The organism is Sphingobium abikonense NBRC 16140 (assembly GCF_001598335.1).
GTDB lineage: Bacteria > Pseudomonadota > Alphaproteobacteria > Sphingomonadales > Sphingomonadaceae > Sphingobium > Sphingobium abikonense.
Window position 1 is genome coordinate 280,987 of sequence record NZ_BCYT01000002.1, and the last position, 54,530, is coordinate 335,516.

Here is a 54,530-nt window from a genome sequence, read left to right on the forward strand (position 1 = left end):
CAGCAGGACGGGCAGGATGGCGAGCGCGCGCAGGCCGTCAATGTCGCGCCGGTAGCGCTGGGGATGGTCTGTCGCCGCCATGGGAACTGGTCCGTGCATCGGCGTCCCTTTAGCCCAAAAGCCCTGCCAATTGCTTTCGGCCGGGGCGGTCATTGCATCCTTTGCAATCGGGCTTTCGCTCTTCGCAGTTGCGAAAGATCCGCCGACCGGTCACAAGGACTGTGCCTTTCAGGCATCCTCTCCTAAAAACTTATCGGCTGATCTTCGGATCAGCCTTTTTTTTGTCATCGGGCTGGAGTAAGCGACTCCTGCTCATGCCGCGTCACTAAAACAGTTTCTGGAGAGGAGCCGCCGGTAAGACCGGCAGGCGCGGCATGGCTGGGGGATCGAGCGCTTTTGATCCAGCGCTCTCCCCCATCATTTTTGAGCTCACTCCTTCAGTTCACCAGGACTTCGGCTTCGCGGCCGTAGGCGACCACGGCCTCGACCTCCGCCGTGTCGCCCAGCACCACGCCCACGCGCTGGTGCAGGCCCTGCGCCGCGACGTCCATGATTGGCATGAAGCCGTCGCTGGCGGCGCCGCCCGCCTGTTCGATCAGATAGGCCATGGGATTGGCCTCATACATCAGACGCAGCTTGGCCTTGCCGGGCGAGCGATGGTCATAGGGATACATGAAGATGCCGCCGCGCTTGAGGATGCGATGCACGTCCGCCACCATGGAGGCGGTCCAGCGCATATTATAATCCTTGCCGCACGGGCCCTTGGCCCCCATTACCCGTTCGTCGATATAGCGTTCGACGCTCGGCGACCATTGGCGGCGGTTGGACATGTTGATCGCGAATTCGCATTTGCCCTGCGGCATTTTCATGTCCGGGTCGGTCATGACCCAGCTGCCCACTTCCCGGTCCAGCGTGAATTCATAGACGCCGGTGCCGACGCTGAGCACCAGCAATGTCTGCGGACCGTAGATGGCGTAGCCGGCGGCGACCTGATGCCGGCCGGTCTGGAGGAAATCCTCTTCCGTCACATCGCGCCCGGCGCAGGCTTCGGGCGCCTTGAGCACGGAAAAGATCGTGCCGACCGACAGGTCGACGTCGATATTGCTCGACCCGTCAATGGGGTCGAACAGCATCAGATATTCGCCCTTGGGATAGCGGTTGGGGATGGGGTAAATGGTTTCCATCTCCTCCGACGCCATGGCGGCCAGATGCCCGCCCCATTCATTGGCGTCGAGCAGCAATTCATTGGCGATGACGTCCAGCTTCTTCTGCACTTCGCCCTGCACATTTTCGCTGTCCAGGCTGCCGAGGACCTCGCCAAGCGCGCCCTTGCTGACGGCGTGGCTGATCGTCTTGCAGGCGCGGGCGACCGTTTCGATCAGCAGCCGCAATTCGGCGGGCAGCGCGTTGGCGTTGCGCTGTTGTTCGATCAGAAAACGCGTGAGGGTGGTTCTGGTCATTGGCCCGCCTCTGGCAAAGGGGTGAAAGAGAATGTGTCGCGATCCGCAGGGTCGATGCGGACGGGCTGTCGCTACGGCAGCACCGCCCGCAAGTCCAGCGCGCGGCTTATTGATCGGCGGCGCGCGCCTGTGCGTCTTCGCGTCCGATGGTGAGGTCGCGGACCCGGTCGATATCCTCCTGCGCCTTGCCGGCCTGCGCATAAAGGCGTTCGGCCTGCGCATAATCGCCGTCCCGCTCCGCGCACAGGCCAAGGTTGAACAGCAAAGAAGGATGGCCGGGGCGATCGCGGTTCATGCCATCCCATTGCGCGCAGGCGGCGGCGGGATCGCGCTGCGACAGGCGGATGCTGTCCTTGAACGCCTGGCCCATCGCCTTGTCCATGCCATCGCGTCCTTCGCGCAGGCGGATGCGGTAGCGTTCATGGCGCGGCACGATATCGTCGACGAAGCGATCCGCTGCCGTGCGCACCATCCGGTCGATGCTGTCCTTGGGATTGCGACGGGTTTTGTCCTTGGGGCAGGTGACGATCGTGTCGGATTGCGGCCGGGTCTGGGTATAGAGGATGCGGCCGTCATCGGACCGCGCGACCCGCAGGGTGGAGGAGAAGCTGACGACTTCCTGCGCGCAGATGATGTCGACCTTTTCCTTCTTCGGGCAGATGCTGGCCTGCTTGTCCGCGCATTCCTCGACCGTGCGCTTGACGTCGCTCTTGCGGATGGTGGCGTCCGCCATGCCGCTGACGATGGCGTCGGCGTCCGGCCCGTTGCGCGACAGGGCGATAAGGTCGAAATGGGGGCGGCCATCCGGGCCGCGTCGGCTGAGCAATTGCTCCAGCGCGAGCGACAGGGCCATGCCGTCTCGCCCGCCGATCCGGTCGACGCCGATGCTGCGCGCCAGGCTGACATCGCGGAAGGGGGCCGGGAAATGGCCGTCCATCTCGAAGACTTCGGCCCGTGCCTGGACAGGCAAGGCGAGGGCGACGCCAAGGCCCCCCAGCATGAACATGAAACGCATGGAAAAATCCCCCCGGACAATGATGCGCCAGCCTTATAAAGTCGGCGTTGCGGCATCAAGCAGCAACAGAGGAACGATAGAGCGTCATCGCCGTTTCGATACGTTGCCGATCCGAAACATGGGCGTGGTCGGATAATCAGGGGAGCATCATGGACAGTCTCGTCACCGCCTTTACCGATCCCACCGCGCTGGCCGCATTGATTGCGCTGGTGGTGATGGAGGTGGTGCTGGGGATCGACAATCTGGTCTTCATTTCCATCCTGACCAACAAGCTGCCGGAGGCGCAGCGGCCCAAGGCGCGGCGCATCGGCATCGGGCTGGCGCTGGCGATGCGATTGGTGCTGCTGTCGATGATCGCGTGGATCGTCGGCTTGACGGCGCCGGTGTTCGACCTTGGCTGGCGCGGACCGCTCGACAGCCATGGCGCGCCGACATTCGAGACGCAATTTTCCTGGCGCGACATGATCCTGATTGCCGGCGGCCTGTTCCTGATCTGGAAAGCGACCAAGGAAATCCACCATAATGTCGACCCGCATGGCGGCGACGATGTGCTGGACAAGAAAAGCGTGGCCACGATGAGCTTCGGCAGCGCCATCGTGCAGATCATCCTGCTGGACATGATCTTTTCGCTGGATTCGATCCTGACGGCGGTGGGCATGACAGACAATCTGGCGGTCATGTATATCGCCGTGATCGTGGCGGTGACGGTGATGCTGATCGCGGCCGATCCGCTGGCCAATTTCATCGCGCGCAATCCGACCGTCGTCATGCTGGCGCTCGGCTTCCTGCTGATGATCGGCGCGGTGCTGATCGCAGACGGCTTTGGCGTGCATGTGCCCAAGGGCTATATCTACGCCGCCATGGCCTTTTCGACGCTGGTGGAGGTGCTCAACATCTTCGCGCGGCGGGCGAAGACGCGCAAGGGCGACGCCTGAATCCGCCCGGCCTCCGGCGGAGCGAAGTTCACACCGTCGTCGGGCGTCAAGCGACCACGAAGCGCCTGCGAAGCGACCATGAAGCGACAGCGACGCGACCGGGGGCTGCGCGGGCGCACACGCGTGCGATGGGCTGGTCAGACGGGGCGGGCAGGGCTTCATCGATCAGGGTAGATCAGAGAAAATCCTACATTGGAAGGGGGCTGAAGCGAGAGAGGCAAGGCGGGTTTCCGGCCCTGGCCTGAAACGCCGGGAGGAAGCCTATTCCTCCTCCTCCATCACTTCGCCGGGGGCGGCATCGACCCAGCGGCGCGCCAGCGCATAGGCGTGGCCAGCGCGCAGGAAGGCGGCGATCGCCTTTTCGCGCTGCTTGGGGTCGAGCGGGGCGGTCGCATAGGGGCCGATACGCTTGCGGCGGGCGAAGCGATCGGCCGCAGCCCAGGCGTCACGGGTGGTCTGCGCATCGGCCTGCTCCCGGTCTTCCTCCGCTATGCCGGCGGCGCGCAGCGCCTCGCCCACGCGGCGCGCGCCATAGCCGCGCCGGACGAGCGACGCGCTTTTCATGACGGCATAGGCGGCGTCGTCGATATAGTTGAGGTCGGCGAAGCGTTCGACCAGCGCCTGCGGGTCGGCGGGGCGCTCGCCCGCCCAGCCGCGTTCGCGCAGCTTGCGGTTGAGATAGGCGAGCAGCTTGCCCCGGCTGGTCGCGAAGCGCGCCACATGGCGCAGCGCCAGGTCGCGCAGCGCATCCTCATCGAGCGGCGGAGGGGGGCGTTTGCCGGTCATATCGCGCCAGCATGGCCGATGCGCCATGTTTATGCCACAGTCGGGCCGGAATTTTACCGCGCCTTGTGGGCTAGAAAGCCAGGCTGGAATGCAACTATCCGGTGCATGGGGCCGCCAAAGCTGCTAGCGGCGGCCCTTTGACAAATTTTATGACATTGGGTGAAACCAATATGACGGGTTCGCAAGAGATGATGGCACCGACGCCGACCACTGATGATCTGCCGCGCCGCTTCTCCGATTTCGGGACGCTGGGCGAGGCGCTGGACTATGCGGCGCAGGGCAAGCGGGGCCTGAATTTCCACGACGCGCGCGGCAATCTGGCGCGCCCCTATCCGTTCAGCGAACTGCGCGCCGACGCCATCGCCTGCGCCCACCGGTTGATCGCCCATGGCGTCAAACCGCAGGACCGGGTGGCGTTGGTGGCGGAAACCGGGGCGGATTTCGCGATGCTCTTCTTCGGCATCGTCTATGCCGGCGCCTGGCCGGTGCCGCTGCCGCTGCCGACCAGCTTTGGCGGCAAGGAAAGCTATATCGACCAGCTCAACGTCCAGCTGACCAGCTGCGACCCGATGCTGTTCCTGTTCCCCAAGGAACTGGAGGAAATGGCGGGGGAATCGGGCCGGCAAAAGTCGGTCGAGAGCATCGCGTTCGAGGATTTCATCGCGCGCGACGCGGTGCCGTGCGACTTGCCGCAGGCGCAGCCGCAAGAGATCGCCTATCTGCAATATTCCAGCGGGTCGACCCGCTTCCCCCATGGCGTCGCGGTGACGCATCATGCGTTGCTGAGCAACCTGTCGGCGCACAGCCATGGCATGGCGTTGCAGGACAGCGACCGCTGCATCAGCTGGCTGCCCTGGTATCATGACATGGGGCTGGTCGGCTGCTTCCTGTCGGTCGTCGCCAACCAGGTGTCGACCGATTATATGAAGACCGAGGATTTCGCGCGTCGCCCGCTCGCCTGGCTGGATCTGATCAGCCGCAATGAGGGCACGTCGATCAGCTATTCGCCGACATTCGGCTATGACATTTGCGCGCGGCGCATGTCGAGCCAGACGAAGGCGGCCGATCGGTTCGACCTGTCGCGCTGGCGGCTGGCGGGCAATGGCGCGGACATGATCCGCCCCGACGTGATGCAGAGCTTCGTCGACGCCTTTGCCGATGCGGGGTTCAGCCCCAGCGCCTTCCTGCCGAGCTATGGCCTGGCCGAAGCGACCTTGGCCGTCACGATCATGCCGCCGGGCGAGGGCATCATCGTCGAACTGGTCGAGGAAACCGACCTGTCGGGCGGCGCCGCGCCCGAAGGCCGCCCGCAGCGTTTCCGCTCCATCGTCAATTGCGGCAAGCCCGCCAAGGACATGGTCGTGGAAATCCGCGACGAGGATGGCGGCCTGATGGCCGAGCGGCAGATCGGCAAGGTGTGGACCACCGGCCCTTCGCTGATGGTCGGCTATTTCCGGGACGAGGCGGCGACCGCGGCCTGTATGGCCGACGGCTGGCTCGACACGGGCGACATGGGCTATTTGTCGGACGGCTATCTCTACATCGTCGGCCGCGCCAAGGACATGATCATCATCAACGGCAAGAATCACTGGCCGCAGGATATTGAATGGGCGGTGGAGCAACTGCCTGGGTTCAAGCAGGGCGATATCGCCGCCTTTGCGATCACGACGCCGGGCGGCGAGGAAGCGCCCGCCGTGCTGGTCCATTGCCGCACGTCCGACAATGAGGAAAGATCGCGCCTGCGCGACCAGATCCGCGAGCGGGTGCGGGCGATCACCGGCATGAACTGCGTCGTCGAACTAGTGCCGCCGCGCACCTTGCCGCGCACGTCATCGGGGAAGCTCAGCCGGTCGAAGGCGCGCAACCTGTATCTGACGGGCGAAATTCGGCCCTACGACATCGCCGCCTGACGCGACGGGTGGGGGGCGGGGGCGGGCCTTAGCGCCCGCTCAATTGCCGTTCGACCTGCGTCCAGAGCGACGCGAAGGCCTGCGCTGAGGGCGACGCTGGCGCGAAGGCGCCCAGCGGCTTGCGGCGCACGGTCATCTGCTCGATCGTGCTGGCCATGGGAATGGCGGGCCAGCCGGTCTGGCTTTCCAGCGCGGCGCGATGCAGGCTGCGGCGGCGATCCACCATCGAATAGACCGGCAGGATCGGCGCATGGGCGCCGCCACGCTGGACCAGATAGCGCGCGACTTCGCCCATCGCCCGTTGCGAAAGGGGTGAGGGGATGACCGGAATGACGATGAGGTCGGCGGCGCGCAGCACCTGTTCGCTGGTTTCGGTAAGGCCCGGCGGGCAATCGAGAATGATGCGGTCATAGTCGCGGCTGAGGCTTTCGATCAGCTTGGCCAGCCGCTTCTTCTTGTCCATTTCGCGGAACAGATGATCGAGGCCGCGCAGCGAGGTGTCGGCGGCGATCAGGTCCAGCGCTGGCACGGTGGACGGCTGGATCAGCTTTTTAACCTCCACATCCTTGCTGAAGATCGCCTGCGCCGCGTCGCGGCTGGTCTGGTCGGTCGACAGGAGCCAGCTGGACGCGGCCTGCGGGTCGAGATCCCACAGCAAGGTGCGCCGCCGGGAAATGCAGGCCGATGCCCAGGCGAGGTTGACGGACATGGTGGTCTTCCCCACCCCGCCCTTCAGGCTGTAGACCGCGATTGTCGCCGATGCCGTTTTCTGCGTGCTGCCCTTTGCCATGGCGGGAAAGCTAGGGCCTCCCGGCGGCAAAGCAAGCCGCAATTTGCCATGATCGTTACGCTGCCGGGCGAATGTCGACAGGTATGGTCTTGTAGGCGGGCGTACCGCTTTGCCGGTCATGCGCGTCGAGCGGCAACAGGCCATTGGCTTCGGGATAATAGGCTGCGACAGAGCCGGCGGCGATGTCGTGATGGATCGCGGTCTGGCCCCGCAAGATGCGGTCGGGCGCGGCCACCACATCGACGCGGTCGCCATGGGCGATGCCCAGCCGCTCCATGTCGGCGGCGTTCATGAACAGGATGTCGCGCCGGCCGGTGATGCCGCGATAACGGTCATTGAGGCCATAGATGGTGGTGTTATATTGGTCGTGGCTGCGGACGGTCGCCAGCATCAGCCGCTCTTCGGGCGCAGAAGCGTCCCCTGCGGGCAGGAAATGCGCCTTGCCATCGGGCGTTGGCCAGTGGCGCTGCGACGGGCCGACGGTCAGGCGAAAGCCGCCGGGCGCGCGGACGCGCCGGTTGAAATCATGAAAGTCGGGATAGACCGCCGCGATCCCGTCGCGGATACGGTCATAATCGGCGGCCAGGCCATCCCAGTCGATCGGGCTGCCGGGCAACGTCGCCTTCGCCATGGCGGCGACGATGGCGGGTTCGGATTTCAGATCGTCCGATGCCGGCTTCAGCCGCCCGCGCGAGGCGTGGACCATCGACATGCTGTCTTCCACCGTCACCCATTGCGGGCCGGTCGCCTGCATGTCGAGTTCGGTGCGGCCAAGGCAGGGCAGGATGATGGTTTCGCGCGCGGGGAGCAGGCAGGAACGGTTGAACTTGGTGAGGATATGAACGGCGAGGTCAAGCTTACGGAAGGCGGCGAAACAGGCCTGCGGATCGGGCATGGCGACGGCGAGATTGCCGCCCAGCGCGATGAGCGCGCGCGCTTCGCCCGACACCATCGCCGCCAGCGCGTCGACGGCATTATGGCCATGTTTGCGCGGGCTGGTGATGCCGAAATGGGCGTCCAGCCGCGCCAGCATCGCTTCGCCGGGCGCTTCGGTGATGCCCACGGTGCGATCGCCCTGCACATTGCTGTGGCCCCGCAAGGGGCAGATGCCCGCACCCGGACGCCCGAAATTGCCGCGCAGCAGCAGCAGATTGGCGATCTGCTGCACATTTTGCGTGCCGTGGCGATGCTGGGTGATGCCCATGCCATAGCAGATGATGACATTGCGGGCCTTGGCATAGACCTGCGCCATGCTTTCCATCGCCGCGCGGGTGAGGCCGCTGCCCTGTTCCAGCACGGCCCAGTCCTGCGCTTCCACTTCCGCGCGCAGGGCTTCATAGCCGACCGTATGCTCGGCGATGAAGGCGCGGTCGATCAGGCCCGCACCATCGGCGGCGAGATCGGCGGCATCGGCGGCGAACAATGCCTTCATGATCCCCTGTAACATCGGCAGGTCGCCGCCAACCTTCACCTGATGATAGGCCGAGGCTAGTTGCGTCGCGCCGGGCGTCAGCATTTCGGTCGGATGCTGGGGCGACTTGAAGCGTTCCAGGCCCCGTTCGCGCATCGGATTGGCGACGATGATCGGCGCGCCGCGCCTGGCCGCCGCGGCCAGCGTCGACAGCATGCGCGGGTGATTGGTGCCCGGATTATGGCCGATGCAGAAGATCGCATCGGCATGGTCGAAATCCTCCAGCGTCACCGACCCCTTGCCAAGGCCGATCGACCTGGCGAGGCCGACGCTGGTCGCCTCATGGCACATATTCGAACAATCGGGGAAATTGTTGGTGCCAAAGGCGCGGGCGAACAGCTGATAGAGAAAGGCCGCTTCGTTGGAGGCGCGGCCCGAACAGTAGAATTCTGCCCTGTCGGCATGGTCGAGCGCGTTGAGGCTGGCGCCGATCCGCGCCATCGCCTCGTCCCAGCCGATCGGGACATAATGGTCGGTTGCCGGATCATAGCGCAGCGGGTGGGTGAGGCGGCCGGCATCCTCCAGCTGGTGATCGCTCCAGTCCCACAGGTCCGATAGACTGTGGCTGGCGAAAAAGTCCGGGTCGACGCGCTTGGGCGTCGCTTCCCAGGTGACGGCCTTCGCGCCATTTTCGCAAAATTCGAAGGAGGATGTGTGGCGCGGGTCGGGCCAGGCGCATCCCGGACAGTCGAAACCGTCCGGCTGGTTCATCTGAAGCAAGGCGCGGGTGTCGGCGCTGGCGCCCATCTGGTCCTTGATCGCCAGTGCCACGGCGCGCAGCGCACCCCAGCCGCCCGCCGGCCCGTCATAGGGGGCGACGCCCGGCACCGGCGCATCATCGTCGATCGTCGAACCATCCTGCGCCATGATGCCGTGCCTCGTCCCGCGTGCCGCCTAGAGAATTTCGCGCACCTTGTCCTGCGGCCGGCAGAAGCGCACGCCCTTGTCGGTTTCGACGAAGGGCCGATTTACATAGGCAGGGTTGGCCGCCATCGCATCGAGGATCGCGTCGGCGTCCATATCCGCCAACCCCCGTTCCTGTGCATCGGTTCCCATGGTGCGGATCGCGTCGGCGGGCGTCATGCCGGCGTCCGCGATCAGCTGCGCCAGCTTGTCGCGGCTATAGGGGACTTTCAGATATTCGATTACCTCGACGTCGACACCCGGCGTTTCTTCCAGGATGGCGAGCGTCTTGCGCGACGTGCCGCATTTGGGATTGTGCCAGATCGTCGCCTTCATGCCGCGTCTTCCCGCGCCAGCCACTCTTCCAGCCACTTGATCGTATAGTCGCCGTTGAGGAAGTCGGGATCGGTCAGCAGCGCCTGATGCAGCGGGATGGTGGTCTTCATCCCTTCGATCACATATTCCTCCAGTGCGCGGCGCAGGCGCATGATCGCGCCCTCGCGGGTGCGGCCATAGACGATCAGCTTGCCGATCATGGAGTCATAATAAGGCGGCACCTTATAGCCCTGATACAGGCCGCTATCGACGCGGACATGCATGCCGCCCGGGACATGATAGCTGGTGACGGTGCCGGGCGAGGGCGCGAATGTCTTGGGGTCTTCGGCGTTGATGCGGCATTCGATCGCATGGCCGGTAAAGCGGATGTCCTCCTGGCGCACCGACAGCGGTTTGCCCTCCGCGACGCGGATCTGTTCGCGCACCAGGTCGAGGCCGGTAATCATCTCCGTCACTGGATGTTCCACCTGAAGCCGGGTGTTCATCTCGATGAAGTAGAATTCGCCATTTTCCCACAGGAACTCGATTGTGCCCGCGCCGCGATAGCCCATGTCGGCCATCGCCTTCGCGCAGGTGCTGCCGATGCGTTCGCGCTCGGCCGACGACAGGACGGGCGAGGGCGCTTCCTCCAGCACCTTCTGGTGGCGGCGCTGGAGCGAGCAGTCGCGCTCGCCCAGATGGATGGCGTTGCCATTTCCGTCGCCGAACACCTGGATTTCGATGTGGCGCGGATTGCCGAGATATTTTTCGATATAGACGGTGGCGTCGCCAAAGGCTGCCTTTGCCTCGCTGCCCGCCTGCTGCATCAGCGTCTCAAGCTGGTCGGGCGAGGTGCAGACCTTCATGCCCCGACCGCCGCCGCCCGAAGCCGCCTTGATGATGACGGGATAGCCCGCCGTCTCCGCGATAGCCTTGGCTTCCTCCAGGTCGCTGACCGCGCCGTCGGAGCCGGGGACGAGCGGCAGGCCGAGCGCGCCGGCGGTGCGCTTCGCCTCGATCTTGTCGCCCATGGTGCGGATATGTTCGGGCTTCGGCCCGACGAAGGCGATGCCATGCGCCTCGACGATCTCGGCGAACTTGGCGTTTTCGGAAAGGAAACCATAGCCTGGATGGATTGCGTCCGCGCCCGAAATTTCCGCCGCCGAAATGATCGCCGCGACGTTCAGATAGCTGTCCTTGGCCGCCGGCGGACCGATGCAGATCGCCTCGTCGGCCAGGCGCACATGCATGGCGTCGGCGTCGGCGGTCGAATGAACCGCGACCGTCCTGATGCCCATTTCATGGCAGGCGCGGTGGATGCGGAGCGCGATCTCGCCGCGATTGGCGATCAGCAGCTTTTCAATGCCCATGATCGTCGCGCGCCTTATTCGATCACGATCAGCGGCTGGTCATATTCGACCGGCTGGCCATTATCGACCAGCACCGTCTTGACCGTGCCGGACACGGGCGCGGCGATGGCGTTCATGACCTTCATCGCTTCGACGATCAGCACGGTGTCGCCGGCCTGCACCTGCGATCCCACGCGGGCGAAGGGCGCGGCGCCCGGTTCGGCGGACAGATAGGCGGTGCCCACGATCGGCGATTTGACCAGCGTGCCGGGCGGCAGCGCGCCTTCGGGCGCGGCGGCGGGCGCAGCCGGCGCGGCAGCCGGAGCAGGCGCAGCGGCCGCCGGGGCGGCAGGCGCGGGCGCATAGACAGCGGCGGGCGCGCCGCCGGCCTTGCGCGCGACGCGGATCTTGCGGTCGCCATCCTCCACCTCGATTTCGGTGAGGTTGGTGTCATCGAGCAGGGCGGCAAGGTCCCGCACCAGCTGAACGTCGACCTGCATTGCGCCCTTTTCCTGTTTATCGGTCATGTAAAATCCCTGGCAGGTTGATATGGTTTCTGGCGCCAGCGCCTATGCGTATTTCCGGCAAAGCGCAACTTTCGTGCGTCGGATCATAATTCCAGCGCGGCTTCCAGCGCCAGCATGTAGGACATGGGGCCAAAGCCCGCGATCGTGCCCTTCGCCGCCATGCCGACATAGCTTTTGTGGCGGAAGGGTTCGCGCGCATGGGGGTTGGACAGGTGAATTTCGATGACCGGCACGCTGATGCCCTTGATCGCGTCATGCAGGGCGATGGACGTGTGGGTATAGGCGCCGGGGTTGATGATGACGGCATGCGCCCCTTCCGCATGGGCTTCCTGCAACCAGTCGACCAGATGGCCCTCATGATTGGACTGGCGGAAATCAATCTCGACATGGGCGCGATTGGCCGCGTCCTCCATGCGTTCGGCAATGTCGTCGAGCGTGTCATAGCCGTAGATTTCCGGCTCGCGCGTGCCGAGCATGTTGAGATTGGGTCCATTGAGCACATAGATTTTGCGCGCGTCGGCCACGTCCGGTCCCCTGTTTCAGATGTTGCGGCGGAGGCAGGGCCGCCCCTATATGCGGGGCAATCCATAGCCCTTCCTGTCTCGCCGCGTCGAGACACTTTGCCAATCGGGACAGCATAGTGAGCATAGACGGCACCATTTCCATCCGCATCAATGGCGAACATCGCCGCGTTCGCGAGGGGCTGACCCTGGCTGAACTGGCGAGCGAACTGGGCTTCACGCCCGAAAAGGTGGCGGTGGAGCGCAATCTGGAGGTGGTGCCGCGATCGACGCTGGGGCAGGTGAAGGTTGAGGATGGGGACGAACTGGAAATCGTGCATTTCGTCGGCGGCGGCGATGTGACCGTTGACGACAGCTGGACCGTCGCGGGCAAGACGTTCCGGTCGCGCCTTATCGTGGGCACGGGCAAATATAAGAATTTCGAGCAGAATGCGGCAGCGCTGGCGGCGTCGGGCGCGGAAATCGTGACGGTGGCGGTGCGCCGCGTCAACGTGTCCGATCCCAAAGCGCCGATGCTGACCGACTATATCGACCCCAAGAAGATTACCTATCTGCCCAATACTGCCGGCTGCTTCACCGGCGAGGAAGCGATCCGCACCCTGCGCCTGGCGCGCGAGGCGGGGGGATGGGACCTCGTCAAGCTGGAGGTGCTGGGCGAAGCGCGCACGCTTTACCCGGACATGGTCGAAACGCTGCGCGCGACCGAAGTGCTGGCCAAGGAAGGCTTCAAGCCGATGGTCTATTGCGTCGATGATCCCATTGCGGCCAAGCGGCTGGAGGATGCGGGCGCGGTCGCGATCATGCCGCTGGGCGCGCCGATCGGCAGTGGCCTTGGCATCCAGAACAAGGTCACGATCCGCCTGATCGTGGAGGGCACCAAGCTGCCCGTGCTGGTCGATGCGGGCGTGGGCACCGCTTCGGAAGCCGCGCAGGCGATGGAGCTGGGCTGCACCGGCGTCCTCATGAACACCGCCATCGCCGAAGCCAAGGACCCGGTGCTGATGGCCGCCGCGATGAAGGCGGGAGTCGAAGCCGGACGCATGGCCTATCGCGCCGGACGCATGGGCAAGCGGATGTATGCCGACCCGTCCAGTCCGCTCGCGGGCCTCATCTAGAGCCGCAAGTCGCTCGCCCGGCCGAAGATTGCCAGGACCAGCGGATCGCTTTCGGCCGCGCGCACCGCGACGTGAAAGGCGATTTGCGGCAGGGGCGGCATGTCGGGCAGTCTGGCGAGCCGGCCATCGTGCAGATGGGCGCGCACCATCGCTTCGGGAAAGGCGCCGACGCCGCCACCGCGCGTGACGATATCGATCATCGTGCGCACATTGTTGCACAGGTTGACCGGGCTGGCGGCTAGCGGGGAGTGGGCCAGCGCATCCTTGACGATGTGATAGAGCGGCGAGGCGCTGGAGAGCGACCAGAGCGGCGGGCGCGACGGCGGCGCGCTGGCGATGGCGGGGCTGGCGAGCCAGAGCAGGTCGACGCCGCCGATCGGGGTCGAGCGCAGCAAGGGGTGGGCGACCGGACCCGCGCCGAAGATCATGTCGGCCTGCCCCGACGCCAGTTGCTGGATCAGGTCGACGGTCAGCGCGATGTCGATTTCCAGCGTGACATTGGGCAGGTCGCGGCCCAGCGCGGTAACGAAGGAGGGCAGGCAGATGGCCGCCGCGATCTCCCCCGATCCCACGCGCACGACCCCGCGCGCGCCGCCAATGTCGCTGCATCCGGTGAGCACGGTCTGGAACCGCGCCCAGAGCGGTTCGCTTTCGCGCACCAGTTCGCGGCCCGCTGGCGTCAGCGCCATGGCGCGCCCTTCGCGGCGGAAGAGGGCGGTGCCCAGATGGCCTTCCAGTTCGCGCACGCGCGCGGAAATGGCGGGCTGCGTCGTGTTGAGCCGCGCCGCAGCCGCCGCGAAAGTGCCCAGCCGCGCGATCCACAGCAGCGTTTCGAGATGATAGAAAGCGATGCGATTGATAGCCATTATTTTGGCTTATCGGAAAAAACAAATCATTGGTATTGATCCTTCCGGCCGCCTAGACCCTTGGGTCATATATTAGGAGAAAGCGCCCATGGTGAAGAAGCTCTACCCCGATGCTGCGGCTGCGCTGGACGGATTGCTGTTCGACGGGATGCAGATTTGCGCGGGCGGTTTTGGCCTGTGTGGCATCCCCGAACGGCTGATCGACGCCATCCGCGATTCCGGGGTCAAGGATCTGACCATCGCGTCCAACAATGCCGGCATCGACGGCGAAGGGCTGGGCAAGCTGCTGCGCACGCGCCAGGTGAAGAAGATGATCTCCTCCTATGTCGGGGAGAATAAGGAATTCGAACGGCAGTTTCTGGCCGGCGAACTGGAGGTCGAATTCTGCCCGCAGGGGACGCTGGCCGAACGCTGCCGCGCCGGCGGCGCGGGAATTCCGGGCTTCTACACCAAGACCGGCGTCGGAACCCAGGTGGCCGAGGGAAAGGAAGTCAAGAATTTCGACGGCCAGGACTATATATTGGAGCGCGGCATCTTCGCCGACATCGCGATCGTCAAGGGGTGGAAGGCCGACGAGAGCGGCAACCTCATGTTCCGCAAGACCGCGCGCAACTTCAACCAGCCCATGGCGACGGCCGCGAAAATCTGCATCGCGGAGGTCGAGGAAGTGGTGCCGACCGGCAGCCTGGACCCCGACGCGATCCATCTGCCCGGCATCTATGTCAAGCGCATGATCGTGGGCGCGCCCTATGACAAGAAGATCGAGTTCCGCACCGTGAGGCAGCGGGAAGCGGCGTGATGTTTCGCGAGATGGCTGCTGCTAGTGCCCCTGCGAAGGCAGGAGCCCAGGGTCGAGCGACGCGCCTTGGCGCTCTGGGCTCCTGCCTTCGCAGGAGCGCAATATTACTGCTGGGGCCCTTGGCGGCTTGTGCGACGACGACGCCTCCGGCCGTAACGGGCGCAGCACCCGCCAATCCGCCCGCTGGGATGCAATATCTCTACGGGTCGGGCGAGGGCGCGGCGCTGTCGGTGCAGGCCTGGCATGGGCTGCTGGGTTATGTCGCGAGCAAGATGAAGGCGCGCCCGGCCGATAGCGTGGTGCTGGCGCAGGGCGCGAGCCTGGACGCGCCCACATTCGTGCCCTGCGGCGACAAGCCACTGGCGGCGGTATTCGACGTCGATGAAACGGTGCTGCTCAACATCGGCTATGAATATCATGATGCGACGAGCGGCAAGGGCTACAACGCCGCCGACTGGGATGCGTGGGAAAAGACCGGGGAGGGCGCGGTCGCGCCGGTTCCGGGCGCGGACCATGTGCTGGCCGCGCTGCGCAAGATGGGCGTGACCGTGATCTTCAACACCAACCGGTCGGCCGCCAATGCCGATGCGACCGCGCGCGCGATCCGCGCGGCCGGGCTGGGCGAGGCGGTGCATGGCGAGACGCTGTACCTGAGCGGTGACGACGCCATGGGATCACGCAAGGATGGCCGCCGCGCGACGATCGCCGCCAGATATTGCGTCATCGCCATGGGCGGCGACCAGCTGGGCGATTTCTCCGACCTGTTCAATGCGGGGCAGTCCGTGACCGCGCGCCGCGCCGCGACCATGACCCTGCCGATCGCCGGCATGTGGGGCAATGGCTGGTTCGTCATGCCCAATCCCGTCTATGGCAGCGGCCTCAAAGGCGGGTTCGACGACATATTTCCGATGGACAAGAGGTGGGCCCCGCCCGCCAAGGGAGAGCAATGATGCCCTGGACTCGTGACGAGATGGCCGCGCGCGCGGCGAAGGAACTCAAGGACGGTTTCTACGTGAACCTTGGCATCGGTATTCCGACGCTGGTGGCGAATCATATCCCTGCGGGCGTGGAAGTGACGCTCCAGTCGGAAAACGGAATGCTGGGCATCGGCCCCTTCCCGTTCGAGGGCGATGAGGATGCCGACCTGATCAATGCGGGCAAGCAGACGATCAGCGAGCTGCCGCAGTCGGTCTATTTTTCCAGCGCCGACAGTTTCGCGATGATCCGGGGCGGGCATATCGACCTTACCGTGCTGGGCGCGATGGAGGTCGCGGAAAATGGCGACATCGCCAACTGGATGATCCCCGGCAAGATGATCAAGGGCATGGGCGGCGCGATGGACCTGGTCGCGGGCGTCAAGAAGATCATCGTCGTGATGGAGCACACGTCGAAGAACGGCGATCCCAAGTTCATCCCGGCCTGCACCCTGCCGCTGACCGGCACCAATGTCGTTGACATGATCGTCACCGACCTGGCGGTGTTCCAGCGGCCCGATCATGACAGCCCGTTCAAGCTCATTGAACTGGCGCCGGGCGTGACGGCGGAGGAAGTCGCTGCTAAGACGAGCGCCCATTATATCAGCTAAGGGCAATCCATGAGCCTCGACGGCACCTATGACGACGCCAATATCTTCGCCCTGATTTTGCAGGGTAAGATACCGTCGACCACGCTGTATGAGGATGCCGACACGCTGTCTTTCCTCGACATCATGCCGCAGACGCGGGGCCATGCGCTGGTCATTTCCAAATGGTCGAAGGCGCGCAACCTGCTGGACATGGAGGACGAGGCGCTGGCCCAGGTGATGGCGACGACGAAGAAGGTCGCCACCGCCATTCGCAAGGTGCTGAACCCCGACGGCATCCAGATCGCCCAGTTCAATGGCGCGCCGGCCGGGCAGACCATTTTCCATCTGCACGTCCACATCCTGCCGCGCTGGGAGGGCGACCCCAAGGGGTTCGCCGCCCATGGCGCGGGTGGCAAGGCCGATCCCGACGCGCTCGAAGCGCTGGCGCAAGAGATACGCGCGCAATTCTGATGCCGATCGCCTGCCTGTCTGATCCGAACGGCGGACGCTGAGCCGATGGCGCTGCGTCCCTTCAATGCCCCCGGCGCGCGGCTGGCGCTGCGCACCAAGCGGGCCAGCCCGCGCTTCGGCGGCGCGCGCGGCGACAGTGAAGTGGTGCTGGACGTGTCGCGATTGCTGTCGCGCGCCTTTCACCCCGCGCCGACCGGGATCGACCGCGTCGAATATGTCTATGCCCGCGAATTGCTGGAGCGGATGCCCCACCGCTTGTCCTTTGCCGCGGTGCATCCTGCCGGCGGCTATTATGGGCGGCTGAGCAATGCGGCGGTGCGCCAGTTCCTGGCGTTCACCGCGGCCAAATGGCGCAATGCCCGCAGCGACGCGGGCGGCGAGGGCAAGGCGGCGGTCATCCGCCATATGTTCGCGACCCGGCCGCGCCCGGTGCCCAAGGCGAAGGGGCCGCGCCTCTATTTGCAGGTATCGCCGCACCATCTTGACGATGCGGCCCAAGTTGGCGCGATCTTGCGCGCGGAGGGCGCCCGGCTGGTGACGCTGGTGCATGACGTCATCCCCTTGAGCCATCCTGAATATGCCCGGCCGCAGGGAGCCGAGGAGCATCGTCGGCGCGTGCGCACGATCGACCGCTATGCCACCGGCATCATCGGCAACAGCCAGGCGACGATCGACGCGCTGGCGCCGCATCTGGGCGCCGGGCTGGACGGCCGGGTGGTGCGGGTGGCGCATTTCGGCGCGGACGCGCCCGACATATTCGGCGCGCGCGACGAGTCGCTGCCCAGGCGGCCCTATTTCGTCTATATCTCGACGATCGAGCCGCGAAAGAACCATCTGCTGCTGCTCACCATCTGGCGGCGACTGGTGGAGGACATGGGCGACGCCGCGCCGGTGCTGGTGCTGGTCGGCCGGCGTGGCTGGGAAAATGAGAATGTCATCGACATATTGGAACGCGCCGACATTTTGCGCGGCCATGTGATCGAGGCGGGCGAAGTGTCCGACAACCGGATGCAGGCGTTGGTCGCCAACGCCCGCGCGATGCTGATGCCGTCCTTTGCCGAAGGCTTCGGCATGCCCGTGGTCGAGGCTCTGGCGTCGGGTGTGCCGGTCATTTGCAGCGACATCATCGCTCATCGCGAAGTGGGTGGCGATGCGCCGGATTATCTCGACCCGCTGGACGGATTGGGCTGGATGCGGGCAATCTGCGCCTATGCGCAGGCGGATTCGCCCGAGCGCGCGGCGCAGCAGGCGCGCATCAGCGTCTGGCGCGCGCCGACATGGCGTGACTATTTCGACATAGTGACAGACCTGATCGAGGAAGTAACAGCCTCTGTTCCTTGACCTTTGCGCTGGCGCTGCCCAAGGGGGAGTATGACGATGCGGGGCGCTGTGGGACTGATATGGGACGGATGGCCGCCCTCGGCCTGTCAGCGCGCATGACCCCGTTTCTCCGCTCCCCGCCCTTTCCCGGTGTCGACCCGGCGGTTGCCGCCGTCGCCGTGCCTGCCGATGGACGGGCCGCGCATGACGTGACCGACGCGGCGCTGGATCAGCTTCGCGCCGCGCGTGTGGGCGGTTGCTTCTGGGGCGCGCGGCCTGACCCGGTGCGGCGGCTGATGCGGGTGGGCATGCCGATCGACGCGCGGGTTTCTGCTCAGCTGGAGCCGGATCAGATCGGCCTGTTGCCCGGCAAGGGCGCGGCCCAGGTGGCGGGACGCATGCTACCCGCCGACTGCGACCCATGGCATCTGATCGAAGGCGCGCAGGCGGTCCATGCCGATGCGGAGGATGACTGGGCGCTGATCGCCGGGTTGCTGGGCGTACCGGTGATCGGAGCGGACGGGGTGGCGGTAGAGCCAGCGCGGCTGCACGCTTTGCTGCGCGCCCGATTGACCGCAGCGCAATATCGCGACCCGTTTTCCGGCGCGCCGATCAGTGTGTCGCAGGCGATCGCGCAATTGGCCGACTGGCGGCGGCATCTGGACGGCAATCGCGGCCTGTCAGCGGCCAGCGGCATGGCCTTCTGGAAGCGCGAGGCGATCCACGCCTTTTTGTGGGATGGCGAGCGGTCGCCGCCCTTCCTGTCGGCGCGCAAGGGCCTGCGCAAGGCGCGGCGGGAGGGCGGCGCGCTGGCGGTCTGGCCTTCGCGGGTGCCCGCCGCCATCGTCGCGCGGGCAGAGGCCGATGGCGTGCCGATCGCGCGGGTGGAGGATGGTTTCCTGCGCTCGCGCGGGCTGGGGGCAGCGCTTTATCCACCCGGCTCCGTGGTCGTCGATCGCAGCGGCATTTATTATAATGCGCTCCAGGCCAACGATTTGGAGACGCTGCTCGCGAACCACGACTTTCCGCCCGCGCTGGTCGAGCGGGCGGCGCGGCTGCGGGCGCGCATCTGCGCGTCGGGCGTCACCAAATATGGGGCGCAGGGCGGTGATTTTCCCGCCTTGCCACAGGGGCGGCGCACGGTCTTGGCGGTCGGCCAGGTCGACGATGACCTGTCGGTGCGGCTGGGCGGCGCAGGGGTGGCGGGCAATCTCGATTTTTTGAAGCGCGTGCGGCGCGCCGAACCCGATGCCTTCATCCTCTATCGCCCGCATCCCGACGTGCAGGCGGGGCATCGCAAGGGGCATCTGACCGATGCCGTGGCGCTGGCCCATGCGGATGCGGTCGACAGCGGCGGATCGCTGATGGACCTGGTGCAGGCCGTCGACGCGGTGCATGTGCTTTCCTCGCTCACCGGGTTCGAGGCGCTGATCCGGGGGTGCGCCGTGACCGTGCACGGCATGCCCTTCTACGCCGGCTGGGGCCTGACGCGCGATCTGGCAGAGCCAAGCCCCCGGCGCGGGCGACAACTCAGCGTTGATGAACTTGTCGCTGGCGCCCTCATTCTCTATCCCCGCTATCTCGATCCGATGACCGGATTGCCCTGTGGGCCTGAAGTGATGGTGGAGCGTTTAGCCAATGGGTCGACGCCGCCTGTCACTTGGCTTATCAGGGTGCGGGCCATGCAGGGGAAGTTGCGCAGATTTATGACTTTGGCCGCAGAGTTTTTTCATGGCTGATCCGCAGGTTAAGACCTTTCTCTTCCTGCAGGGACCGCACGGACCCTATTTCGCGATGCTGGCCGACGCCTTGCGGGCGCGGGGGCATCGCGCCTTGCGCATCAACATCAACGGCGGCGACAAGGTCGACTGGCCGGGTGAAGCAGCGGACTATCGCGGCACCTTCCGCAACTGGCCGCTCTTCTTCGACGATTTTATCGTTAACCACGGCGTTACCGACCTTATCCTCTACGGCGATTGCCGCCCTTATCACACGTCGGCCCACGGCATGGCGCGGCTGCGCGGATTGCGGGTACACTGCATGGAGGAGGGCTATATCCGGCCCGACTTCCTGACTTTGCAGGATGATGGCGTGAACGGCAATTCGACGCTGCCGCTCGATCCGCAATGGTATCTCGATCAGGCCGCTGGCCTGCCCGAACGGGCCGAACCGCTGCCGCCGGTGCCCTCCACATTCCAGGCGCGGGCGCGCAACACGATGCGCAATGGCCTGTCATCGGCGCTGATGCGGCCCTATTTTCCTTATTATCGCACGCACCGCCCGCACAGTTTCATCCTGGAATCGGTCGCCTGGTGCTGGAAGCTGCTGATGGCAAAGCGGGAGGCCGAACGATCGGCCGCGACTTGGGACGCCATCAAGGACCAGCCCTATTTCACCCTGCCGTTGCAGCTCAATTCCGACTATCAGATCCGCGTCCATTCGCCCTTTGGCGACATGCGCGCCGCCTTGCGGTTCGTGATCAAGAGCTTCGCCCAACATGCACCATCGGGCGTCGCTTTGCTGGTGAAACGCCATCCGCTGGATCCGGGGCTGGTGGGCTGGGAACGACTGACGCGCAAGCTGGCGGTCCATTATGGCGTCGGCGATCGGGTTCATTATCTTTCCGACTGGGATATTGCGCAGGTCGTGCAAACGTCGCTGGGCGTCGTGACGGTGAACAGCACGGTGGGCACGCTGGCGCTCAACAGCGCCAAGCCGGTCGTGGTGCTGGGCCATGCGGTCTACAAGGTGCCCGGCATCGTCCATCACACTAGCCTCGACAGTTTCTGGGGGGCACCGCGCCGGCCCGACATGACGCTCTATTCCGCGTTCCGCTGCGTGCTGGAGGATCGCTGCTTGATCCGGGGCGGGCTGCTGAGCGAGGAAGGTCTGCAGATGCTGGTCGACAATGCGGTCGAACGGCTGGAAAAGGACCCGTCCGAAGTCCTGCCCCTGACCCGCCCCGCGCGGCGCCGGCGGCGCGGCATGGATGTCGTGCATGGAAGCGCGGCGTAGGGGCTGGGCGCGGGCTAATGACTTTCTCCGCGACATGTAAAGTGTCGCTTGACATGAATATGTAAAGTGATACCTTCCATGGATGGAGATTGAGAGCATTCGCCACAAGGCTTTGCGGCGGTTTATCGAAACCGGCCAGGCCAAGGGGCTGCCCGGGGACGTGGTGGATCGGCTGTTCAGGATGATGACCTTCATCATTGATGCCGACACGCTGGATGAACTTTCCACTCCACCAAATTACGGCCTCCACCCGTTAATCGGCGACCGCACGGGAACATGGGCAATGACCGTGATCCGAAACTGGCGGCTAACTTTTTCAATGAATGAACAGGGTGCCCTCATAAACATAGACTTGGAGGATTATCACTGATGGCTATCAGGATTCATGCCTCGTTTGCGATCCATCCCGGTGATTGGCTCAAGACGGAAATCGTGCAGGCCCACGGCGTTTCCATCAACGATCTGGCCGAGGCATTTGGCGTCAGCCGTCAGTCGATCAGTTCGCTGTTGAACGGGCGGGCGGCGCTGTCCGCGGATATGGCCATCCGCTTTGAACATGCCTTTGGCGTGAAGGCCGAGACCCTGATGCGGATGCAGGCCCGTTATGATCTGGGCAAGGCGCGTGAACATGAAGCTGATTTGGCGGTGCGGAGCCTGATTTCGGTGTAGCCATTGGCTTTGGCGAGGCATGCATCACAATTGCAGCGCGGCACGGACCACACAGTACCCTGCGGTTTGATCGGAAAATGCCTAGGGGTGTGGATGCCCGACGAGGATTCGAACCTCGATTGACGGAGTCAGAGTCCGTAGTCTTACCTTTAGACGATCGGGCAACGATCGTAAGCGGTGTCCCGCTCGGGAGGCCGCAGATAGGCGGCGGCAGGCGGGTGGTCAAGTGCTTTGTTTGGGGCGGTGCAGGCGCGTTGGACTCGCCGCGACGTCAGCCCAGCGAGAGCAGCTTGCGACGCTTTTTCGCCTTCTTGTCGAGCCGGTCGGCGCCGATCACGGTGATGGTCGCGCGGCGGTCCTTGAACTCGGGCGAGTCCATGATGGCGCGCAGCATGTCCTCCTTGCTCATGCCGTTGGCGATGAGGGCGCGATGATGATCCAGCCCGGCCGGATCGGCGCGGCGGCCGAGGATCTGGATATAGAAGGCCTCGATAAAGGCGTCGCCGTCGAGCGCGAGGATGGCGGGCAGGTCAACCGTCGCGGCCGGCGCCAGGTTGAGGGCGACCGGCCCGCCGCTTGCGCCTGACTGCGCTGTCTCGCTTTTGCCGGCCACGTGGCGGCGGAGCATGTCGCCATCCTCGATCCGGCTGATCAGCTGATCGCAAATATCGGGCCGGTCGAGCAGGCCAGTGGCGAAATCGAACAGGCCGCGCGACCAGTCGTCCCAATCCTGCCCGTCCTTTTCCACCACGCGCGATTGCCCGCATTGCACGGCCCGGCGAACGGCGTCGGGCAGGTCGCTGTCCTTGAAATAGAGGAAGATGCCCTCCACCGCGGAGAAGGTCGCAAGGATTTCGCGCGTGGCGGGGATGTCGCGGGCCACCACGGGCTTGCCGAGCGCCAGCGCGTGCATCACCGACAGGCCAAAGCCCTCATAATAAGAGGGGAGGATGATGACGCTGCTGGAGGCGAAAATCTCGTTCATTTCGACGTCGGGAATGACGCCGGCGTGAAGCTGTCGCACGTTGGACGGCATGTCGTCGCCGCCCTTGCCCATGACGAGGACCGACAGGCTGGGGATGGCTTCGCCCAAGATGCGGGCGGACGCGCCGGAAGCCTTGTGCGCGAAATGATTGCCCAGAACCAGTACATGGTCGCGGCGCAGCTCCAGCCCTTCATAGCGCGCAGCATAGGCCGAGGGGCGGGTGGGCAGCAGGCGGGTATGGACCTGCGCGCCGAACCGACGCGGGAAGCGATGCCGGAATGTCTCTTCCGAAAACTCGCTGATGAAGAAGAGCCCGTTGGCGTTGCGGGCGACATAGGACCAGAGCGTCTGCACGTCATTGTCCGCGCGCAGATTGCCGCAGTCGAGCGCGATGACGTCGAGCATGCCGTAGATATTGACCGGGGCCAGATGCTCCATGACGCTGATCTGGTCAAGGTCGAAGGGCTGGCCGAAGAAGATGGACACGGCATAGCCCGGCGTCACATCGGTGCGCAGCCGAACCTGGTCCAGCCGGTCGATGCCGTGAAATTCCGCGACGGACCGCTTGCAGATGATATGCAGTTCGAACCCGCCGGGCGGCTGGCGGTCGAACCAGCGGATGAAGTTCATGATGAGTTCGTTGGTGCCATTGTGATGATGGCCGACGCTCAGAAGGTTGAGGGCGATCTTGAGCCGGCCATCAACCGTGGGCACCAGGTTCGCCATCTGCGCGATCGCGCGATATTCTGCCGATGCTTCATGCGCCCAGACCAGCGGCAGAAATTCGGGATGGCGCGCGTCGATCATGCGCAGATTGGCCTGCTGCTGGCCCTTATAGTCGATGTCGTGCAGCTTGAAGGACGCCGAACCGGCATGATAGGCGAAGGCGTGATTGGCGAGCACGGCGCGAAAGCCCACCTTGCCCGCGCGCATGACGAGGTCATTTTCCTCCTCATAGCCGACGCCGAAATCTTCATCGAGATAGCCGAAATTGGCGACGACCTGCGCGGAAATGAGCAGATAAAAGCCAACGGCGGTCGGCGCGAAGCTGTAGCGGGGGAGGTGGCGATGCACCGATTCCCAGGCGATGTGGCAGATTTCCGGCGTGGTCGCGATGCCCGAAAGATTATGCGGCGCGGGCGGGAAGGTCGCCAGCGCGGCATTGTTCGAGCGTGGGCAGACGAAGCCGATTTGCGGATCGGCCTCCAGCACGGCCAGCATTTCCGACAGGGTGCCCGGATAGGTCAGCGTGTCGCTGTTGACGAGCAGGGCCGCATGCCCATCCCGCCGCGCCATCGCCAGCCCCTGATTGACGCTGCGCACGAAGCCGAGATTTTCGGGATTGCGGATATGGACGTCGATCAGGCCGTCGGCCTGACATTGGCGCAGATAGGCGTCGACCGCTTCGTCATCGGGCGAATCGTTGATCGCGATCAGGCGGGGATTGTGATCGCGTATCTCGCCGAGATTCTGGACGAGCGAGTCCAGGCAGGCCCGGACCATGTCGACGTTTCGATAAATGGGAAGAATGATATCGAGCGTCATCGATGGTCCTGCGCGGCCTGCCTGGCGATGAAGGATCAGCCGGCCAGCGCGGCCCGCGCCACCAGAGGACGCCACCAGTCCTGATTGTCGAGGAACCAGTTGAGCGTATCGGCAAAGCCCTGCGGGAAGTCGCGCGAGGGTTCATAGCCCAGTTCGCTGCGGATCTTGGTCTCGTCGATCGCATAGCGGCGGTCATGGCCCTTGCGGTCCTGCACATAGGTCATGAGTTCGGCCGACGGACGACCATGGGCGGCCGGTGCATCAGGGAATACCGATGCGAGCGCCGGATTGCGCGCAAAGGCTTCATCGACGCCGCGGCAGATTTCCTTGATGACCTCGATATTGGGCAGTTCCTGCCCGCCGCCGACATTATAGGTTTCGCCGATCCGGCCCTTGCGCAGGATGAGTTCGATGCCGATGCAGTGATCCTCGACGTGCAGCCAGTCGCGGATGTTCATGCCATCGCCATAGATGGGCAGATTCTTGCCCGACAGCGCGTTGAGCGTGAACAGCGGGATCAGCTTTTCGGGAAACTGGTAGGGACCATAATTGTTCGAGCAATTGCTGGTCGTCGTTTCCAGGCCATAGGTGTGGTGATAGGCGCGCACCAGATGGTCCGACCCTGCCTTCGACGCGGAATAGGGCGAATTGGGGGCGTAGGGCGTGGTTTCGCTGAACGCGGGATCATCCAGTTCCAGCGTGCCATATACTTCGTCGGTCGACACATGGTGGAAGCGGTGAGGCCGGCCCGTGCCCTTGTCAAGCCAGGCCGCCTTGGCGGCTTTCAACAGGCTGTGAGTGCCGATGACGTTGGTGGTGACGAAAGCGTCGGGACCGGTGATCGAACGGTCGACATGGCTTTCGGCGGCGAAGTGGACGATGGTGTCGACGTCATGATCGGCGATCAGTTGCGATACGAGCGCGGTGTCGCAAATGTCCCCTTCGACCAGCGAAACGTCGGGCACGTCGGCGATGTTGGCGGGGTTACCGGCGTAAGTCAGCGCATCGAGCACGACGATGCCGTCATTGGGGGAAACCTTGCGCCAGTGACGGACGAAATTCGCGCCGATGAAGCCTGCGCCCCCGGTGATGATCAGATTGGCCATGCGCCTACTCTCTTGCTCCCTCGGTGATCCGCGCGCGGCGGATGGATATGAAGACCCGCTTCGTCCAAGCGGAATTTATATGTCGACCGGACTTCGCACTTGCCGCAAAGTCGCGCTTTTCGCAATCGCGATACTGCGCAGCCTGCCAGTCTTTTTGCGTTCTAACCCGCCGACAGCATGACAAGGCCGACACCCAGCACGCGCGGATCGACTGCAATACCGTGCGTTACCGGACTGACGGGCGCCTCATGCTGGAACTGCAATAGGATATCGCCATCGCCGATGCAGGAGGGGGGAAGACGCAGCCGGATGATGCGGGGCTTGGCATCCAGACGATGCGACCCGAGAAAATATCCGTTCGCGCTGATGTCGACATGCGGGCGTTCCATGCCATCAGCGAGGAAGCAGAATAAGGACAGGCTGACCGTGACATAGCCGCCCTGCCAGCGGTCAAGGGCGAAGCGCAGGGCGTGGACCGCGTCGCTCCCCCATACGCCCCAAGGCTCGCGCTTATGCCATCCGCTGGCGAGATAGGCTTCCGGATCCGGCTCCCCCGCCGGCGTGTCGGAGCGGAACTGGACCGGCGTGTTTCGCGGCAGCACGGGAAAGCCGGCCGCCGACCATCGGTGCGACGGGTCGGCCTCGGCTGCATTGTCGAGCCGGCGGGCGAGCGTTTCGGCAAGGGTCAGCTCCACCAGATGCTGCACCTGATCGAGTTGGCTGCTGGTTTCCGCCAACCGGGCCTCGATCGCGTCGATACGGGCGGCAAGTGCCGCTTGCGTCGAAGCCGCGCTGCTGTCGTCCGTGTCGGTCACGAGGGGATATATCCGGTCAAAACGCGATCCTGATGGCGTCCCGAAGCGTCGCTGTCACGGAGTTTCTGCGCCAGCGAGCCTATCCGTCGGGCATTTCGACGATGCGGTCGGCCAGCCGCTCGGCTTCGTGGAGGTCATGGGTGACGTAGAGGATCGGCAGGCGCAGTTCGTCCCGCACGCGCTCTATAAGCCGCAATATTTCTTCGCGCCGGGCGCGATCGACGCCGGAAAGCGGTTCGTCCATCAGCAGGAAACGGGGAGCGGACAGCAGCGCGCGGCCGATCGCGACGCGCTGCGCTTCGCCGCCCGACAGGGTGGGCGGCATGCGGTGGAGGAGGTGGCCGATGCCCAGAAAGGCCAGCACCTCGTCCTCCGACAGTGCGCCGCCTGGCCGGCGACCATAGCGCAGGTTTCGCTCCACGCGCATATGGGGAAAGAGGCGCAGGTCCTGGAACAAATAGCCGGCGTGACGATCCTCCGCCGGTCGGTCGATGCCGCTCGCGCTGTCGAACAGGGTGTCGCCGCCAATGCGGACATGGCCTTCATCAGGGCGCCGCAGGCCAGCGACCATGTTGAGGATGCTGGTCTTGCCAACGCCCGACGGCCCGATCAGCGCAATGAGTCGCGCGTCTGCGACACAGTCGAGCGCGATGGTCCGGCCGCCCAGGCGCCGGCGCAGGCGCAGGTCAAAGGACATGGGGCATGCGCCCTTGCGTCGCGCGGCGGGCGAGGATTTCGGAGATCAGCAGCGCGCCCAAAGACAGCAGTACTGAAATGATGGCGAAGCGGCTGACGGCGGCTTCGGCGCCCGGCACCTGAAGCGCGGCATAGATGGCGATGGGCAAGGTGCGGGTTTCGCCGGGAATGTCGGACACGAAGGTGATGGTGGCGCCGAATTCCCCGATTGAACGGGCAAAGCCCAGCATCGCACCGGCAAAGATGCCCGGCAAGGATAGCGGCAGCGAAATGGACAGGAAGCGGCGCAGCGGCGAAGCGCCCAGCGTCTGCGCCGCCTGTTCCAGCCGGCGGTCGACCGATTCGATGGACAGGCGCATCGCGCGCACCATCAGCGGCATCGCCATGATCGCGGCGGCAAGCGCGGCCCCGGTCCAGCGAAACAACAGGGTGACGCCGAACCACTGGTCCAGCCGGCTGCCGATCGGGCCGTTGATGCCGAACAGGAGCAAAAGCAGCCAGCCAGTGACGACCGGCGGCACGACCAGCGGCAGATGCACCAGCGCGTCGAGCAGCAACTTGCCGGGAAAGCGCCAGCGCGCCAAGATCCAGGCCAGGGCAAAGGCGATGGGCAACATGGTTGTGACCGCGACCAGGCTGATCTTCAACGACAGGCCGATGACCGTCCAGTCCTGCGGTGACAGGGAAAAATCCATGGCCGGTGCGTGGGCGATTGCGGTCCGCGCGTCAAGCAAGGGCGACCATGGTTAGCGCGGTTGCGCAACGCAGGCGCGCTGGTGTAGCGCGCCGGGCGACGACACGCCCGCATGGATGGGACAGCGCCATGAAATCACTGATTGCCTTTGACCTCGACGGAACCCTGGCGCTGAGCAAGCAGCCGCTGGAGGCGGACATGGCCGAAGCGCTGGCGGACCTGCTGACCGTCGCGCATGTCGCGGTCATTTCGGGGGGTGACTGGCCGCAATTCGACAAGCAGGTGGCGAGCCGCCTGCCGGCCCACGCGGATCGATCGCGCCTGTGGCTGATGCCGACGACGGGCACGAAGCTGTATACGCATGGCGCGGACGGGTGGTCGGCGGTCTATGCCGAATTGTTCGATGCCGCGCAGAAAGCTAAGATATTGGCGGCGTTCGACGCGGCGCTGGCCGCGACCGGGTTCGTGCCCGAGCAGACATGGGGCGAACGGATCGAGGACCGGGGCAGCCAGATCACCTTTTCCGCGCTGGGCCAGCAGGCGCCGATCCATGCGAAGGAATCATGGGACCCCGACTTCGCCAAGCGCAAGCTGATCCAGGCCGATCTTCGCCAGCGCCTGCCCGGCCTGTCGATCAACATGGGCGGCGCAACGTCCATCGACATCACGCGTGAAGGCGTCGACAAGGCCTATGGTCTGCGCAAATTGCGCGACGCCAGCGGGATCGCGCTGGATGCGATGATGTTCATCGGCGACGCCATCTTTCCGGGCGGCAATGACTATCCGGCCAAGCAGATGGGGCTGGACACGGTGCGCGTGCGCGACCCGCAGGAAACGCTGGCGGTGATCGCCGCCATCATCGCCTGCCAGAAATAAGGCTCAGGGCGCGCTGAACCCATAACGCGCCAGAATCGCGCGGCCGGTCGAGGAAAGAAGGAATCGGCGGAAGCCCTCCGCATCGCGGTGGCGGCTGCCGGTCAGGCGGGCGAGCGGATAACGGATCGGCGGATGGCTGCCCGGCGGGAAGGCGCCGACGATCGCCACGCCATTACCGGCGCGCGCGTCGGTGGCATAGACGATGCCGAGCGGCGTCGCCCCGCGTTCGACCAGCGCCAGCGCGGCGCGGACATTGTCGGCGCGCGCGATTTTGCCAGCGATCGAGGGCCAGACGCCGAGCGCGGTCAGCGCCGCCTTGCCATATTTGCCCGCCGGCACGCTGTCGGGATTGGCCATGGCAAGGCGGCCACGGCCCAGAGCTCGCGCAATCGGCATGTTGCGCCCGATGCGCAGCGACACGCGCCTGTTCGCCGGGCGCACCAGCACCAGCCTGTTGCCGGCAAGGTCGGTGCGCGTGCCGCGCATCACGAATCCGGCCTTTTCCACATCGTCCATCCAGTCTTCGTCGGCGGACAGGAACAGGTCGGCTGGCGCGCCGGCGCGAATCTGTCGCGCGAGCGCGGAGGACCCGGCAAAGGAGAGGACAGGGCGCGGATGGCCGCGCGCAGCCCAGGCATCAGCGGCGGCGGTCATCGCCTCCTGCATGCTCGCGGCAGCCAGCAGCAGCGGCCCGCGCTCTTGCGCGGCGGCAGGCGACTGGGGAGCGATCAGCAGCGCAAGAAGCGCGAGGATACGAAGCAAGGGAATCGACATGCGCGCACTGTGTCGATGCCGGGGCCGAAAGCAAGGTCGCTTGCTCCACTTTTGTCCGGGCGCGCCATCGGCTAGGACGCGCGTCATGACCGCCCGCCGCAGCGATACCGCCTGACCATGGCCATTGTGCGAAGCCTGTGCGGGGAATGCGCGGTGGGTTGCGGCATCCGCGCCGTGACAGAAGAGGATCGCATCCTGCATCTGGAGGGAGATGCGGCGCACCCCGCCAATGGCGGGTTGCTGTGCGCCAAGGCGAAGCGGCTGCGCGACGCCTGCGCGCTCGACGGACGATTGCTGCATCCGATCATGGAAGGACGCCGGCAGTCATGGGAGCGGACGATCGCGCAGCTGGCGCGGCGACTGGCGGCGGTGGTGGCGCGCCATGGTCCGGGCAGCGTGGCCTTGCATGTCGGGGGCGGACTGTCGACCGAGGATTATTATGTCGCCAACAAGCTGATGAAGGGCTTTTTGGGGTCTGCGCACATCCATGCCCCTTGGCGCGGCGCGATCGACCGCGCGCAGCGCGCGGCCTTTGGCGAGGATGTCATGCCGACCAGCTTCGAGGATATCGGCCGCGCGGGCCTGATCCTGCTGGCCGGCGATGCGGTGGCGACGGATCATCCTGTGCTGTTCGACCGGGTGCAGGCGATGCGGGCGGACAGCGGCGCGCAGCTGGTGATGATCGCGCCGGAAGGGGCGGCTGCGGGGCTGGAGGTCGGCCTGCACCTGCCGGTGGCGCAAGAGGCGATCGCGCCCTTGCTCAACGGACTGCTGCTGCATGTCCATGACGCGGGGCTTGGCCGCGTTCCCGCGCTGACGCCGGCGAACTTCTGGGAAGCCTTGCGACCCGGCCATGACATCTGGTCGGTGGCGCGAACATGCGGCCTGTCGCCGCAAGGCGTGCGGGATTTCTATGATCTGTGGGCATCGCAGGATCGCGCCCTGACCCTGTTCAGCGGGGAGGATGGGGCGGTCGCCGCCGCGACAATCAATCTGCACGTGGCAACCGGACGGATCGCGCGGCCGGGGGCGGGGCCGTTCGCATTGGGGCGGGCGGCGAACGGCATGGGCGCGCGTGAGGTCGGATGCCTGGCCGATACTCTGGCGGCGCACCGGGATTTCACGCCCGACAGCATCGCTGACGCGCGGCGTTTCTGGGGCGCGCGGACGATGGCCGAGACGCCGGGGCTGGAAGGGGCGGCGCTGCTGCAGGCGATCCGCGACGGGGCGGTGCGTGCCCTTATCAGCATAGGCGATGATATGGGGGCCATGGACTGGCTGGCGCAGGCGCGGTCAGGGGTCGCCCTGTCGATTCGCGCCAGCGCGCATGCGGATGCAGCGGCACAAGGCTGGACCGCTGTGCTTCCAGCGCCGGTCGGCATTGAACAGGACGGGACGATGACGGCGCTCGACCGGCTGGTGAGCCGCCAACGTCGCCTGTTCGACCTGCCAGGCGCGGCGCGGTCCGGCTGGTGGATGCTGACCCGGATCGCGCAGGCAATGGGGTGGGGCGACGCCTTCCACTATGAGCGGCCGGCGGATATTTATCGCGAGCATGTACGGCTGACCGCTTACGGCAACAGCGGGGAGCGGGTGCTGAACCTCAAGCGGCACGCGCCCATTTCCAACCCGGCCTATGCCGAATTGACGCCTTGGCGCTGGGGCGAGGTGCCGTTCGACGACGGGCGGTTTCCGACGCCGGACGGGCGCGCACACCTATTGCCGCTTCAGGCAGCGCCCGAGGCGGCGATCGATTGAAGATGCGCAAGCAGCGCGTCGCCATTGGCCTGCCAGGTGAAGCGCAGCGCGGATTCGCGCACCGCGGCCTGCACCGGCGGATTGTCGAGGATCGCGCGGATGGCGGCGGCGATCGCTTCGGGATCGCGCTCCACGATCCGGCCCGCCTCAGGCCGGTCGAGCAGTTCGCGCGCGCCACCCACATCGCTGATGACGATGGGCGTGCCGCAGGCGAGCGATTCGACCCAGGCATTGGCCAGGCCTTCCGATTCGGACACCAGCGCCATCACGTCCGCCGCGGCGAAAATGCGCGGCAGCTTGTGATGGGGGACGGAGCCGAGGAAGCCGATCCGCCGCTCGACGCCCAATTCCTGCGCCAGCGTTTCGAGCGTGCGGCGATACTGACCCTGGCCTGCGAGCAGCAGGGTCACGTCGGGCAGCTGCGGCAGCGCGCGCACCAGCAGATCCTGTCCCTTGCGCGGGATCAGCGCGCCGACGCTCAGGACGACCGAACCGTTGAAATCCAGCGCGGCCTTCGCCGCCTGCCGATCGGTGAGTTCGAACGTGTCGAGATCGACCCCGGTATAATGGACGCGGATCTTGTCAGCGTCGATGCCCATGCGCGCCATCGATCGACGCATCGCTTCGGATACGGCGAGCAGGCCGGCGGCGTCATCGGCCGCCTGGCGTACGAGCTTGCGGGTGGACGGCTGCGTGCCCCAATGGTGGATGTCCGCACCGCGCGCCTTGACCGAATAGGGGATGCCGAGCGCCTTCGACAGGCGGCGGGCGACCGGGCCGTCGGGAAAAAAGAAGCTGGCGTCGATGACGTCGAACGGGCGCTGCGCATGCAGGCGGCGGACGAGCGGCAGGATGGCGCGGGTCATCGCGCCGACATTGCTGCGGCCGCCAATTTTCGGGATGGTGCGGAAGACCGGGCGATAGACGGTGACTTCGCGCCAGCGTTCCTTGCGCGGCAGCGCGCGCAATGCGGCATAGCCGGGCGCGAGCGAAAAGGGCCAGACGGGAATGCCGACCGGCGCGATGACGGTCACGTCCGCCTGGGGGCGGCTGGCCAGCTCCCGCGCCTGGCGTTCGACGAAGACGCCGAAATTGGGGCGGCTCATGTCCGGAAAGAGGGTCGAGAGCGTAAGGACGTTGAGTGTCATGACCCCTCCTTGGATGCACAGCTTTGACACATGGTTAAGCGTGGAGCGACCAATTGGCTAGAGACGTCGGACGAGCTGTTCGGCAACCGCCGCCCAGGGCGGATCGGTGACGACCAGCTGGCGCGTGCCCGAACCAAGCGGCAGCAACTGCAACCGGTCGCCTTCGCGCCCGATCAGGCGGCCGAACAGGAAGCGGCCCGCCGGGCGCGGCAGCAATATGTCGCGATTGAGCGCCGCGCCATAGTCCGCCGGGCCGATGCGGCGGCACCAGATGGCGTCGCCGGCGCGATAATCGCCGATGCTGGCGCCGACATGGACGCCAACCATGCCATCGGAAGCGATGGGCGGCGGGAAAGCGAGCGGCCGGGTGGGCGCGCGGACGCCGTCGGGGCCTAGCAATGCCGCCACGGCGATTTCGCTATGGCCGGGCAGGGCGACCAGTTCGGCGCTGGTGACGCCCAGCGCCAGCGCGATGCGGTTCAACCAGTTGACCGAAACAGTGCGGGTGCCGGTTTCCAGCCGCCCGATGGTCTGCGCCGTGGTCGGCGGATCGCACAGCGCGCCGACCTGTTCGAGCGTCAGCCCCTTCGCCTTGCGGACCTCACGGATGCGGGTGATCATGGCATTGTTCCGTATAACCTATTTGGTTTCCTCTTTCCTACAGATTATCCCCCGTGGCAAGTCCCATCGCCTTGATATCCGCCGCGAGGGAGATGCCGATGGCCAGCCATGTTCAACAGATGATCGAGGATCCCGATGGCGTCCGACAGGCCGTGCTGGTGCATATGGGCGAATCGCCGCTCGCTTGGCTGCGTGCGCGCGGGCGGCTGAGCGAGCGGCATTTCATTGCGGGCGACATGTTGCGGAATGACTGGGAGCGGGCGGGACTGGGGGCGCGGGTAACGATGCGCTGGGACGCGGCGGCGCGGTATGGCGGGCGACGGGGGCCGGCGCGTCCCGCCGACCCCACGCTGGCGCAAATGGCGGCGCGCGAGCGGTTCGACGGCGCGATCCGGGCGGCGGGGCCGGGGTTGGCCGACATTCTCTGGCGCGTCGCCTGCGCTGGCGAAGGGCTGGCGGCGGCGGAAAAGGCGCTGTGCTGGCCCAGCCGCGCTGGCAAGCTGGTGCTGACGCTGGCGCTCGACCGGGTGGCGGACTGGTATCGGGTGCCCTGAGCGCGCGCTCAGGCGACCATGCCCGCGCCCAGCAGCAGCAGCAGCTTCACGTCCATCGCATAGCCCTGCGCGCGCCAGTCGGCGACATGATCGGCGATGCGGTCGAGCGGCACGCGGTGGACCAGGATATCCTCTTCGGCGACACCGCCGCCCGCGCTGGTCCTGGTGAGGCCATGGGCGCGGAACAGGGTGAACCCTTCGGACACCATGCCCGGTGAGGCGCTGAAGTCGCCCAGCCGTTCCAGCCGTTCGGGGCGATAGCCGGTTTCTTCCTCCAATTCGCGTGCGGCGGCGAGGCTCGCCTCCTCGCCGGCCTGCTCATCGCCGACAAGGCCTGCGGGCAACTCGATGCAGCGGCGGCCCAGCGGAACGCGATATTGATCGACCAGCAGGACGTGCCGGCCGTCGGCCGCTTCGTCGATCGCCAGGATGACGGCGGCGTGAATGCCGCGCGCGCGGGAGACATATTCCCATTTCCCGCGCGTCTTGGCGGTGATGAAGCTGCCCGCCCACATGATTTGTTCGGGCAGGTCGCGGTCCGGGTCGGTCATAATTCGATCAGCCTGTCGGGAAGTTCGTTGATGTCATCGGCTTCGCGCGGGAAATGCGCGGCGAGCACGGCGCCGACCTGGGCGACGGCCGCCGCCAGCCCTTCGCCGGCGCGATCCTGTCGCAGCGCGTCGACCAGCGTGGCCATGGCGTCACCCCATGCGTCGGGCGACACTTTTGCATTGATCGCCCGATCGGCCACCAGTTCGGCGCGATGTTCGTCCAGGCTGATATAGATGAGCACGCCGGTGCGGCCGCGCGTGCGCGCTTCGGCGGCGGTGCGGAAGAGCAGGATTGCGCGACGGCGCACGCGGCGGGCCTTGGTCGCTTTGGGCGTCAGCAGCATACGCAGCGGCATGATCGCCAGCAGATATCGGACGATCAGGAATTTGAGGATGAGGATGCCGAGCAGCCCCGTCAGCAGCTTCCAGTCCGCCAGTTCATGTTCCCAGTCGAGCAGCAGCATGGACAGGAAGGCGCGCAGATGGGCGGGGAAGGCGGCCATCAACGCCAGCGCGATGAATACCGCCGCCGCCGCCCAGCTTAGCCCCACATCATGATAGCTGTCGGACTGGCGCGCGACGATGGTGACGATCTCGCCGGACGTGCGCGTCTCCGCCTCCGCCACGGCGGCGGAGACGAGTTCATGGTCGGATTGCGTCAGATGAAGCTGCATCACCAGTCCCCCGACGCGCCACCGCCGCCGAAGCTGCCGCCGCCCGAAAAGCCGCCGCCGCCGCCCCAGCCGCCGCCCCAGCCTGAACCGCCCGAACCCGAACCCCAGCCGGACCCGAGGCCAGGACCCCAGATAACCACGCGGGCACTGCCGCCGCGCCGATAGCGCCGGCCGCCGCGCGCCCGCGACAGCATCGGCAACAGGATGAAGAAGACGACGAACAGGATGATCCAGAAGGCGATGATGCCGCCGCCGTCATCCTGGCTGTCGCGCGCGGCCGCCTCCGCCTTGGCCGCCTGCGCCCGCGCCTGGTCGGGGGGAAGCGCAAGCAGGGTGGTGATGGCGTCGACACCTGCGTCGATGCCGCCCACCATGTCGCCGGCCTTGAAGCGCGGCGCGATGACGGTGCGGATGATCTGCGAAGACAGCGCGTCGGTCAGGATGCCTTCCAGGCCATAGCCGACCTCGATCCGCAGTTTCCGCTCGGACGGCGCGACGATCAGCAGCGCGCCATTGCTGTCCTTGTCGCCGATGCCCCATGCGCGGCCCAGCCGATAGCCATAGTCGGCAATGTCATAGCCCTGAAGATCGGGAATGGTGGCGACCACCAGCGACCGGCCGCTGGCCTGTTTCTGCGCGATCAGCTTCTGGCTCAGCGCCTGTTCCTGCTGCGGCGTCAGGATATTGGCGGCGTCGACCACGCCCTTGTCGTCGAATTTGGGGAAGGTCTGGGCCTGCGCCGTCGATGCCAGCGCGAGCAGAAGGAAGGCAAGGAGCAGGACGATCGCATGCGTCCGGCCATGATCTCTCCGGGCGGAGGGACAGGCCTTCGACAGGCTCAGGCCGAACGGGTGCGGGGGCGTGGGGCTGGGCGGGGCGAAATGCACGTCCCGGTCAGCTGCCGAAATCGACCTTAGGCGCTTCTTCCGCGCCCGGCGTGGTCGCTTCGAACGGCGTCATGGGCTTGGCGCCGTGGATCAGCTTCGCGCCGATCGCGTCGGGGAAGGTGCGGATGCGGGTATTATAGGCCTGGACCGCGCCATTATAGTCGCGGATGGCGACGGCGATGCGGTTTTCGGTGCCTTCCAGCTGCGATTGCAATTGCAGGAAATTCTCATTGGTCTTGAGATCGGGATAGGCCTCGACGCTGGCGAGCAGGCGGCCAAGCCCCTGGCTCAATTGCGCCTGCGCGGCCTGGAACTGGGCGACCTTGGCGGGATCGGACAGGTCTTGAGCATTGACCTGCACCGACGTTGCCTTGGCGCGGGCTTCCGTCACACGGACCAGCGTATCCTGTTCCTGCTTGCCCGCCGCCTTGACCGTGGCGACCAGATTGCCGACCAGATTGGCGCGGCGCTGATATTGCGCCTGGACGTCGGCCCATTTGGCCTTCGCCTCCTCCTCTGCCGTGGGCACGCTGTTGATGCCGCAGGCGGACAGAGCCATCGCCCCGAACATCGGCAACAGGACGGAAGAGAAGCGGCGCAGCAGCGACATGGAAGATCCTTCGGCTTTGTTTCGATCGTGGAAATAGGGCGTTGTCCTGCGCGGCGCAACGGGCCATCCTGACTTCATCACCAGCACGGCAAAGGGATATGCACATGGGGCTGATGTCCGAATTCAAGACTTTCATCAATCGCGGCAATGTCATGGACCTGGCGGTCGGCGTCATCATCGGCGGCGCGTTCGCCACCATCACCAAGTCGCTGACCGATGACCTGATCATGCCGGTCGTCGGCTATGTCTTTGGCGGGGCGGATTTTTCGCGCTATTTCGTGCGGCTGGGTCCGATTCCCGAAACCTTCAAGGGCAATCCGGCCAGCTATGCCGATTTGAAGGCAGCGGGCGTCGCGATGCTGGGCTGGGGCGAATTCCTGACCGTCCTGGTCAATTTCCTGATCCTGGCCTTCATCATCTTCCTGATGGTCAAGGCCGTCAATCGCCTGACGCACAAGGAGGAGGCCAAGCAGGAGGCCGCGCCGCCGCCGCCCACGCCAGAGGATATTATTCTGCTGCGCGAAATCCGCGACTCCTTGAAAAAATAATCGTTTATGCGACGAAACGAGTTGGCGGCGGGAACCATCCGGCATGCGACCGGTTGATCGCCGTCAGGGTGAGGGGTTGCCATGGCAGCCTGACGCCTTGCCCAGAGACGTCAGCCCCCGGGGGCACAACAGGAGAATAACGCCGTGAAAACCTTCGTCACTGTCCTTGGCCTTGCCAGCCTTGTCGCGCTCGCTGCCTGCGATTCCGCCAAGGAAAACCAGGTCGAGAATGCTTACGAAAATCAGGCGGACGCGCTCGACAACCAGGCTGACAATATGGAAGCCATGGCCGACAACCTGTCGGGCAACGCTGAAATGGCGGCCGAAAACGCAGCCGATCGTCTGGAAAACAAGGCCGACGCCACGCGTGAAGCCGGCGAAGCTGCCGAGGACGCGGTGGAAAAGCAGCAGTAATTTCTGCTTGAATCCAGTTACGAGGGGGCGCTGCGGCTTGCCGTGGCGCCCTTTTTCGTGCCGCCGCGCTTTTAACGCGGCCTTAACCACGCCCCGCCATGGTGCCCTGGCGCGCAGCCATCAGGGCCAGGGGCATGGACGAGCTACTTCAGGAATTTATCTCAGAAACGCAGGAAACGCTGGAGGCTCTGGCGGGCGAGGTCGTGGCCTGGGAAGCGGATCCGTCGGATCGCGACCGGCTGGACGCGATCTTCCGATTTTTCCACACCGTCAAGGGCAGTTGCGGCTTTCTGAACCTGCCCCGGTTCGAGCGGCTGAGCCATGCGGCCGAAGATGTGCTGGCCGACATCCGCGCCGGCGAGCGGCAGGCCGATCCCGTGACGGTGAGCGCGGTGCTGGGCCTGATGGACCGGATTGGCGAGCTGACGGAAGCCGTCGCCATGGGGGCGGCCCTGCCCAACGAGAATGACGATTATCTGATCGCGGCGCTCAATACCCCGCCCGGCGCCGGTGCGGACCAAGTCCCCGCCGCCGAACCAGTCGAGGGCGAAGCCGCGCCGGTATCGGTCGCGCGGCCCCAAGCGCCGCAAGCCGCCCCGCGCACGATCCGCCTGCCATTAAGCCTGATCGACCAGTTGATGAACGGCGTGTCGGACATGGTGCTGGCGCGCAATGAAATGTCGCGCAAATTGCGCGATCGCAGCAGCGACGCGGAACTCGACACTGTGTTCGAGCGCCTGTCCACATGTGTCGCCGATATGCGCGACGTCATTTCCAAGACGCGGATGCAGCGCGTCGATCGCCTGTTTGCCGCGATCCCGCGCATGGTCCGGGATCTGGGCCGCGACCTGGGCAAGCGAATCGACCTGACGCTGGAGGGCGGCGATGTCGAAATGGACCGCGAGATGGTGGAGATGGTCGTCGACCCGCTCACCCATATCGTGCGCAACAGCATCGACCATGGTATCGAAACGCCCGAACGCCGCCGCACGGCCGGCAAGCCGGAGGCGGGACGCCTTCGCGTCGAGGCGCGCCAGTCTGGCAATCAGATCGTCATCATGATCAGCGACGATGGCGCGGGGATCGATACCGGCAGGCTGGTGGACAAGGCGATCGCTGCCGGCCGCCTGACGCCTGATGCTGCCGCGCGCCTGACCGAGCAGGAAAAGCTCGACCTCATCTTCATGGCCGGGCTGTCGACCGCGCAGCAGGTGACGGCAATTTCCGGCCGGGGGGTCGGCATGGATGTGGTCCGCGCCAATGTGGAGCGGATCGGCGGCGTCATCGCGCTGGACAATCATCCCGGCCAGGGATTGTGCATCACGCTGCGCGTGCCGCTGACGCTGACCATCATTCCGGGCTTGATCGTGCGCGCCGGTGGTCAGCATTTCGCGATCCCGCGCGCCGCAGTCGTCGAAATCCTGCACGACAATAATGACATGCTACAGATCAGCGAAGTGGGCGGCGCCAAGATCGCGACGATCCGCGCCGTGCGCCATTCGATGGTGGATCTGGAAGCGGTGCTGGGCATGGAAAAACTGCCGCAGCCTGGACCCCGCGCGATCATGGTCGTGCGATCGAGCACGGGCATGCCCTTTGCCCTGGGCGTTGCCGCCGTGGACAATCATGAGGAACTGGTCATTCGCCCCGCCTCTCCCCTGGTGATGGCGAGCGGCGTCTATGCCGGCATGACCCTGCCGGACAATGGCCGGCCGATGCTGCTGCTGGATGCGGCGGGTCTGGCCAGTGTCGCGCGCCTGCCCAACATCGTCGAGGATGATGCCGCGCGCCGGCAGGAGGACGAGAGCGAAGCCGCCGGCGTCGAAATGGTGGCCGCGCTGCGTTTCGAGGAATTGTCGGGCGAACGCCGCCTGCTCAAATTGTCGCTGATCGAACGGGTCGAGGATATCGACACCAGCCTGTTCGGAAAATCCGCCGGTCAGGCCTTCGTCCGGCTCGACGGGCGACTGGTGACGGTCGTCAACGGCCATAGCCGCTTTGCCGGGGACAAGGTCTGCGCGCTGCGCCTGCGCGATGGCGAGCAGGAAACCTGCTATCCGGTCGCTGCGGTGCTCGATATCGTCCAGATGCCGCTGGTGCCCGACATGGTCGCCCTGCACGGTTTGCTGAGCGGCGTGTCCGTGATCGACGGCGAGCATCTCGAAGTGCTGAATCCCTTTGCGCTGTTCGCATCGCTGCCGCAGGAAAGGCCGGACCCCGCCCGTCAGGGACGCTGCATCCTGGTCGAAAGCGAGGACGGATGGACGCGCGAAATCCTGGCGCCCCTGCTGCGGCAGGCCGGTCATGACGTGACGCTGGGCCTGCCGGCCGACACATCGGTCGACCCGCGCGACATCATCCTGTGCAACGGCCCCGACACGGCGCAGGCCGGCGAAATGCTGGGTTGTCGCGTCGTGCAGTTGCGCGCGTCGCCACGCGCGGCGGGGCCGCAGGACGGCAGCATCTATCGATATGATCAGGATGCGCTGATGGCCGCCATCGGCGGCAGGCAGGGGTAAGCGATATGGACAATCTCTATCTGTTCGCGATCCTGGCGGGCACGCGCGTCGCGGTGGACGCCGGCGAAGTCGAGGCGGTGGTCAGGCTGACCGATATTTCCCCGGTGCCCGGCATGGGCGCGCATGTCGCTGGCCTGTCGGCGTTGCGCAGCCGGGTGCTCACCATCGTCGACGTCGCTGCGATCGTGCACGGGCGACCAACGCCGGCCGACCAGCGCGGATTGGCGATCATCGCCGATATCAGCGGCCACAGTTACGGGCTGATGCTGGACAGCGTATCGGACATATGCCGCGTGCCCGAAGGAGCGGTGCCGTTGCGCGGGCAACTGGATTCCGCTTGGGCGCCCTATGCCAGCGCGATCGTGGAACATGACGGGCATCCCTGGCTGCTGGTGTCGCTGTCGGCGTTCATCGAGAGCGCATCGACCGCGCAGGCGGCCTGAAGCCGCGTCCATGATGCGCTGTACTACATGTTTACCAAATACTCGCTTTTACTGACTAAATCCCCGTCAACGGGAAGCACGTATTAAAGGGACGCTCCATGAAGAACTGCCTCGTCGTCGACGATTCGAAGGTTATCCGCAAGGTGGCCCGGCATATATTGGAATCGCTCGACCTGTCGGTCAGCGAAGCCGTGGACGGCCAGGATGCGCTGACCCAGTGCGAAGCGGCGGCGCCAGACGTCGTCCTGCTCGACTGGAACATGCCGATCATGAGCGGGATGGAATTTCTCCAGGCCCTGTCCAGCGCCAAGATGACCGCCCGGCCCAAGATCATATTCTGCACCACCGAAAATGGCATCAGCCACATCAAGGCGGCGGTGGATGCCGGGGCCGACGAATATGTGATGAAGCCGTTCGACCGCGAAACGCTGGAAAGCAAATTGTCGATCGTGGGGATCATTTAGCAGCCCGGTCTTCGTGCCGTTTCAAAGGAGCCCTGTCCCGCCTTCGTCCTTCGTCCAGGAAGTTTTCCGATGTCCAGTGCGCCGATCATGACCAGCCCCAGCCGTGCGTCGCGGCCAATCCGCACGCTGGTCGTTGATGATTCGGTCGTGGTGCGCACGGTGATCGAGCGCATCCTGAACGGCAATGACCGCTATGTCGTGGTCAACAAGAGCAGCAGCGCCGAGCAGGCGCTCGCCTTTCTGTCGGGAAACAGTGTCGACCTGATATTGCTGGATATCGAATTGCCGGGCCAGAGCGGCCTGGCGGCGCTGCCGGCGATCATGCAGGCGGGCGCTGGCGTCAAGGTCGCGATCCTGTCGGGCAAGTGCGAGGAAGGCAGCGCCGCGGCAGTCGAGGCGCTGGCGCTGGGCGCGAGCGATATTCTGTCCAAGCCGGGCAGCGGCAGCTTTGGCGAACAATTCCCCCAGGCGCTGGTCGAGCGGCTGAACCGCCTGTTCGACACGGATGCGCAACCCGTGTCGCCGCCCGTAGCGCAGCCCCCGGCGCGCCCGGTTCGGCATGAAGCAAACAAGCCGCTCGCCTGTCTGGGGATCGGCGCGTCGACCGGCGGCATCCATGCGCTGGGCCAACTGCTTGACGGACTGGACGCGCCGCTGGGCGTACCGATCCTGCTGACGCAGCATCTGCCCCTGAGCTTCACCGTCTATTTCGCGCAACAGCTGGCGCGGATGACCAGCCTGCGGGTCAAGGTGGCGGAAACCGGCGACCTGCTGGCGCCGGACATGATTTACGTCGCGCCTGGCGACGCCAATCTGCAAGTGCGCAAGGGGCTGCACGGGCGCGTCACGATCCAGCTGAACCCCGAACGCACGCCGGCGGGCAATCTGCCGGGTGTCGACCCGATGTTCGCCAGCATGGCTGAAGCCTTTGGCGCGGGCGCGGCGGGGATCGTCCTGACGGGCATGGGGCGTGACGGAACCGTCGGCGCACGCGACATCGTCGCAGCCGGCGGATGGATCGTCGCGCAGGATGAAGCGAGCAGCGTGGTATGGGGGATGCCGGGATCGGTAGCGGGCGAGGGCCTGAGCTGCGCGGTGATGGCGCCCAGAGAAATGATGGCGTTTGTCGCGCGCCGAGGAAAGGGTGTGGCTTGATGACGGTTGGTGCGTCCGATTCGCAGCAGGGTGCTGCCCGCATCCTGTCCGCCTTGCTGGAAGCGCGCACGGGACAGACTTTGTCCGAAGGGCGCGCCTGGCGGATGGAAACGGCGCTGCGCCCGGTGCTGCGCGATCATGGGCTGGACGATATCGACGCGCTGACGGCGCGGCTGTTGCGCAAGGGCGATAGCGGGCTGGAACAGGCCGTGGTGGAGGCGCTGCTCAACAATGAAAGCAGCTTCTTTCGCGACCTTCAGCTGTTCGACATGCTGCAAAGCCGGATTTTGCCCCATTTGCACGAAAGCCGATCCAACCGGGTGCTGCGGATCTGGAGCGCGGGCTGTTCGACGGGGCAGGAAGCCTATTCGCTTGCCATTCAGCTGCGCAACGCCTGGTCGCGCTGGAATGGCTGGCAGATCGAGATACTGGCGACCGACATTTCCGGCCGCGCGATCGAACAGGCGCAATCGGGCATCTATTCCCAGATGGACGTGCAGCGCGGGCTGTCGATCGGCGATCTGATCAAATGGTTCGAACCGCATGGCGATGACTGGCGCGCCAGCCCCGAATTGCGGCGGATGATCCGTTTCCGGCAAGACAATCTGTTCGATGCGCGCGAACCGACCGGTGAATATGACCTGCTGTTGTGCCGTAACGTTCTCCTCTATTTCACACCCGAACGGCGCAAGGCGGTGCTGACGTTGCTGGGGCGTCACAGCCATGCCGGATCGATATTGCTGCTGGGTGCGGGGGAAACGGTGATCGGCCAGGGCGACGATTTCATCGCCCATGGCGATTTCCGGGGCGGCTATGCGCGACAGGCGGCCGTGACGGCGCAGCATGTCGCGGGAATGCGGCGCGCTGGCTGACCGCGCAGGCGGGCATGTGCCCATACTTGATTGCATCGCGGGACTGCGTCATGGTCGACGCAGGCCCATGTCGTTCGACCGGCCGGAAGGGCGCGATGACCGACTAGTGAAGCAGACTGGCGTTTTCCGATGAGCGATGTGCCGATGATCGAAACGCCGTCGCCCAATTTCGACGAGCGCAAGTCGCCGGTGTCGATGCTGGTGCTGCATTATACCGGCATGCGCGACGCCCAGAGCGCGATCGCCTGGCTCGCAAGCCCGGAATCCAAGGTGTCGGCCCATTATGTCGTGTGCGAGGATGGGCAGATCATCCGCATGGTCGATGAGGCCAAGCGCGCCTGGCATGCGGGCCGGTCGCACTGGCGCGGCATCAATGACGTCAATTCCGCCAGCATCGGCATAGAGATCGTCAATCCGGGCCATGAATGGGGCTATCGACCCTTTCCGCAGGCGCAGATCGGCGCGCTCATTCCGCTGATGCACGATATCGTCCAGCGCCATGGCATCACCCGGGGCAATATCGTCGGGCATAGTGACGTGGCGCCCGCGCGCAAGCAGGACCCCGGCGAGCTGTTTCCCTGGGGGCAATTGGCGCGGTTGCGCCTGGCCCTGCCGCGCCCGACGCGCAACCTGATGGACCCGCTGTGGACCGACAGCGCCTTTCTGCTGGCGCTGGAGCGGTTCGGCTATGACATTGCCGAGCCGGACGCTGCGGTCATCGCCTTTCAGCGGCGGTTCCGCCCGGAACTGATCGACGGCGTGATCGACGGCGAATGCCGCGCGATATTGCTCGCGCTTCTGCTGCCCAAGCCGCGCGGCGACGAATAGCCAGGTGACGGGACGGCAAAAGCGCGCTAGGGCGCTGGACGCCAGAGGGCCGGGCGGCCGCGGCGTGGCGGGTAACTTCCACGGCGAGGAAAGTCCGGGCTTCACGAAATGACGGTGCCGGCTAACGGCCGGCTGGAGCGATCCAAGGGACAGTGCAACAGAAAGCAGGTCGCTAAGGCCTAGGCCCAGCGAAATTGAAAGGGTGCGGTAAGAGCGCACCGCGTCTGCGGCAACGCAAGACGGCACGGTAAACCCCACCGGAAGCAAGACCGAATAGGGGCGGCGCGCAGCGTCATGCTGCTAGGCAGATTTCGGCCGAGACCGCCCGGGTTGGTTGCTGGAGGAACGGAGCAATCCGTTCCCTAGAGGAATGGTCGCCCATCCTTCGCAAGAAGGGGGACAGAACCCGGCTTACAGGCCCTCTGGCATTTGATTTTCCTGTCTTTTCATGCTGCATGGACCATGGACCATGCGGGGGTGACGATGAAGCTATGGGGTTGGGCGCTGGCGTGCGTGCTGGCGGCAGGGACGGCGCAGGCGCAGGAACAGCCGACGCAAAGCGTGCAGCAGATTTTCGATGCCGCCGCCGCGGCCACGGGCAAGGGCGATCATGCCGCCGCCGCCGCGATGCTCGCGACGCTGGAGCAGCGGGTCAAGAATCCGCGCAGCCTGGCCATTGTTCGTCTGCGCAGGGGCATGGCGCTGGGGGAAATGCGCCGCTGGAAGGAAGCGCGGCCGCTGTTGGAACAGGCGCTGGCGGCCCTGCCGATGGATGACCGCAGTCTGGATATCGACCGGGGACAGGCCCTGCGCGCGCTGGGAAGGCTGGAATTGCATGACCTCGATTATGAGGCGGCATTCGACTATTATGACCGGTCGCTGGCGGTCGCGATTGACCCGTCCGAACGCATCGCCAGCCTGCTGGGCAAGGCGCAGGCAGGCACCTTCATCGATGCGAACCGTGCGCTGGCCGATGCCGATGCCGCAGCGGCGCTGATCGAGCAAAGCGCCAAGGGCGACAAATCGGCCGCTGGCTATGCCGCGTCCATGCGCGGGCAGCCGCTGCTTAATCTGGGTCGCTTTTTCGAGGCGGAGCAAGCGTTCGCGAGGACAGTCGCGGCTGAAGGCGGTCTGTCGCGCAAAGCCAATTATGACGATCTGGTCGCGCGATCCAACGCCTCCATCGCCGCGCTGCTGGCCGGGCACCGGGACAAGGCGCAACAATATCTGCTCTACACCGGCGCGGGTCGAATGGAGAAACAGGATTTCGGGATTGGCGCAGACATGGCTTTGCCCATTTGCGGCGAAGACGGCATCAAGCCCGACGATATGGCGGTAGTCGAGTTCGGCATCGCCGATGACGGGACCGTCAGCTACGCCCGGCCGATATACGGGTCGCGCCCTGGCGCCATGCCGCTGACGTTTGCGCGCGCGGTGCAGAACTGGACCTGGCGTCCCGAAGAGGTGGCGCAAATTCCCTGGCTGTTTCGATTGGTGACGCGCCTGGAACTGCGCTGTTCCACCAGCGAAGGCGGACCGTCGCTGGCCGATGGCGCGCGCGCGGCGTTTCGCGACTGGGTCGAGAGCCAGGGCGTTCAGCCCTATCTGGCAGACGCTGGATCGGAAGCGCAGCGGCGCGCGATGCTGGTCGCCGAACTTGAACGGCGACGCGCAAACGCGACCAATCCGCTGGCGCAGGCCCTGCTGCTATCGGACCTGCTGGAAAATCCGCTGGTGACCGGCGCGACAGCGGAGGCGTGCAAAGCGCAATTGCGGTCCTTGCTGGACGCGGCGAGAGCACCGGCGCCGGTCCGGCTGTGGGCGGATTGGCTGTCGCGCAGGAGCGGCTCTGACGAACTGGACGCCAATGCCTATGCCGCCGATCCGGCCGCCTATGCGCGCGCCCAGTTACTGAACTATGACCGGCCGCAATCGCGGCGCCGGCGACGGGACCCGGCGATACTGGATCGCATCATCGCCGATTCGCGGCTGGCGCAGGATGATCCGCTGCGGGTTGCGGCATTGATGCGGCGAGCGTCGGTTCGGGCGGCGGCGAAGGATTTTGCCGGCGCGCGGGCCGATTATCAGGCGACCGGGCTGACCGAACAGCAATGTTCCATCGTCGATGCGCAGCCCATGTTGCGCGGGGTCAATGTGTCCAGCAACGACTATCCTACCGACATGGTGCGTCTGGGCATAGAAGGGTGGACGCGGGTTCAGCATGATGTGTCGGCTGACGGCAAGGTCTTGAATGCGCGGGTGATTGCCGCCTATCCGCCGATCGTGTTCAGCCCCAATGGCGTCGCGCTGATGTCGCGGGCGAAATTCGAGCAGACTTATCGCCCCGATGGCGCGATGGGTTGTGGCGGCAGTGTCGGCACTATCCGTTTCGTTAATCCTTGATGGCGGCCCGCACTGGTATTCAGCGCGCACATTTCCTAATTTGCCATGATGGCAAGACAGGGTCGATCCAATGACTGGGGCTTTCCCCGGTGGCGCAGCTATGGCGCGGCGCGCGAGGCGCAGCAGGTGCGGCTATGTGACCGCCATGGTTGTGAAAAGCCGGGGGAGTGTCCGGCGCCCAAATCCCCCAATAGCCCGGAACGCTGGTATTTCTGTTCGGACCATGCGGCAGAATATAACCGGAACTGGGATTATTTTCAGGGGCTGGACCAGGAAGAGCGCGAACAGCGCGAACGGGCGGAACGGCGCGACGCCAGCGGTTTTCAGTCGAGCGCCTATCATGGCTGGGGCGGGCCGGGCGATGGCAGCCGCTCACGCGATGAACTCCACGCCTTGAAAGCGCTGGAGCTGGAGGACGACGCCAGTTTCGAGACGGTGAAGAAAAGCTGGCGGCGGCTGGCGAAGGAAAATCACCCGGACGTAAAGCCGGGTGATGCCGAGGCTGCGGTGCGGTTTCAGGCGATCCAGGCCGCCTATGAAGTGCTGCGCGCCGCCGAGGAGCGGCGGACGTGGAAGCCGCGCGCGGCGGCCGACTGAAAGACAGGAGCGTGAAGGATCATGTCCGATCGAACTGGCAGCAGGCCGTGCTGGTCTGCCGCAAATGCTCCAAAAAGGTCGGCGGTGGGTTTGGCCCGGATGGCGACGAACGCCTGGCCAAGGCATTGCGCCGGCATTTGTCGCTCAAGAAAGGGCGCAAGGCCGCGGCGGGAATTGTCGAGGTGAATTGCCTTGGCATCTGTCCCAAGGGCGCGGTCACGGTGGTGAATGGCGCGGACAGCCGCGATTGGCTGTTGGTCCGTCCCAAGGCTGACCTCGACATGCTGGCGCAGCAATTGGGGCTGGCCGCGGCGCGGGATCGTTAATCACATCCTTACCATCTGCCCCCTATCGAGGCGGCATGATGATTCCCGCACGATTGGGGCGTAACGCACCCATTATCATCCAATGCGGCCTTGGCCTTTTCGGCCTCCTATTTCTGTATGCCATGCCGCCTGCGTCGGGCCGGATGGCGCTGGTGCCTGTCACGTCCCACGGACGCGCCATGCTGGCGTCGGTCGCCATCGCACATGGCGCAAGGCTGGTGAGCGCGGGGCCGGGGCAGAGCCTGCTGGTTGAGGGGGAACGCAGCCGCCTGATGCAGCCGCTCATGCTTGCCGGCGTGCTGGTGCTGTCGGCGCGGGCGGGTGGTTGTGGAGGAATTGCCTGATGCGCGCGATCGACAGTCTGAGCCGCTTGCGTCTTCAGGGATTGCAAATTCTGCTTCTTGGTAGCTGGATCTGGAGCGGCGCGCTGGGATTGTTGTCGCTCGGCCTGGGGCTTGGCGATGGGGCGCAGGTGCTGCTGGTGTCGGCGCTGGTCAACATCATGCCCACCATCATGGTCCTGCGTCATCGGCAGGATGCCGTCGTTCGCCTGATGATGAGCACGCTGGCGACGGTGCAGCCGGCGCTTGGCGTCTTCCTGCTGTCCGGCCACCGGTGGCAGATGGACGCGCATATGTTTTTCTTCGTGGCGCTGGCGGGGCTGGCGCTGCTTTACGACTGGCGGCCGATCATCCTGTCGGCGGGCCTGACGGCGCTGCACCATCTGGCGCTCAATTTCATCGCGCCCGACTGGGTGTTTCTGGGCAGCGGCAATGTGCAGCGGGTCGCCGTTCACGGCGTGGCGGTCAGCCTTCAGGCGGCAGTGCTTTGCTATCTGGCGGTGCGTTTGCGGTCGCAATTGCTTGCGCTCGATAGTCATGCGAACGCGGCGGCGCAACTGGCCGAGGCGGCGGAGGCGGGACGAAGCGCCGCCGAACGCGCCATGGCGCAAAGTCGGGAGGCGGCTCTGCGTGAAGATGCGATGCGCGCTGAACGTGAGCAGGAGCGGGCGCGGCTCACAACGGAAAGGCGCGCTGAAACGCTGGCATTGGTCCAGGCTTTCCGCCAGTCGATCGCCGACGTCGTGAGCGCTGTCAGCGACGCGACGAGCGACCTGGACGATTCGGCGCGCGCGCTCAACGAACTGGCGCGGCGTGCCAGCGCGGGGACGGACGAAACCGTGGCAGCGGCCGAACGCTCGTCCGATCGCGCGGCGGAACTGGCGGGTCGGATCGAACAATTGTCCCAGTCCATCACGGCGATCGCGTCGGCGGCGGCGCAGCAGGCATCGCTCGGCGGCGACGCGCAGCGCGTGTCGAGCGCCGGGCATCAGGCGATGCGCGACATGGAAACCCGCACCGCGTCGATCACCAGCTTTGCCGATTCGATCACGCAGATCGCCGCGCGCACTAATTTGCTGGCGCTCAACGCGACCATCGAAGCGGCGCGCGCAGGGGAGGTTGGGCGCGGCTTCGCGGTCGTGGCGCAGGAAGTGAAGCAGCTGGCGGGGCAGGCGGCGAGCGCGACCGGCGAAATCCAATCGCTCGCGACATCCGCGCATCAAGGGGCGGGCGTCGCCCAGGGTGCCCTGTCCGATGTGGCGCGGGTGGTCGAGCAACTGGCCGCGGCTGCCGGCGAAATCCAGCGCGCGGTCGACAGCCAGCGCACCGCGACCAGCGCCATCGGCGAATCAGCGCGCGATACGGCGGAAGGCGTGACGCGCATGGCCGAGCGGGTGGAGCAGGCGGCCGACATGGCGCGCAGCACGGAAAGCCTGTCCGATCGGGTGTCGAGCGCGGCATCGGGATTGTCCCGCACGGCGCGCGCCCTGCAACGCGCGGCCGACCAGTTCGTCGCGCAACTGGAAGCGGCCTAAATTATCACGCCGAGCGGGCGGCAGGGCTCCGGCCAATGCCGCGGCCCTGCGACAATGTATCGAACAGCCGGTCTTCCCGGCCGACCCGCTCCATCAGCATGTCCAGGATCAGGCGTGTCTCCACGCAAAAGGCCTGCCATTCACGGCCGATGCGCGTGTCGCTCCAGTCTGTCATATAAGCCCTAAACCGTTCGCCCAGAGCGCCCAGTTCCCTTTCCAGCGCCGTCGCATGGTCGCGGGTCGACGCTTCGGGCGATCGTTTGAGTGTGGGGTAGAAGATGCGGTCTTCCAGCGCGACATGCGTCAGAAGCTGTCGCGCCAGTTGCCAGCGCAGCCGCGCCACGCCTTCGGGCTGATATTCTTCCGCCACGGCTCGTTCGAGCGCGCGTGCGGTAAGGCCGATTTCGGCATGCTGGCGGCGTAATTCGTCCAGATCCATCGATCCCTCCTGACGTCGCGTCGGGAAAGGAAAGCATCACCGAGAATATTTAAGAATATCTTGTCATCCTGCCCAAATGGGAAGGGACGCAGCCGCCCCGCCATAAGGGCAGGGCGGCGCGTGGGCATCAGCCCGGCTGGTCGGCGCGGCTGACGCCCTGACCATCCAGATTCTGGGCTGCAAAGTCCCAGTTGATCGCTTCCTTGAGCACGCGCTCGGCATAGTTGGGGCGCGCGTTGCGATAATCGATATAATAGGCGTGTTCCCATACATCGAGGATCAGCAGCGGCGTGTGGCCTTCATGCGCGACCGGCGTGTCGGCGTCGTGATAGCTGGTCACTTCCAGCTTGCCGTCCTTGAGGATCAGCGCGGCCCAGCCGCTGGCGAAATGGCCAACGGCCTCTGCCTTCATCTTGTCGATCAGGGCGTCGACCGAACCGAAGGCGTCATTGATCTTGTCCAGCAATTCGCCCGACGGCTGCTTCTTTTCGGGGCTGAGCGAATGCCAGTAGAATGTGTGGTTCCAGATCTGGCCGACCTGGTTGAACAGGCCGCCCTTGGACGACTTGATGAGTTCGACCAGCGACTTGCCTTGGAGCGACGTGTCAGCAGCGACCAGTTCATTGGCCTTGGTCACATAGGCATTGTGATGCTTGCCATGATGATAGTCAAAGGTTTCGGCCGACAGGATGTCGCCGAAGGCGTCCTTGGCATAGGGAAGGTCGGGCAGAACAAAGGCCATGGCGGATCTCCTCGGATTCGTTATGGGGACGGCCGCTCAACGGACGGAGCGGCCGAAAGGTTCATCGTCGCAGCAAGGCTGCAAGCCCGCCGCGCATCCCATATGCGCTCGCCGGCGCGGATTAAAAGAGGCTTGTGCCTATTGCGAAACGATCGCAGAAATCAGCCCTGCGGCGGGGTGGTTTCGCCAATATCCTCGCTCGGCTTTTCCTCGCCCAGCGTCAGGCCGTGGCGCATCAGCATCGGGATGTTGGCGCCCGCAAAAATGACCGACACGACCGTCACGCCCCAGACCTTGACCGCCAGCCAGGCGTCGAAGCTCATCGTCCGGCGCATGGCTTCATTGGCGATCGCCATGGCAACAAAGAACAGCGCCCAATTGCGTGACAATTTCATCCAGCCTTCGTGCGTCAGCCCATCATAGGCCGCCTGGAGGAGATATTTGAGCAGCGGCTGGCCGCGCAACAGGCCCGCAAACAGCATCAGCGCGAAAAAGGCGTAGATGATGGTCGGCTTGACCTGAATGAAACTCTGGTCGCGAAAATAGATGGTGAGGCCGCCAAAGAACAGGATCAGCAACGCCGACAGCCAGAGCATGGGCGATACGCGGCCGAGCTTCACCTTCGAAATGATGACGGCAATGACGATCGCGGCCATGAAGGCCCCGGTGCCAAAGGTCATCGCCGTGATCGGATTGCCTGCGCCCCAGATCCAGCCCGCCCCCTTGTAGGTCAAGAAGAAGACGAGCAGCGGCCCGAAGTCGAGCGCAAGGGACAAGGTGCCGTTATTGTGGGATTTTGTCGCTGTCATTTGCATCTTCCGTTCGCCCTCAAGCCTGTCGAAGGGCCGCACTTATTCCAGAGAGGGCTGGGCTTCGACAGGCCCAGCCCGAACGGATCATGATCGCTTAGCGCGCATAGGCCGTGCCAGCGATCGCCTTTGCCATGTCGCCGGGGTCGAAGGGGCGCAGATCCTCGATCTTCTCACCCACGCCGATGGCATGGATGGGCAGGCGGAATTTCTCCGCCGCAGCAACCAGCACGCCGCCGCGCGCCGTGCCGTCCAACTTGGTCATGACCAGCCCCGTCACCTGCGCCGTTTCCTTGAAGACCTCGATCTGGTTCAACGCATTCTGTCCCGTCGTGGCGTCCAGCACCAGCACAACGTCATGCGGGGCAGCGGGGTTCAATCGGCCCAGCACCCGGCGCACCTTGGCCAGTTCGTCCATCAGTTCGGTCTTGTTCTGAAGCCGCCCGGCGGTGTCGACGATCAGCACGTCGATGCCGGTCGCGGTCGCCTGCTTGACGGCGTCGAACACGATGCCTGCCGCATCGCCCCCTTCCTTGCCGGCGACGATGGGGACGCCCAGCCGTTCGGCCCAGACTTTGAGCTGGCCGATCGCTGCGGCGCGGAACGTGTCGCCCGCCGCCAGCATCACGCCATAATCCTGTTCCAGGAAATTATGCGCCAGCTTGGCGATGGTCGTCGTCTTGCCCGAACCGTTGACGCCGATGACCAGGATGACCTGAGGGCGGGGAAACGCCTCGATCTCCAGCGGCCGCGCGACCGGGGCGAGCGTCTTTTCAATTTCCTCGGCGATGATCTCGCGCAGATATTCCTCGGTCAGTTCCCGATTGAAGCGCCCTTCTGCCAGCCGGTCGCGCACCCGGGCCGCCATGGCCGGGCCAAGGTCGGAAACGATCAGCGCCTCCTCGATCTCATCGAGCGTCTGGTCGTCGAGCGCGGCCTTGGTGAAAAGGCCGGTCAGATTGTCGCCCAGCCGGTCGGACGTGCGCTTGAGCCCGCCGAACAGTCGATCGCGCCAGTTTGTATCAGCCATGATGAATATCCGTCATGCCGCCTCTTGCGCGATCAGGACGCCCTTCTCAAGCCCTGTGATGGTCGCGCGCAGGATGGCGGAGGGTGTCTGCGTCGTCGTGAAACGCACCGGCGCAAAATTTTCCGCGTGGCCGCTCAGGCCGCTGCGTTCGACCAGCACGGAGTGTTGCGTGCCGATCAGGCTGCGCAGCCAGGCGTCGCGGCGGTCCGCGCAGGCGGCGCGCAGCCGGGCGGCGCGGGTCTTGATCGTCGCCCGGTCGACCTGCGGCATCCGCGCGGCGGGTGTGCCTGCGCGCGGGGAATAGGGAAAGATATGGCCGTGGACGATGGCGCAATCGTCGATCAGGGCCAGGCTGCGCGCGAACATCGCGTCGTCTTCGGTCGGGAAACCGGCGATGATGTCCGCGCCGATGCTGATGTCGGGCCGTGCGGCCTTCAGCCGCTCGACGATCCGCACCGCGTCGGCGCGGCTGTGGCGGCGCTTCATGCGCTTGAGGATCATGTCGTCGCCCGCCTGGAGCGACAAATGGACATGCGGCATCATGCGCGGTTCGCGCGCGATGAGGTCGAACAGGCGATCGTCCATCTCCACGCTGTCGATCGACGAGAGGCGCAGGCGCGGCAGGTCAGGTACGCCTTTAAGGATGCGCTCGACCAGCAGGCCCAGCGTCGGCGCGCCGGGCAGGTCGGGGCCATAGCTGGTCACGTCGACCCCGGTGAGGACGATTTCGCGATAGCCCGCGTCCACCAGCTCGCGCGCCTTGTCCACAACCGCGCCCGCCGGGACGGACCGGCTGTTCCCCCGGCCATAGGGGATGATGCAGAAGGTGCAGCGATGGTCGCAGCCATTTTGCACCTCAAGGAAAGCGCGGGCATGGTCGGCAAAGGCGCTCGCCATGTGGGGCGCGGTGTCGCGCACGGTCATGATGTCGGCGACGCGGACCTTTGAGGGCTGCTCAAACGGACGGTGGTAGGTCGCCGCCTCCATCTTTTCCCGGTTGCCGATGACCGCGTCCACCTCCGCCATGGCGGCGAAGGTTTGCGGCTCCGTCTGCGCGGCGCAGCCGGTGACGAGGATGCGCGCGTCGGGCCGTTCGCGTCGCGCGCGGCGGATCGCCTGGCGGGTCTGGCGCACCGCTTCGGCGGTAACGGCGCAACTGTTGACGACGATAAGGTCGCCCTGATCCGCCGCCATCTGTCGGATCGCCTCGCTTTCGGCGATGTTGAGGCGGCACCCCATGGTGATGATGTCGGGGCCGCTCATGTCAGAAGCGCGCCCAGTCGGCCTCGCCATCGAAGACATGGGTGGCGGGGCCGGTCATCCGGATGGAGCCGCCCGGCCTCCAGTCGATGACGAGATCGCCACCCGGCAGCGTCACGATGACAGGGCCGTGCGCCAGCTTGCGCCGGATGGCGGCGACGGCGGTGGCGCAGGCCCCGGTGCCGCAAGCGCGCGTCAGGCCGGCGCCGCGCTCCCAGACGATCAGGCGGATGTGGTTTTCGCCCACGACCTGCGCGAAATTCACGTTCACGCGCTTCGGGAAGAGCGGGTCCTGCTCGATCACGGGTCCAAGCCGTGCGGTGTCGACGCCGTCCAAATCATCGACGAAGAAGATGACATGCGGATTGCCGACATTGACCGCGGCGGGGGCGGGCAGCTCTTCCCAGCTCGCCGGCATCGTCAGCGTGTCCATCGCATAGGCGAGCGGGATCGCGTCCCAGTCGAACCGCGGCGCGCCCATGTCGACGCTGGCCCCGCCGTCGATCAGCCGGGCGTCGAGCAGGCCGGCCCTGGTGCGGATGGTGACGTCACGCCCGATAAACAGCGGCACGCAGCGCGTGGCGTTGCCGCACGCCTCCACCTCGCTGCCGTCGGCGTTGAAGATTTGCATCGACACGTCGGCATCGGGCGCATCGCCAATCACGATCAACTGGTCGCAACCGATGCCGGCATGACGGTCGGCAATGGCGCGAGCGCGCGCCTCGCTCATGGCCACCGGCGCGGCGCGCGCGTCGATGACCACGAAGTCATTGCCCAGACCATGCATTTTGGAGAAGCGTCCCATGCGCGGCCATGTAGGGCGCGTGAGGGGAAAAGGCGAGTCCGGGCTTAAGGTGCCGCGACCTGGAATTTGACAGTGAGCAGCTGCACGATAGGCACTGGACGCCCGTCGGCGTCGGCGGTGACTGAGCTAAATAATTGCTGTGTCTGCTGGCATGCGACCTCAACCAGTTTTGCGGACGATTGGTCGGGGTTGAACGCTTGGCAAGCAGTGACATGTCCGGTTTGATCAAACTTTGCGGTCAGCGTTACGCGCTCCTCCTGCGCTCCGCCGGGCAAGCGCTTGACCTGTAATGTCATATCAACAGGAGGCACATAGCGATAGGATGGGCCACCTAGCTTGCCGGGAAGGCGCCAGTACAGCATTCCTCTATACGAGCCGTATGTCGCAGCGGCATTTTCGTCCCTCGCCGCTTTGAAGCGACCGCGTGACGCGATCATGGCACAGGTTCGTTCGTCCAAATCCGCCGAGCCGCTGGTCTGCGTGATCATGCAGTTGGCAATGCGCCCGGTCGGCGAGATGAGAAGGGAAAATGCTACCGGCCCTTCCTCTTTCCGCTTCAGCGCACCCGAAGGGTAGTCGTCGTCGCTCAGCCAATATCCGGGCGACTTTGCCGGCATTGCTGGAACAAGTGTCGCGGCCAGCATGATGCTTAGTAAGGCAGTCAATTCCAGCTCCTTATTTTGCGGCGCTCGCCCGTCGCTGCCCATAAAGGAAATACACCGCCAGGCCTATCGCATTCCAGGCCGCGCAGGCCATGATCGTCATCATCGGCAGGCTGAGGAACAGATAGGCGCAGCCCGCGACTGCGCCGATGCCCACGACCCAGGCTGCAGGCGTGCGGAACGGGCGGCGCAGGTCGGGCGCGCGCTTGCGCAGGACGAGGAGGCACAGGCCTACGGCGGTGA

At 65.3% G+C, this 54,530-nt stretch carries 59 protein-coding genes, 1 tRNA gene and 1 other RNA gene (2 of these 61 only partly in view); 29 read left to right on the forward strand and 32 right to left on the reverse strand.

Translation table 11 applies throughout. From position 1 onward, the window contains the following. The 3 genes from SAB01S_RS03440 to SAB01S_RS03450 form a co-directional block, all read right to left on the reverse strand. Positions 1 to 81, reverse strand: the beginning of a protein-coding gene (locus SAB01S_RS03440; protein WP_062731702.1) for an acyltransferase family protein. Its footprint begins 1,848 nt before the window's first position; 81 of the gene's 1,929 nt are visible here — the first part of the coding sequence; it begins with the start codon at positions 79 to 81; its stop codon lies beyond the left edge, outside the window. Between the two features lie 356 nt (positions 82 to 437). Further along, positions 438 to 1,460 (reverse strand): class 1 fructose-bisphosphatase, encoded by a 1,023-nt coding sequence (locus SAB01S_RS03445; RefSeq protein ID WP_062731703.1) that lies wholly within the window; start codon positions 1,458 to 1,460, stop codon positions 438 to 440. Between the two features lie 106 nt (positions 1,461 to 1,566). Continuing rightward, positions 1,567 to 2,475, reverse strand: coding sequence for a tetratricopeptide repeat protein (locus SAB01S_RS03450; protein ID WP_062731704.1), 909 nt, complete (start codon positions 2,473 to 2,475; stop codon positions 1,567 to 1,569). Positions 2,476 to 2,624: 149 nt separating this feature from the next. Between SAB01S_RS03450 and SAB01S_RS03455 the strand changes: the two genes are divergently transcribed. Then, positions 2,625 to 3,410 carry a TerC family protein gene (locus SAB01S_RS03455; protein ID WP_062731705.1) on the forward strand — a complete coding sequence of 262 codons (786 nt, stop codon included), beginning with the start codon at positions 2,625 to 2,627 and terminating at the stop codon, positions 3,408 to 3,410. 261 nt (positions 3,411 to 3,671) lie between these two features. Here the strand turns inward: SAB01S_RS03455 and SAB01S_RS03460 are convergent, their stop codons facing one another. After that, on the reverse strand, positions 3,672 to 4,196 hold the full coding sequence (locus SAB01S_RS03460; protein ID WP_062731797.1) for a regulatory protein RecX: 525 nt from the start codon (positions 4,194 to 4,196) through the stop codon (positions 3,672 to 3,674). Positions 4,197 to 4,345: 149 nt separating this feature from the next. Here SAB01S_RS03460 and SAB01S_RS03465 point away from each other — a divergent pair, with 149 nt between their 5' ends. Beyond that, positions 4,346 to 6,106, forward strand: coding sequence for a fatty acyl-AMP ligase (locus SAB01S_RS03465; RefSeq protein WP_062731706.1), 1,761 nt, complete (start codon positions 4,346 to 4,348; stop codon positions 6,104 to 6,106). Between the two features lie 28 nt (positions 6,107 to 6,134). Here SAB01S_RS03465 and SAB01S_RS03470 read toward each other — a convergent pair whose 3' ends face one another. The 6 genes from SAB01S_RS03470 to aroQ form a co-directional block, all read right to left on the reverse strand. Continuing rightward, positions 6,135 to 6,896: a ParA family protein gene (locus SAB01S_RS03470; RefSeq protein WP_062731707.1), complete on the reverse strand. Its 762-nt coding sequence runs from the start codon at positions 6,894 to 6,896 to the stop codon at positions 6,135 to 6,137. 55 nt (positions 6,897 to 6,951) lie between these two features. Beyond that, positions 6,952 to 9,234, reverse strand: coding sequence for an FdhF/YdeP family oxidoreductase (locus SAB01S_RS03475; protein ID WP_062731708.1), 2,283 nt, complete (start codon positions 9,232 to 9,234; stop codon positions 6,952 to 6,954). Between the two features lie 27 nt (positions 9,235 to 9,261). Further along, complete coding sequence (locus SAB01S_RS03480) at positions 9,262 to 9,606, reverse strand: arsenate reductase family protein (protein ID WP_062731709.1); 345 nt, start codon at positions 9,604 to 9,606, stop codon at positions 9,262 to 9,264. Then, positions 9,603 to 10,955, reverse strand: coding sequence for an acetyl-CoA carboxylase biotin carboxylase subunit (accC, locus tag SAB01S_RS03485; RefSeq protein ID WP_062731710.1), 1,353 nt, complete (start codon positions 10,953 to 10,955; stop codon positions 9,603 to 9,605). Before accC ends, SAB01S_RS03480 begins: the two co-directional genes overlap by 4 nt. Before the next feature lie 14 nt (positions 10,956 to 10,969). Further along, positions 10,970 to 11,461: an acetyl-CoA carboxylase biotin carboxyl carrier protein gene (gene accB, locus SAB01S_RS03490; protein WP_062731711.1), complete on the reverse strand. Its 492-nt coding sequence runs from the start codon at positions 11,459 to 11,461 to the stop codon at positions 10,970 to 10,972. An 83-nt stretch (positions 11,462 to 11,544) separates the two neighbouring features. After that, positions 11,545 to 11,985: a type II 3-dehydroquinate dehydratase gene (gene aroQ / locus SAB01S_RS03495; RefSeq protein WP_021228730.1), complete on the reverse strand. Its 441-nt coding sequence runs from the start codon at positions 11,983 to 11,985 to the stop codon at positions 11,545 to 11,547. 116 nt (positions 11,986 to 12,101) lie between these two features. Between aroQ and thiS the strand changes: the two genes are divergently transcribed. Beyond that, complete coding sequence (gene thiS, locus SAB01S_RS03500) at positions 12,102 to 13,097, forward strand: sulfur carrier protein ThiS (protein WP_083951122.1); 996 nt, start codon at positions 12,102 to 12,104, stop codon at positions 13,095 to 13,097. Here the strand turns inward: thiS and SAB01S_RS03505 are convergent. Further along, positions 13,094 to 13,963, reverse strand: a complete 870-nt coding sequence (locus SAB01S_RS03505; RefSeq protein WP_062731712.1) for a LysR family transcriptional regulator — start codon at positions 13,961 to 13,963, stop codon at positions 13,094 to 13,096. The two genes, thiS and SAB01S_RS03505, sit on opposite strands and share 4 nt — an antisense overlap. Before the next feature lie 88 nt (positions 13,964 to 14,051). Here SAB01S_RS03505 and SAB01S_RS03510 point away from each other — a divergent pair, with 88 nt between their 5' ends. The 9 genes from SAB01S_RS03510 to SAB01S_RS03550 all read left to right on the forward strand — a co-directional run bounded on the left by SAB01S_RS03510 (position 14,052) and on the right by SAB01S_RS03550 (position 21,801). After that, the gene (locus tag SAB01S_RS03510) at positions 14,052 to 14,762 is read left to right on the forward strand and encodes a CoA transferase subunit A (RefSeq protein ID WP_062731713.1); all 711 of its coding nucleotides are present in this window, start codon (positions 14,052 to 14,054) and stop codon (positions 14,760 to 14,762) included. A 119-nt stretch (positions 14,763 to 14,881) separates the two neighbouring features. Continuing rightward, on the forward strand, positions 14,882 to 15,712 hold the full coding sequence (locus SAB01S_RS03515) for an HAD family acid phosphatase (protein WP_439646649.1): 831 nt from the start codon (positions 14,882 to 14,884) through the stop codon (positions 15,710 to 15,712). Then, positions 15,712 to 16,347, forward strand: coding sequence for a CoA transferase subunit B (locus tag SAB01S_RS03520; RefSeq protein WP_062731801.1), 636 nt, complete (start codon positions 15,712 to 15,714; stop codon positions 16,345 to 16,347). The genes SAB01S_RS03515 and SAB01S_RS03520 overlap by 1 nt, the downstream gene beginning before the upstream one ends. Positions 16,348 to 16,356: 9 nt before the next feature. Then, positions 16,357 to 16,797 (forward strand): HIT family protein, encoded by a 441-nt coding sequence (locus SAB01S_RS03525; protein ID WP_062731714.1) that lies wholly within the window; start codon positions 16,357 to 16,359, stop codon positions 16,795 to 16,797. A 45-nt stretch (positions 16,798 to 16,842) separates the two neighbouring features. Beyond that, the gene (locus tag SAB01S_RS03530; protein WP_062731715.1) at positions 16,843 to 18,138 is read left to right on the forward strand and encodes a glycosyltransferase family 4 protein; all 1,296 of its coding nucleotides are present in this window, start codon (positions 16,843 to 16,845) and stop codon (positions 18,136 to 18,138) included. A 59-nt stretch (positions 18,139 to 18,197) separates the two neighbouring features. Continuing rightward, on the forward strand, positions 18,198 to 19,856 hold the full coding sequence (locus tag SAB01S_RS03535; protein ID WP_439646655.1) for a capsular polysaccharide export protein, LipB/KpsS family: 1,659 nt from the start codon (positions 18,198 to 18,200) through the stop codon (positions 19,854 to 19,856). Next, on the forward strand, positions 19,849 to 21,132 hold the full coding sequence (locus tag SAB01S_RS03540; protein ID WP_062731716.1) for a capsule polysaccharide biogenesis protein: 1,284 nt from the start codon (positions 19,849 to 19,851) through the stop codon (positions 21,130 to 21,132). Before SAB01S_RS03535 ends, SAB01S_RS03540 begins: the two co-directional genes overlap by 8 nt. A gap of 82 nt (positions 21,133 to 21,214) precedes the next feature. Beyond that, positions 21,215 to 21,502: a type II toxin-antitoxin system RelE/ParE family toxin gene (locus SAB01S_RS03545; RefSeq protein ID WP_062731717.1), complete on the forward strand. Its 288-nt coding sequence runs from the start codon at positions 21,215 to 21,217 to the stop codon at positions 21,500 to 21,502. After that, positions 21,502 to 21,801 (forward strand): HigA family addiction module antitoxin, encoded by a 300-nt coding sequence (locus SAB01S_RS03550; RefSeq protein WP_062731718.1) that lies wholly within the window; start codon positions 21,502 to 21,504, stop codon positions 21,799 to 21,801. Before SAB01S_RS03545 ends, SAB01S_RS03550 begins: the two co-directional genes overlap by 1 nt. Positions 21,802 to 21,891: 90 nt before the next feature. On the opposite strand, the gene SAB01S_RS03555 is transcribed toward SAB01S_RS03550, so the two are convergent. From SAB01S_RS03555 to modB, 6 genes are all read right to left on the reverse strand, one after another. Further along, positions 21,892 to 21,965, reverse strand: a tRNA-Gln gene (locus SAB01S_RS03555). A 107-nt stretch (positions 21,966 to 22,072) separates the two neighbouring features. Continuing rightward, complete coding sequence (locus SAB01S_RS03560; protein ID WP_062731719.1) at positions 22,073 to 24,331, reverse strand: glycosyltransferase; 2,259 nt, start codon at positions 24,329 to 24,331, stop codon at positions 22,073 to 22,075. Between the two features lie 35 nt (positions 24,332 to 24,366). After that, on the reverse strand, positions 24,367 to 25,437 hold the full coding sequence (rfbB, locus tag SAB01S_RS03565; RefSeq protein ID WP_021228718.1) for a dTDP-glucose 4,6-dehydratase: 1,071 nt from the start codon (positions 25,435 to 25,437) through the stop codon (positions 24,367 to 24,369). 161 nt (positions 25,438 to 25,598) lie between these two features. Further along, positions 25,599 to 26,252, reverse strand: a complete 654-nt coding sequence (locus tag SAB01S_RS03570; protein WP_062731720.1) for a hypothetical protein — start codon at positions 26,250 to 26,252, stop codon at positions 25,599 to 25,601. A gap of 79 nt (positions 26,253 to 26,331) precedes the next feature. Further along, the gene (locus SAB01S_RS03575; RefSeq protein WP_062731721.1) at positions 26,332 to 26,949 is read right to left on the reverse strand and encodes an ATP-binding cassette domain-containing protein; all 618 of its coding nucleotides are present in this window, start codon (positions 26,947 to 26,949) and stop codon (positions 26,332 to 26,334) included. After that, entirely contained in the window at positions 26,939 to 27,643 is a 705-nt protein-coding gene (gene modB / locus SAB01S_RS03580; RefSeq protein WP_062731722.1) for a molybdate ABC transporter permease subunit, read from the reverse strand. The genes SAB01S_RS03575 and modB overlap by 11 nt, the downstream gene beginning before the upstream one ends. Before the next feature lie 128 nt (positions 27,644 to 27,771). Between modB and SAB01S_RS03585 the strand changes: the two genes are divergently transcribed. Next, on the forward strand, positions 27,772 to 28,518 hold the full coding sequence (locus tag SAB01S_RS03585; RefSeq protein ID WP_062731723.1) for an HAD-IIB family hydrolase: 747 nt from the start codon (positions 27,772 to 27,774) through the stop codon (positions 28,516 to 28,518). A gap of 3 nt (positions 28,519 to 28,521) precedes the next feature. On the opposite strand, the gene modA is transcribed toward SAB01S_RS03585, so the two are convergent. Beyond that, a complete protein-coding gene (modA, locus tag SAB01S_RS03590; protein ID WP_062731724.1) occupies positions 28,522 to 29,292 on the reverse strand; it encodes a molybdate ABC transporter substrate-binding protein in 771 nt (256 codons plus the stop codon). A gap of 117 nt (positions 29,293 to 29,409) precedes the next feature. Between modA and SAB01S_RS03595 the strand changes: the two genes are divergently transcribed. Then, entirely contained in the window at positions 29,410 to 31,050 is a 1,641-nt protein-coding gene (locus SAB01S_RS03595) for a molybdopterin oxidoreductase family protein (RefSeq protein WP_062731725.1), read from the forward strand. Here the strand turns inward: SAB01S_RS03595 and SAB01S_RS03600 are convergent. After that, a complete protein-coding gene (locus tag SAB01S_RS03600; protein ID WP_062731726.1) occupies positions 31,020 to 32,198 on the reverse strand; it encodes a glycosyltransferase in 1,179 nt (392 codons plus the stop codon). The genes SAB01S_RS03595 and SAB01S_RS03600 overlap by 31 nt on opposite strands. A 57-nt stretch (positions 32,199 to 32,255) precedes the next feature. Further along, complete coding sequence (locus tag SAB01S_RS03605) at positions 32,256 to 32,819, reverse strand: helix-turn-helix domain-containing protein (protein ID WP_021228710.1); 564 nt, start codon at positions 32,817 to 32,819, stop codon at positions 32,256 to 32,258. Between the two features lie 98 nt (positions 32,820 to 32,917). On the opposite strand from SAB01S_RS03605, the gene SAB01S_RS03610 reads away from it, so the two are divergent. Then, entirely contained in the window at positions 32,918 to 33,373 is a 456-nt protein-coding gene (locus SAB01S_RS03610) for a DUF6456 domain-containing protein (RefSeq protein ID WP_062731805.1), read from the forward strand. An 8-nt stretch (positions 33,374 to 33,381) separates the two neighbouring features. On the opposite strand, the gene SAB01S_RS03615 is transcribed toward SAB01S_RS03610, so the two are convergent. From SAB01S_RS03615 to SAB01S_RS03630, 4 genes are read right to left on the reverse strand one after another with little or no spacing between them, the layout of a single operon-like run. Further along, a complete protein-coding gene (locus tag SAB01S_RS03615; protein ID WP_062731727.1) occupies positions 33,382 to 33,924 on the reverse strand; it encodes an NUDIX hydrolase in 543 nt (180 codons plus the stop codon). Further along, positions 33,921 to 34,598 carry a TPM domain-containing protein gene (locus SAB01S_RS03620; RefSeq protein WP_062731728.1) on the reverse strand — a complete coding sequence of 226 codons (678 nt, stop codon included), beginning with the start codon at positions 34,596 to 34,598 and terminating at the stop codon, positions 33,921 to 33,923. Before SAB01S_RS03620 ends, SAB01S_RS03615 begins: the two co-directional genes overlap by 4 nt. Continuing rightward, on the reverse strand, positions 34,598 to 35,434 hold the full coding sequence (locus SAB01S_RS03625) for a TPM domain-containing protein (protein ID WP_439646656.1): 837 nt from the start codon (positions 35,432 to 35,434) through the stop codon (positions 34,598 to 34,600). Before SAB01S_RS03625 ends, SAB01S_RS03620 begins: the two co-directional genes overlap by 1 nt. Positions 35,435 to 35,492: 58 nt before the next feature. Then, the gene (locus SAB01S_RS03630; RefSeq protein ID WP_062731729.1) at positions 35,493 to 36,095 is read right to left on the reverse strand and encodes a LemA family protein; all 603 of its coding nucleotides are present in this window, start codon (positions 36,093 to 36,095) and stop codon (positions 35,493 to 35,495) included. A gap of 104 nt (positions 36,096 to 36,199) precedes the next feature. On the opposite strand from SAB01S_RS03630, the gene mscL reads away from it, so the two are divergent. The 14 genes from mscL to SAB01S_RS03695 all read left to right on the forward strand — a co-directional run bounded on the left by mscL (position 36,200) and on the right by SAB01S_RS03695 (position 48,540). Further along, positions 36,200 to 36,643, forward strand: a complete 444-nt coding sequence (gene mscL, locus SAB01S_RS03635) for a large conductance mechanosensitive channel protein MscL (RefSeq protein WP_062731730.1) — start codon at positions 36,200 to 36,202, stop codon at positions 36,641 to 36,643. Positions 36,644 to 36,787: 144 nt separating this feature from the next. Further along, complete coding sequence (locus SAB01S_RS03640) at positions 36,788 to 37,057, forward strand: hypothetical protein (RefSeq protein WP_062731731.1); 270 nt, start codon at positions 36,788 to 36,790, stop codon at positions 37,055 to 37,057. A 134-nt stretch (positions 37,058 to 37,191) separates the two neighbouring features. Continuing rightward, positions 37,192 to 39,576, forward strand: coding sequence for a chemotaxis protein CheA (locus SAB01S_RS03645; protein ID WP_062731808.1), 2,385 nt, complete (start codon positions 37,192 to 37,194; stop codon positions 39,574 to 39,576). A gap of 5 nt (positions 39,577 to 39,581) precedes the next feature. Then, positions 39,582 to 40,019 carry a chemotaxis protein CheW gene (locus SAB01S_RS03650; protein WP_062731732.1) on the forward strand — a complete coding sequence of 146 codons (438 nt, stop codon included), beginning with the start codon at positions 39,582 to 39,584 and terminating at the stop codon, positions 40,017 to 40,019. A gap of 98 nt (positions 40,020 to 40,117) precedes the next feature. Continuing rightward, on the forward strand, positions 40,118 to 40,483 hold the full coding sequence (locus SAB01S_RS03655; protein ID WP_009820910.1) for a response regulator: 366 nt from the start codon (positions 40,118 to 40,120) through the stop codon (positions 40,481 to 40,483). Between the two features lie 69 nt (positions 40,484 to 40,552). Further along, positions 40,553 to 41,638 carry a chemotaxis protein CheB gene (locus SAB01S_RS03660; protein ID WP_062731733.1) on the forward strand — a complete coding sequence of 362 codons (1,086 nt, stop codon included), beginning with the start codon at positions 40,553 to 40,555 and terminating at the stop codon, positions 41,636 to 41,638. Continuing rightward, a complete protein-coding gene (locus tag SAB01S_RS03665) occupies positions 41,638 to 42,510 on the forward strand; it encodes a CheR family methyltransferase (RefSeq protein ID WP_062731734.1) in 873 nt (290 codons plus the stop codon). The genes SAB01S_RS03660 and SAB01S_RS03665 overlap by 1 nt, the downstream gene beginning before the upstream one ends. A 129-nt stretch (positions 42,511 to 42,639) precedes the next feature. Then, on the forward strand, positions 42,640 to 43,338 hold the full coding sequence (locus tag SAB01S_RS03670; RefSeq protein WP_021228698.1) for an N-acetylmuramoyl-L-alanine amidase: 699 nt from the start codon (positions 42,640 to 42,642) through the stop codon (positions 43,336 to 43,338). A 41-nt stretch (positions 43,339 to 43,379) separates the two neighbouring features. After that, an RNA gene (rnpB, locus tag SAB01S_RS03675) (RNase P RNA component class A) lies at positions 43,380 to 43,768 on the forward strand. A 32-nt stretch (positions 43,769 to 43,800) separates the two neighbouring features. Further along, on the forward strand, positions 43,801 to 45,741 hold the full coding sequence (locus SAB01S_RS18010; protein WP_245646398.1) for a tetratricopeptide repeat protein: 1,941 nt from the start codon (positions 43,801 to 43,803) through the stop codon (positions 45,739 to 45,741). 48 nt (positions 45,742 to 45,789) lie between these two features. Beyond that, the gene (locus SAB01S_RS03680; protein ID WP_031299248.1) at positions 45,790 to 46,338 is read left to right on the forward strand and encodes a J domain-containing protein; all 549 of its coding nucleotides are present in this window, start codon (positions 45,790 to 45,792) and stop codon (positions 46,336 to 46,338) included. Beyond that, positions 46,311 to 46,664 (forward strand): hypothetical protein, encoded by a 354-nt coding sequence (locus tag SAB01S_RS03685; RefSeq protein ID WP_062731735.1) that lies wholly within the window; start codon positions 46,311 to 46,313, stop codon positions 46,662 to 46,664. Before SAB01S_RS03680 ends, SAB01S_RS03685 begins: the two co-directional genes overlap by 28 nt. A gap of 35 nt (positions 46,665 to 46,699) precedes the next feature. Then, the gene (locus tag SAB01S_RS03690; protein ID WP_157078263.1) at positions 46,700 to 47,008 is read left to right on the forward strand and encodes a hypothetical protein; all 309 of its coding nucleotides are present in this window, start codon (positions 46,700 to 46,702) and stop codon (positions 47,006 to 47,008) included. After that, positions 47,008 to 48,540 carry a methyl-accepting chemotaxis protein gene (locus SAB01S_RS03695; RefSeq protein WP_062731736.1) on the forward strand — a complete coding sequence of 511 codons (1,533 nt, stop codon included), beginning with the start codon at positions 47,008 to 47,010 and terminating at the stop codon, positions 48,538 to 48,540. The genes SAB01S_RS03690 and SAB01S_RS03695 overlap by 1 nt, the downstream gene beginning before the upstream one ends. Before the next feature lie 4 nt (positions 48,541 to 48,544). Here SAB01S_RS03695 and SAB01S_RS03700 read toward each other — a convergent pair whose 3' ends face one another. The 8 genes from SAB01S_RS03700 to SAB01S_RS03735 form a co-directional block, all read right to left on the reverse strand. After that, on the reverse strand, positions 48,545 to 48,979 hold the full coding sequence (locus SAB01S_RS03700) for a hemerythrin domain-containing protein (protein ID WP_062731737.1): 435 nt from the start codon (positions 48,977 to 48,979) through the stop codon (positions 48,545 to 48,547). Positions 48,980 to 49,106: 127 nt separating this feature from the next. After that, complete coding sequence (locus SAB01S_RS03705; protein ID WP_062731738.1) at positions 49,107 to 49,721, reverse strand: superoxide dismutase; 615 nt, start codon at positions 49,719 to 49,721, stop codon at positions 49,107 to 49,109. A 161-nt stretch (positions 49,722 to 49,882) separates the two neighbouring features. After that, positions 49,883 to 50,530, reverse strand: a complete 648-nt coding sequence (gene ispZ / locus SAB01S_RS03710) for a septation protein IspZ (protein ID WP_174525606.1) — start codon at positions 50,528 to 50,530, stop codon at positions 49,883 to 49,885. Positions 50,531 to 50,627: 97 nt separating this feature from the next. Further along, entirely contained in the window at positions 50,628 to 51,560 is a 933-nt protein-coding gene (gene ftsY, locus SAB01S_RS03715) for a signal recognition particle-docking protein FtsY (RefSeq protein WP_021228689.1), read from the reverse strand. 12 nt (positions 51,561 to 51,572) lie between these two features. Then, the gene (gene mtaB, locus SAB01S_RS03720) at positions 51,573 to 52,823 is read right to left on the reverse strand and encodes a tRNA (N(6)-L-threonylcarbamoyladenosine(37)-C(2))-methylthiotransferase MtaB (protein WP_062731740.1); all 1,251 of its coding nucleotides are present in this window, start codon (positions 52,821 to 52,823) and stop codon (positions 51,573 to 51,575) included. A 1-nt stretch (position 52,824) separates the two neighbouring features. Beyond that, a complete protein-coding gene (dapF, locus tag SAB01S_RS03725) occupies positions 52,825 to 53,625 on the reverse strand; it encodes a diaminopimelate epimerase (protein WP_062731741.1) in 801 nt (266 codons plus the stop codon). 44 nt (positions 53,626 to 53,669) lie between these two features. Continuing rightward, positions 53,670 to 54,290: an energy transducer TonB gene (locus SAB01S_RS03730; RefSeq protein WP_169802543.1), complete on the reverse strand. Its 621-nt coding sequence runs from the start codon at positions 54,288 to 54,290 to the stop codon at positions 53,670 to 53,672. A gap of 10 nt (positions 54,291 to 54,300) precedes the next feature. Further along, a protein-coding gene (locus SAB01S_RS03735; protein WP_062731743.1) for an amino acid permease crosses the window boundary here: on the reverse strand, positions 54,301 to 54,530 show its final stretch. The gene runs 1,168 nt beyond the window's last position; only the last 230 of its 1,398 coding nucleotides appear in the window; its start codon lies off the right edge, out of view; it ends in the stop codon at positions 54,301 to 54,303.

Excerpts from the sequence above, each read along its gene's own strand:
- rfbB (WP_021228718.1), bottom strand. The coding sequence starts at position 25,437 with ATGGCCAATCTGATCATCACCGGGGGCGCAGGCTTCATCGGCGCGAAT.
- SAB01S_RS03550 (WP_062731718.1), top strand. The coding sequence starts at position 21,502 with ATGGCTATCAGGATTCATGCCTCGTTTGCGATCCATCCCGGTGATTGG.
- SAB01S_RS03505 (WP_062731712.1), bottom strand. The coding sequence starts at position 13,963 with ATGGCTATCAATCGCATCGCTTTCTATCATCTCGAAACGCTGCTGTGG.
- SAB01S_RS03655 (WP_009820910.1), top strand. The coding sequence starts at position 40,118 with ATGAAGAACTGCCTCGTCGTCGACGATTCGAAGGTTATCCGCAAGGTG.
- SAB01S_RS03460 (WP_062731797.1), bottom strand. The coding sequence starts at position 4,196 with ATGACCGGCAAACGCCCCCCTCCGCCGCTCGATGAGGATGCGCTGCGC.
- SAB01S_RS03630 (WP_062731729.1), bottom strand. The coding sequence starts at position 36,095 with ATGTCGCTGCTGCGCCGCTTCTCTTCCGTCCTGTTGCCGATGTTCGGG.
- SAB01S_RS03535 (WP_439646655.1), top strand. The coding sequence starts at position 18,198 with ATGGGACGGATGGCCGCCCTCGGCCTGTCAGCGCGCATGACCCCGTTT.
- modA (WP_062731724.1), bottom strand. The coding sequence starts at position 29,292 with ATGTCGATTCCCTTGCTTCGTATCCTCGCGCTTCTTGCGCTGCTGATC.
- accB (WP_062731711.1), bottom strand. The coding sequence starts at position 11,461 with ATGACCGATAAACAGGAAAAGGGCGCAATGCAGGTCGACGTTCAGCTG.
- SAB01S_RS03520 (WP_062731801.1), top strand. The coding sequence starts at position 15,712 with ATGCCCTGGACTCGTGACGAGATGGCCGCGCGCGCGGCGAAGGAACTC.
- accC (WP_062731710.1), bottom strand. The coding sequence starts at position 10,955 with ATGGGCATTGAAAAGCTGCTGATCGCCAATCGCGGCGAGATCGCGCTC.
- SAB01S_RS03475 (WP_062731708.1), bottom strand. The coding sequence starts at position 9,234 with ATGGCGCAGGATGGTTCGACGATCGACGATGATGCGCCGGTGCCGGGC.
- SAB01S_RS03585 (WP_062731723.1), top strand. The coding sequence starts at position 27,772 with ATGAAATCACTGATTGCCTTTGACCTCGACGGAACCCTGGCGCTGAGC.
- SAB01S_RS03560 (WP_062731719.1), bottom strand. The coding sequence starts at position 24,331 with ATGACGCTCGATATCATTCTTCCCATTTATCGAAACGTCGACATGGTC.
- SAB01S_RS03660 (WP_062731733.1), top strand. The coding sequence starts at position 40,553 with ATGTCCAGTGCGCCGATCATGACCAGCCCCAGCCGTGCGTCGCGGCCA.
- modB (WP_062731722.1), bottom strand. The coding sequence starts at position 27,643 with ATGGATTTTTCCCTGTCACCGCAGGACTGGACGGTCATCGGCCTGTCG.
- mtaB (WP_062731740.1), bottom strand. The coding sequence starts at position 52,823 with ATGAGCGGCCCCGACATCATCACCATGGGGTGCCGCCTCAACATCGCC.
- SAB01S_RS03540 (WP_062731716.1), top strand. The coding sequence starts at position 19,849 with ATGGCTGATCCGCAGGTTAAGACCTTTCTCTTCCTGCAGGGACCGCAC.
- SAB01S_RS03455 (WP_062731705.1), top strand. The coding sequence starts at position 2,625 with ATGGACAGTCTCGTCACCGCCTTTACCGATCCCACCGCGCTGGCCGCA.
- SAB01S_RS03670 (WP_021228698.1), top strand. The coding sequence starts at position 42,640 with ATGAGCGATGTGCCGATGATCGAAACGCCGTCGCCCAATTTCGACGAG.
- SAB01S_RS03665 (WP_062731734.1), top strand. The coding sequence starts at position 41,638 with ATGACGGTTGGTGCGTCCGATTCGCAGCAGGGTGCTGCCCGCATCCTG.
- SAB01S_RS03605 (WP_021228710.1), bottom strand. The coding sequence starts at position 32,819 with ATGATCACCCGCATCCGTGAGGTCCGCAAGGCGAAGGGGCTGACGCTC.
- SAB01S_RS03700 (WP_062731737.1), bottom strand. The coding sequence starts at position 48,979 with ATGGATCTGGACGAATTACGCCGCCAGCATGCCGAAATCGGCCTTACC.
- SAB01S_RS03480 (WP_062731709.1), bottom strand. The coding sequence starts at position 9,606 with ATGAAGGCGACGATCTGGCACAATCCCAAATGCGGCACGTCGCGCAAG.
- SAB01S_RS03450 (WP_062731704.1), bottom strand. The coding sequence starts at position 2,475 with ATGCGTTTCATGTTCATGCTGGGGGGCCTTGGCGTCGCCCTCGCCTTG.
- SAB01S_RS03610 (WP_062731805.1), top strand. The coding sequence starts at position 32,918 with ATGGCCAGCCATGTTCAACAGATGATCGAGGATCCCGATGGCGTCCGA.
- ispZ (WP_174525606.1), bottom strand. The coding sequence starts at position 50,530 with ATGACAGCGACAAAATCCCACAATAACGGCACCTTGTCCCTTGCGCTC.
- mscL (WP_062731730.1), top strand. The coding sequence starts at position 36,200 with ATGGGGCTGATGTCCGAATTCAAGACTTTCATCAATCGCGGCAATGTC.
- SAB01S_RS03680 (WP_031299248.1), top strand. The coding sequence starts at position 45,790 with ATGGCAAGACAGGGTCGATCCAATGACTGGGGCTTTCCCCGGTGGCGC.
- SAB01S_RS03465 (WP_062731706.1), top strand. The coding sequence starts at position 4,346 with ATGACATTGGGTGAAACCAATATGACGGGTTCGCAAGAGATGATGGCA.
- SAB01S_RS03615 (WP_062731727.1), bottom strand. The coding sequence starts at position 33,924 with ATGACCGACCCGGACCGCGACCTGCCCGAACAAATCATGTGGGCGGGC.
- SAB01S_RS03595 (WP_062731725.1), top strand. The coding sequence starts at position 29,410 with ATGGCCATTGTGCGAAGCCTGTGCGGGGAATGCGCGGTGGGTTGCGGC.
- SAB01S_RS03600 (WP_062731726.1), bottom strand. The coding sequence starts at position 32,198 with ATGACACTCAACGTCCTTACGCTCTCGACCCTCTTTCCGGACATGAGC.
- SAB01S_RS03545 (WP_062731717.1), top strand. The coding sequence starts at position 21,215 with ATGGAGATTGAGAGCATTCGCCACAAGGCTTTGCGGCGGTTTATCGAA.
- SAB01S_RS03695 (WP_062731736.1), top strand. The coding sequence starts at position 47,008 with ATGCGCGCGATCGACAGTCTGAGCCGCTTGCGTCTTCAGGGATTGCAA.
- SAB01S_RS03620 (WP_062731728.1), bottom strand. The coding sequence starts at position 34,598 with ATGCAGCTTCATCTGACGCAATCCGACCATGAACTCGTCTCCGCCGCC.
- dapF (WP_062731741.1), bottom strand. The coding sequence starts at position 53,625 with ATGGGACGCTTCTCCAAAATGCATGGTCTGGGCAATGACTTCGTGGTC.
- SAB01S_RS03650 (WP_062731732.1), top strand. The coding sequence starts at position 39,582 with ATGGACAATCTCTATCTGTTCGCGATCCTGGCGGGCACGCGCGTCGCG.
- SAB01S_RS03510 (WP_062731713.1), top strand. The coding sequence starts at position 14,052 with ATGGTGAAGAAGCTCTACCCCGATGCTGCGGCTGCGCTGGACGGATTG.
- SAB01S_RS03645 (WP_062731808.1), top strand. The coding sequence starts at position 37,192 with ATGGACGAGCTACTTCAGGAATTTATCTCAGAAACGCAGGAAACGCTG.
- SAB01S_RS03705 (WP_062731738.1), bottom strand. The coding sequence starts at position 49,721 with ATGGCCTTTGTTCTGCCCGACCTTCCCTATGCCAAGGACGCCTTCGGC.
- SAB01S_RS18010 (WP_245646398.1), top strand. The coding sequence starts at position 43,801 with ATGGACCATGCGGGGGTGACGATGAAGCTATGGGGTTGGGCGCTGGCG.
- SAB01S_RS03530 (WP_062731715.1), top strand. The coding sequence starts at position 16,843 with ATGGCGCTGCGTCCCTTCAATGCCCCCGGCGCGCGGCTGGCGCTGCGC.
- SAB01S_RS03525 (WP_062731714.1), top strand. The coding sequence starts at position 16,357 with ATGAGCCTCGACGGCACCTATGACGACGCCAATATCTTCGCCCTGATT.
- ftsY (WP_021228689.1), bottom strand. The coding sequence starts at position 51,560 with ATGGCTGATACAAACTGGCGCGATCGACTGTTCGGCGGGCTCAAGCGC.
- SAB01S_RS03690 (WP_157078263.1), top strand. The coding sequence starts at position 46,700 with ATGATGATTCCCGCACGATTGGGGCGTAACGCACCCATTATCATCCAA.
- SAB01S_RS03445 (WP_062731703.1), bottom strand. The coding sequence starts at position 1,460 with ATGACCAGAACCACCCTCACGCGTTTTCTGATCGAACAACAGCGCAAC.
- SAB01S_RS03575 (WP_062731721.1), bottom strand. The coding sequence starts at position 26,949 with ATGTCCTTTGACCTGCGCCTGCGCCGGCGCCTGGGCGGCCGGACCATC.
- SAB01S_RS03470 (WP_062731707.1), bottom strand. The coding sequence starts at position 6,896 with ATGGCAAAGGGCAGCACGCAGAAAACGGCATCGGCGACAATCGCGGTC.